This window comes from Aeromonas sp. QDB14 (genome assembly GCF_027707845.1).
GTDB lineage: Bacteria > Pseudomonadota > Gammaproteobacteria > Enterobacterales > Aeromonadaceae > Aeromonas > Aeromonas caviae.
In genome coordinates this window covers 1-56,237 of record NZ_JAPCJD010000001.1, presented here as the reverse complement: position 1 = coordinate 56,237, position 56,237 = coordinate 1, and the positions used below count along the sequence as shown (strand labels likewise).

The 56,237-nt window shown below is 62.1% G+C and carries 53 protein-coding genes, 1 pseudogene and 1 riboswitch (1 of these 55 running past the window's edge); of the genes and pseudogenes, 16 read left to right on the top strand and 38 right to left on the bottom strand.

The window, feature by feature from the left end:
* On the top strand, nt 1 holds a 1-nt sliver of the coding sequence (gene aceB / locus PG887_RS00270) for a malate synthase A (protein WP_270820979.1). Its footprint begins 1,607 nt before the window's first position; only 1 of the gene's 1,608 nt is visible here; its start codon lies beyond the left edge, outside the window; its stop codon straddles the left edge of the window (only 1 of its three bases is visible, at nt 1).
* 69 nt (nt 2–70) lie between these two features.
* Complete coding sequence (aceA, locus tag PG887_RS00265; protein ID WP_041213155.1) at nt 71–1,384, top strand: isocitrate lyase; 1,314 nt, start codon at nt 71–73, stop codon at nt 1,382–1,384.
* Between the two features lie 206 nt (nt 1,385–1,590).
* Here aceA and hda read toward each other — a convergent pair whose 3' ends face one another.
* From hda to upp, 3 genes are all read right to left on the bottom strand, one after another.
* Entirely contained in the window at nt 1,591–2,292 is a 702-nt protein-coding gene (hda, locus tag PG887_RS00260; protein WP_010675272.1) for a DnaA inactivator Hda, read from the bottom strand.
* A gap of 102 nt (nt 2,293–2,394) precedes the next feature.
* Nucleotides 2,395–3,423, bottom strand: a complete 1,029-nt coding sequence (locus PG887_RS00255) for a DUF2066 domain-containing protein (RefSeq protein ID WP_270820978.1) — start codon at nt 3,421–3,423, stop codon at nt 2,395–2,397.
* 140 nt (nt 3,424–3,563) lie between these two features.
* Nucleotides 3,564–4,190, bottom strand: coding sequence for a uracil phosphoribosyltransferase (gene upp, locus PG887_RS00250; RefSeq protein ID WP_005302745.1), 627 nt, complete (start codon nt 4,188–4,190; stop codon nt 3,564–3,566).
* A 176-nt stretch (nt 4,191–4,366) separates the two neighbouring features.
* Here upp and purM point away from each other — a divergent pair, with 176 nt between their 5' ends.
* The gene (gene purM, locus PG887_RS00245; protein WP_010675274.1) at nt 4,367–5,404 is read left to right on the top strand and encodes a phosphoribosylformylglycinamidine cyclo-ligase; all 1,038 of its coding nucleotides are present in this window, start codon (nt 4,367–4,369) and stop codon (nt 5,402–5,404) included.
* Nucleotides 5,405–5,436: 32 nt separating this feature from the next.
* Nucleotides 5,437–6,075: a phosphoribosylglycinamide formyltransferase gene (gene purN / locus PG887_RS00240; RefSeq protein WP_270821005.1), complete on the top strand. Its 639-nt coding sequence runs from the start codon at nt 5,437–5,439 to the stop codon at nt 6,073–6,075.
* Between the two features lie 114 nt (nt 6,076–6,189).
* On the opposite strand, the gene PG887_RS00235 is transcribed toward purN, so the two are convergent.
* From PG887_RS00235 to PG887_RS00215, 5 genes are all read right to left on the bottom strand, one after another.
* A complete protein-coding gene (locus PG887_RS00235) occupies nt 6,190–6,951 on the bottom strand; it encodes a Nif3-like dinuclear metal center hexameric protein (protein WP_010675276.1) in 762 nt (253 codons plus the stop codon).
* Between the two features lie 107 nt (nt 6,952–7,058).
* Nucleotides 7,059–8,393 (bottom strand): sigma-54-dependent transcriptional regulator, encoded by a 1,335-nt coding sequence (locus PG887_RS00230; protein WP_270820977.1) that lies wholly within the window; start codon nt 8,391–8,393, stop codon nt 7,059–7,061.
* A gap of 70 nt (nt 8,394–8,463) precedes the next feature.
* Complete coding sequence (locus PG887_RS00225) at nt 8,464–9,498, bottom strand: sensor histidine kinase (protein WP_042879582.1); 1,035 nt, start codon at nt 9,496–9,498, stop codon at nt 8,464–8,466.
* A 105-nt stretch (nt 9,499–9,603) separates the two neighbouring features.
* Complete coding sequence (locus tag PG887_RS00220) at nt 9,604–11,022, bottom strand: sigma-54 dependent transcriptional regulator (RefSeq protein WP_270821004.1); 1,419 nt, start codon at nt 11,020–11,022, stop codon at nt 9,604–9,606.
* A 238-nt stretch (nt 11,023–11,260) separates the two neighbouring features.
* Nucleotides 11,261–12,100 (bottom strand): DUF2726 domain-containing protein, encoded by an 840-nt coding sequence (locus PG887_RS00215; protein ID WP_270820976.1) that lies wholly within the window; start codon nt 12,098–12,100, stop codon nt 11,261–11,263.
* 258 nt (nt 12,101–12,358) lie between these two features.
* On the opposite strand from PG887_RS00215, the gene PG887_RS00210 reads away from it, so the two are divergent.
* The 3 genes from PG887_RS00210 to ppx all read left to right on the top strand — a co-directional run bounded on the left by PG887_RS00210 (nt 12,359) and on the right by ppx (nt 16,497).
* Nucleotides 12,359–12,871: a glycine cleavage system protein R gene (locus tag PG887_RS00210; protein WP_270820975.1), complete on the top strand. Its 513-nt coding sequence runs from the start codon at nt 12,359–12,361 to the stop codon at nt 12,869–12,871.
* 76 nt (nt 12,872–12,947) lie between these two features.
* On the top strand, nt 12,948–15,017 hold the full coding sequence (gene ppk1, locus PG887_RS00205) for a polyphosphate kinase 1 (protein WP_010675282.1): 2,070 nt from the start codon (nt 12,948–12,950) through the stop codon (nt 15,015–15,017).
* Nucleotides 15,007–16,497: an exopolyphosphatase gene (gene ppx / locus PG887_RS00200; RefSeq protein ID WP_039040239.1), complete on the top strand. Its 1,491-nt coding sequence runs from the start codon at nt 15,007–15,009 to the stop codon at nt 16,495–16,497. The genes ppk1 and ppx overlap by 11 nt, the downstream gene beginning before the upstream one ends.
* 58 nt (nt 16,498–16,555) lie before the next feature.
* On the opposite strand, the pseudogene mgtE reads toward ppx, so the two are convergent.
* The 14 genes and pseudogenes from mgtE to PG887_RS00130 form a co-directional block, all read right to left on the bottom strand.
* Nucleotides 16,556–17,898: pseudogene (gene mgtE / locus PG887_RS00195) on the bottom strand (magnesium transporter).
* A gap of 123 nt (nt 17,899–18,021) precedes the next feature.
* Nucleotides 18,022–18,191: riboswitch (M-box (ykoK) riboswitch) on the bottom strand.
* A 168-nt stretch (nt 18,192–18,359) separates the two neighbouring features.
* Nucleotides 18,360–19,568, bottom strand: coding sequence for a flagellar hook-associated protein FlgL (gene flgL, locus PG887_RS00190; RefSeq protein WP_270820974.1), 1,209 nt, complete (start codon nt 19,566–19,568; stop codon nt 18,360–18,362).
* 3 nt (nt 19,569–19,571) lie between these two features.
* Nucleotides 19,572–21,560 (bottom strand): FlgK family flagellar hook-associated protein, encoded by a 1,989-nt coding sequence (locus tag PG887_RS00185; protein ID WP_270820973.1) that lies wholly within the window; start codon nt 21,558–21,560, stop codon nt 19,572–19,574.
* Nucleotides 21,561–21,563: 3 nt separating this feature from the next.
* On the bottom strand, nt 21,564–22,664 hold the full coding sequence (gene flgJ, locus PG887_RS00180) for a flagellar assembly peptidoglycan hydrolase FlgJ (RefSeq protein ID WP_270820972.1): 1,101 nt from the start codon (nt 22,662–22,664) through the stop codon (nt 21,564–21,566).
* 46 nt (nt 22,665–22,710) lie between these two features.
* A complete protein-coding gene (locus tag PG887_RS00175) occupies nt 22,711–23,808 on the bottom strand; it encodes a flagellar basal body P-ring protein FlgI (protein WP_010675288.1) in 1,098 nt (365 codons plus the stop codon).
* Nucleotides 23,809–23,868: 60 nt separating this feature from the next.
* Complete coding sequence (gene flgH, locus PG887_RS00170) at nt 23,869–24,540, bottom strand: flagellar basal body L-ring protein FlgH (RefSeq protein ID WP_010675289.1); 672 nt, start codon at nt 24,538–24,540, stop codon at nt 23,869–23,871.
* Between the two features lie 16 nt (nt 24,541–24,556).
* Complete coding sequence (flgG, locus tag PG887_RS00165) at nt 24,557–25,345, bottom strand: flagellar basal-body rod protein FlgG (RefSeq protein WP_010675290.1); 789 nt, start codon at nt 25,343–25,345, stop codon at nt 24,557–24,559.
* Between the two features lie 14 nt (nt 25,346–25,359).
* Nucleotides 25,360–26,106 carry a flagellar basal-body rod protein FlgF gene (gene flgF, locus PG887_RS00160; protein WP_039040234.1) on the bottom strand — a complete coding sequence of 249 codons (747 nt, stop codon included), beginning with the start codon at nt 26,104–26,106 and terminating at the stop codon, nt 25,360–25,362.
* Between the two features lie 146 nt (nt 26,107–26,252).
* A complete protein-coding gene (gene flgE / locus PG887_RS00155) occupies nt 26,253–27,665 on the bottom strand; it encodes a flagellar hook protein FlgE (protein ID WP_202041323.1) in 1,413 nt (470 codons plus the stop codon).
* A gap of 10 nt (nt 27,666–27,675) precedes the next feature.
* Nucleotides 27,676–28,413, bottom strand: coding sequence for a flagellar hook assembly protein FlgD (locus PG887_RS00150; RefSeq protein WP_202041324.1), 738 nt, complete (start codon nt 28,411–28,413; stop codon nt 27,676–27,678).
* A gap of 90 nt (nt 28,414–28,503) precedes the next feature.
* A complete protein-coding gene (flgC, locus tag PG887_RS00145; RefSeq protein WP_005329775.1) occupies nt 28,504–28,923 on the bottom strand; it encodes a flagellar basal body rod protein FlgC in 420 nt (139 codons plus the stop codon).
* The gene (flgB, locus tag PG887_RS00140; RefSeq protein ID WP_010675294.1) at nt 28,920–29,321 is read right to left on the bottom strand and encodes a flagellar basal body rod protein FlgB; all 402 of its coding nucleotides are present in this window, start codon (nt 29,319–29,321) and stop codon (nt 28,920–28,922) included. Before flgB ends, flgC begins: the two co-directional genes overlap by 4 nt.
* Before the next feature lie 61 nt (nt 29,322–29,382).
* Nucleotides 29,383–30,207 carry a CheR family methyltransferase gene (locus PG887_RS00135; RefSeq protein WP_270820970.1) on the bottom strand — a complete coding sequence of 275 codons (825 nt, stop codon included), beginning with the start codon at nt 30,205–30,207 and terminating at the stop codon, nt 29,383–29,385.
* 17 nt (nt 30,208–30,224) lie between these two features.
* Nucleotides 30,225–31,136, bottom strand: coding sequence for a chemotaxis protein CheV (locus tag PG887_RS00130; protein WP_010675296.1), 912 nt, complete (start codon nt 31,134–31,136; stop codon nt 30,225–30,227).
* A gap of 237 nt (nt 31,137–31,373) precedes the next feature.
* On the opposite strand from PG887_RS00130, the gene flgA reads away from it, so the two are divergent.
* The 3 genes from flgA (at nt 31,374) to PG887_RS00115 (ending at nt 32,807) form a co-directional block, all read left to right on the top strand.
* The gene (gene flgA, locus PG887_RS00125; RefSeq protein ID WP_309295569.1) at nt 31,374–31,979 is read left to right on the top strand and encodes a flagellar basal body P-ring formation chaperone FlgA; all 606 of its coding nucleotides are present in this window, start codon (nt 31,374–31,376) and stop codon (nt 31,977–31,979) included.
* 94 nt (nt 31,980–32,073) lie between these two features.
* The gene (gene flgM / locus PG887_RS00120; RefSeq protein ID WP_069652526.1) at nt 32,074–32,394 is read left to right on the top strand and encodes a flagellar biosynthesis anti-sigma factor FlgM; all 321 of its coding nucleotides are present in this window, start codon (nt 32,074–32,076) and stop codon (nt 32,392–32,394) included.
* Complete coding sequence (locus PG887_RS00115) at nt 32,391–32,807, top strand: flagella synthesis protein FlgN (protein ID WP_052815062.1); 417 nt, start codon at nt 32,391–32,393, stop codon at nt 32,805–32,807. The genes flgM and PG887_RS00115 overlap by 4 nt, the downstream gene beginning before the upstream one ends.
* A gap of 43 nt (nt 32,808–32,850) precedes the next feature.
* Here PG887_RS00115 and yfcE read toward each other — a convergent pair whose 3' ends face one another.
* Entirely contained in the window at nt 32,851–33,393 is a 543-nt protein-coding gene (gene yfcE, locus PG887_RS00110; protein WP_201921595.1) for a phosphodiesterase, read from the bottom strand.
* Nucleotides 33,394–33,403: 10 nt separating this feature from the next.
* Complete coding sequence (locus PG887_RS00105) at nt 33,404–35,041, bottom strand: peptide ABC transporter substrate-binding protein (RefSeq protein ID WP_201921592.1); 1,638 nt, start codon at nt 35,039–35,041, stop codon at nt 33,404–33,406.
* Nucleotides 35,042–35,331: 290 nt separating this feature from the next.
* Between PG887_RS00105 and PG887_RS00100 the strand changes: the two genes are divergently transcribed.
* On the top strand, nt 35,332–36,234 hold the full coding sequence (locus tag PG887_RS00100; protein WP_010675302.1) for a DMT family transporter: 903 nt from the start codon (nt 35,332–35,334) through the stop codon (nt 36,232–36,234).
* Between the two features lie 97 nt (nt 36,235–36,331).
* On the opposite strand, the gene rsuA is transcribed toward PG887_RS00100, so the two are convergent.
* Nucleotides 36,332–37,024, bottom strand: coding sequence for a 16S rRNA pseudouridine(516) synthase RsuA (rsuA, locus tag PG887_RS00095; RefSeq protein WP_039040228.1), 693 nt, complete (start codon nt 37,022–37,024; stop codon nt 36,332–36,334).
* A gap of 172 nt (nt 37,025–37,196) precedes the next feature.
* Here rsuA and PG887_RS00090 point away from each other — a divergent pair, with 172 nt between their 5' ends.
* Nucleotides 37,197–38,387, top strand: a complete 1,191-nt coding sequence (locus PG887_RS00090; protein ID WP_041213169.1) for an HD-GYP domain-containing protein — start codon at nt 37,197–37,199, stop codon at nt 38,385–38,387.
* Here PG887_RS00090 and PG887_RS00085 read toward each other — a convergent pair.
* Complete coding sequence (locus PG887_RS00085; protein ID WP_010675305.1) at nt 38,384–38,572, bottom strand: hypothetical protein; 189 nt, start codon at nt 38,570–38,572, stop codon at nt 38,384–38,386. The genes PG887_RS00090 and PG887_RS00085 overlap by 4 nt on opposite strands.
* A gap of 178 nt (nt 38,573–38,750) precedes the next feature.
* Here PG887_RS00085 and PG887_RS00080 point away from each other — a divergent pair, with 178 nt between their 5' ends.
* Nucleotides 38,751–39,644 (top strand): EamA family transporter, encoded by an 894-nt coding sequence (locus PG887_RS00080; protein ID WP_010675306.1) that lies wholly within the window; start codon nt 38,751–38,753, stop codon nt 39,642–39,644.
* Between the two features lie 135 nt (nt 39,645–39,779).
* Nucleotides 39,780–41,585 carry an extracellular solute-binding protein gene (locus tag PG887_RS00075; RefSeq protein WP_442866326.1) on the top strand — a complete coding sequence of 602 codons (1,806 nt, stop codon included), beginning with the start codon at nt 39,780–39,782 and terminating at the stop codon, nt 41,583–41,585.
* 89 nt (nt 41,586–41,674) lie between these two features.
* Here the strand turns inward: PG887_RS00075 and PG887_RS00070 are convergent, their stop codons facing one another.
* Nucleotides 41,675–42,067: a DUF2750 domain-containing protein gene (locus PG887_RS00070; protein WP_010675308.1), complete on the bottom strand. Its 393-nt coding sequence runs from the start codon at nt 42,065–42,067 to the stop codon at nt 41,675–41,677.
* 94 nt (nt 42,068–42,161) lie between these two features.
* The gene (locus PG887_RS00065) at nt 42,162–42,710 is read right to left on the bottom strand and encodes a hypothetical protein (protein WP_270820965.1); all 549 of its coding nucleotides are present in this window, start codon (nt 42,708–42,710) and stop codon (nt 42,162–42,164) included.
* A 246-nt stretch (nt 42,711–42,956) separates the two neighbouring features.
* On the opposite strand from PG887_RS00065, the gene PG887_RS00060 reads away from it, so the two are divergent.
* A complete protein-coding gene (locus PG887_RS00060; protein WP_010675310.1) occupies nt 42,957–43,205 on the top strand; it encodes a TIGR02647 family protein in 249 nt (82 codons plus the stop codon).
* On the opposite strand, the gene PG887_RS00055 is transcribed toward PG887_RS00060, so the two are convergent.
* The 7 genes from PG887_RS00055 to PG887_RS00025 all read right to left on the bottom strand — a co-directional run bounded on the left by PG887_RS00055 (nt 43,192) and on the right by PG887_RS00025 (nt 49,032).
* Nucleotides 43,192–43,503: a hypothetical protein gene (locus PG887_RS00055; RefSeq protein ID WP_089503662.1), complete on the bottom strand. Its 312-nt coding sequence runs from the start codon at nt 43,501–43,503 to the stop codon at nt 43,192–43,194. The two genes, PG887_RS00060 and PG887_RS00055, sit on opposite strands and share 14 nt — an antisense overlap.
* A 76-nt stretch (nt 43,504–43,579) precedes the next feature.
* Nucleotides 43,580–43,789 carry a cold-shock protein gene (locus PG887_RS00050; RefSeq protein ID WP_005302803.1) on the bottom strand — a complete coding sequence of 70 codons (210 nt, stop codon included), beginning with the start codon at nt 43,787–43,789 and terminating at the stop codon, nt 43,580–43,582.
* A gap of 206 nt (nt 43,790–43,995) precedes the next feature.
* Nucleotides 43,996–45,096, bottom strand: a complete 1,101-nt coding sequence (locus PG887_RS00045) for a dihydrolipoamide acetyltransferase family protein (RefSeq protein ID WP_042864127.1) — start codon at nt 45,094–45,096, stop codon at nt 43,996–43,998.
* Between the two features lie 94 nt (nt 45,097–45,190).
* Nucleotides 45,191–46,177, bottom strand: a complete 987-nt coding sequence (locus PG887_RS00040) for an alpha-ketoacid dehydrogenase subunit beta (protein WP_039040222.1) — start codon at nt 46,175–46,177, stop codon at nt 45,191–45,193.
* Nucleotides 46,174–47,262 (bottom strand): pyruvate dehydrogenase (acetyl-transferring) E1 component subunit alpha, encoded by a 1,089-nt coding sequence (gene pdhA, locus PG887_RS00035; RefSeq protein WP_039040221.1) that lies wholly within the window; start codon nt 47,260–47,262, stop codon nt 46,174–46,176. The genes PG887_RS00040 and pdhA overlap by 4 nt, the downstream gene beginning before the upstream one ends.
* Before the next feature lie 271 nt (nt 47,263–47,533).
* Entirely contained in the window at nt 47,534–48,553 is a 1,020-nt protein-coding gene (gene astE, locus PG887_RS00030) for a succinylglutamate desuccinylase (protein ID WP_048207984.1), read from the bottom strand.
* Nucleotides 48,554–48,822: 269 nt separating this feature from the next.
* Nucleotides 48,823–49,032 (bottom strand): DUF1127 domain-containing protein, encoded by a 210-nt coding sequence (locus tag PG887_RS00025; RefSeq protein ID WP_010675316.1) that lies wholly within the window; start codon nt 49,030–49,032, stop codon nt 48,823–48,825.
* A gap of 532 nt (nt 49,033–49,564) precedes the next feature.
* On the opposite strand from PG887_RS00025, the gene PG887_RS00020 reads away from it, so the two are divergent.
* On the top strand, nt 49,565–50,458 hold the full coding sequence (locus PG887_RS00020) for a DNA replication terminus site-binding protein (protein ID WP_160839018.1): 894 nt from the start codon (nt 49,565–49,567) through the stop codon (nt 50,456–50,458).
* 81 nt (nt 50,459–50,539) lie between these two features.
* Here the strand turns inward: PG887_RS00020 and PG887_RS00015 are convergent, their stop codons facing one another.
* The 3 genes from PG887_RS00015 to PG887_RS00005 form a co-directional block, all read right to left on the bottom strand.
* Nucleotides 50,540–54,376, bottom strand: a complete 3,837-nt coding sequence (locus PG887_RS00015) for a DEAD/DEAH box helicase (RefSeq protein ID WP_270820963.1) — start codon at nt 54,374–54,376, stop codon at nt 50,540–50,542.
* A gap of 218 nt (nt 54,377–54,594) precedes the next feature.
* Complete coding sequence (locus tag PG887_RS00010; protein WP_270820962.1) at nt 54,595–55,257, bottom strand: YceH family protein; 663 nt, start codon at nt 55,255–55,257, stop codon at nt 54,595–54,597.
* A gap of 136 nt (nt 55,258–55,393) precedes the next feature.
* The gene (locus PG887_RS00005; protein WP_102949226.1) at nt 55,394–55,843 is read right to left on the bottom strand and encodes a glycine zipper 2TM domain-containing protein; all 450 of its coding nucleotides are present in this window, start codon (nt 55,841–55,843) and stop codon (nt 55,394–55,396) included.
* Between the last annotated feature and the right edge of the window lie 394 nt (nt 55,844–56,237).

Below are 56,237 nucleotides of genomic sequence, written 5' to 3'. Positions count from 1 at the left end.
AGACCCGGGCCGGTAACGGCCCCCATAACAAGTCAATGGAAACGTGAAATCAATGAAAGAGGGAACTGATATGGCACTGACCCGTGAGCAACAGATCCAGGCTATCGAGAAAGACTGGGCAGAAAACCCCCGCTGGAAAGGGATCAAGCGCGGCTACAGCGCCGAGGACGTGGTGAACCTGCGTGGCAGCCTGCAGCCGGCACACACTCTGGCCCAACGCGGCGCCGACAAACTGTGGGAGCTGATCCACGGCGGCGCCAAGAAAGGCTATGTAAACTGCCTCGGCGCCCTGACCGGCGGCCAGGCGGTGCAGCAGGCCAAGGCCGGCATCGAAGCCATCTATCTCTCCGGCTGGCAGGTGGCGGCGGACAACAACCTCTCCTCCACCATGTACCCGGATCAGTCCCTCTACCCGGCCAACTCCGTCCCCTCCGTGGTGGAGCGCATCAACAACTCCTTCGCCCGGGCCGACCAGATCCAGTGGGCCAACAAGGTTGGACCAGAGGACAAAGGCTTCATCGACTACTTCCTGCCCATAGTAGCGGATGCGGAAGCCGGTTTCGGCGGCGTGCTGAACGCCTTCGAGCTGATGAAGGGGATGATTGAAGCGGGCGCCGCCGGCGTGCACTTCGAAGATCAGCTCGCGTCCGTGAAAAAGTGCGGCCACATGGGCGGCAAGGTACTGGTCCCGACCCAGGAAGCGGTGCAAAAGCTTGTTGCGGCTCGCCTCGCGGCAGATGTCTGCGGCACCACCACCCTGGTGATCGCCCGCACCGACGCCAACGCAGCGGATCTGCTGACCACGGATGCCGATCCCTACGATGCCGGCTTCCTGACCGGTGAGCGCACCTCAGAAGGCTTCTACAAGGTGCAGGCCGGCATCGAGCAGGCCATCTCCCGCGGCCTGGCCTACGCCCCTTACGCCGACATGGTGTGGTGCGAGACCGCCAAGCCCGATCTGGACGAGGCGCGCAAATTTGCCGAGGCCATCAAGGCCCAGTACCCGGACAAGATCCTAGCCTACAACTGCTCCCCGAGCTTCAACTGGAAGAAGAACCTGGACGATGCCACCATCGCCCGCTTCCAGCAGGAGCTGTCCGACATGGGCTACAAGTACCAGTTCATCACCCTGGCGGGTATCCACAACATGTGGTTCCACATGTACGAGCTGGCCTACCAGTACGCCCGTGGCGAGGGGATGAAGCACTATGTCGAGATGGTGCAGCAGCCCGAGTTCGCCGCTGCCGAGCGTGGCTACACCTTCGTGGCACACCAGCAGGAAGTGGGTACGGGTTACTTCGACAAGGTGACCACCGTCATTCAGGGCGGCCAGTCCTCGGTGACCGCGCTGACCGGCTCCACCGAAGAGGATCAGTTCCACTGATAGCTGTGTAATGCTCGCAAACAAACCCCGGCCAAGTCCCGGGGTTTGTCGTTATGGGGCTTAGAACCTATCCCAGTAGGCGTAATCGTTGAAGGCAGTTTGAACACGGACAGCGCGCAGAAACCGGAGCGTACTGTAGTACGTGAAGATTTCGAGCACTGCCCAGGTTCAAAATGGCGAATAAGTTAGCCTAATGGGATAGGTTTTCAGAGCTCGAGGATCTCTTTGACGAAAGGGATGGTCAGCTTGCGCTTGGCACGGAAGGAGGCGTTATCGAGACGATTGAGGGTGGCAAGCAGGGTGCGCATGTCGCGGGAGAGGCGGTTGAGCAGGAAACGGCCCACGTCGATGGGCAGCTTGAAACCCCGCAGCTCGGCGCGCAGTTGCAGGGCGCTGAGTTTGCCCTCGTCGTCCAGCTCGTCGAGGTGGAAGCTCACTCCCCAGTCGAGACGGGACGCGAGATCCGGTAGTTGCAGCCCCAGCTTGCGTGGCGCGCTGCAGCCGGTAACGATGAGCGTCCCCTCCCCCTTCTCCTTCCAGCGATTGTAGAAGTCGAACAGGGCCCGCTCCCACAGGGCGTTGCCGGCGATCGCCTCCAGGCTGTCGAGACAGACCAGGGGCAGGCTCTCCAAAGCATCGAGCATGCTGGGGTCAAGCTGTTCGAACTGATCGAGGGAGAGATAGGCCGCCGCCGCGTCGCGGGCGTTGACCTCGGCACAGGTGGCATGGAGCAGATGGGAGCGGCCCGACCCCTTGGCTCCCCAGAAATAGAGGAAGGGCGAGCCCTGACCGATGGCCGCATTCTTGAGGGCGGTGATCAGATGGGCGTTGTTGCCGGGATAAAAACTGACGAAGGTTTCATCATCCGGTAGTTGTACGGCTAAAGACAGTTGGGCCGGTTGCTTCACTCGTTGGGCTTTGACTGTGATATTTGCGGGCAAGTGTATCACCAGCGGGGCAGATAGAGAACCGCCCGGACCATGCCGGGCGGTCAGGATCCTTCCCCGGGATCAGGGCTGCGACCATTGATAGCGCAGGCCGCTCTCGTTGTCTTCCACCTGATGCAGGCGGCTCTCAAGTTGCAACCCCCTCACCAGCTCGGCCTTGTCCCCCTGCAGCGAGAGGTTGAAGGTCACTTTGTCCCCTTCCAACTTGCCGATGGCCACCTTGGTGACACTGGCCATCCCCTGCAGCAGCTTCTGGATCTGGATCATGCCATCGATGTCGGACAGCCCCTCCACCACCAGGGTCTGGCTGGAGGCGACACCGGAGAGACGGGTACCGTACTGCTGTACCAGCCAACCGGCCAGGGCATCGGCAAAGCCCTTTGCCACCTCGGCCTGGGTACCTGAACCCGAGCCCTTGGTCAGCTCGGTCAGCTCTCCTGCCTGCGCCCCCGGCTTGGACCCATAAAGACCCCAGTCGATGCTCCAGGCCTCCCCCTCCGGGCTCAGTTTGCCGAGCACCACCATTTCGGCGCCGTAACGCTGGCTCGCCTGGAGCACGGGATCGGCAAAGCGGCCCCAGACATCGGTGGCATTGACCGCCATGTTGTCATCCAAGTCCATCAGCGGGAGACTGACCGGCAGCCCCATGGCCTGGGTCTGGGCACGCAGCGCCTCGGACCAGCCATCGCCGGACTGATCCGGCAGAATGCGCCGCTCCCCTTCGTCGACCACCAGCCAGATAGCGACCTGCGGCCGCACCGGGCCAAGCAGGGCAAACTTGCTCTGGCCAACCAGGGCGTTCACCTTGGCCACATTGAAATCCGCCTTGAGAAACTTGACCGAGCCGATGTCCTGATAGCTGTATTGCTGCACGTAATCCGCCGGCGCCGCCAGGGCCTTCACCACATCCGGCTGGGTGAGGATATCGCGCTTGCCCGTCACCTTGACGAGCACATCCCCCAGCGCCTGGGACTGGGCGGCCGTCATGTCGCCACTGGTGGGAGCCTTGCCCTGATAGAGGTCGGTTACCTGGGCGGCCGACACCACGAGTGGCAGACAGCAGCAGAGGAGAGTCGCTAAGCGTTTCAGCATAAAGAAGATTCTCGAAATGGGGGATGGTGCTTATGGTAGCGGCAAGGCGCGCATGGCAGCAAGCAAAGGGGGGAGAAACAGCGGAGCCGGCAGGGTGCCGGCTCCGTTTGCGCGCCTTGGGCGCGGCGATGGGGTGATGCTTACTTGGTGCCGAAGATCTTGTCGCCGGCATCCCCCAGACCCGGGACGATATAGCCCTTCTCGTTCAGCCCCTGGTCGATGGAGGCACAGAACAGCTCCACGTCCGGGTGAGCGGCTTCCAGGGCCTTGATGCCTTCGGGGGCGGCAACCAGCACCAGCACCTTGATGGACTGGCAACCTTTCTTCTTGAGCAGATCGATGGTGGCGATCATGGAGCCGCCGGTGGCCAGCATGGGGTCGATGACCAGGGCCAGACGCTCTTCGATGTTGCTGACGATCTTCTCGAAGTAGGGGACAGGCTGCAGGGTCTCTTCATCGCGATAGATACCGACCACGCTCACGCGGGCGCTCGGCATGTGCTCAAGCACCCCGTCCATCATGCCAAGACCGGCGCGCAGGATGGGCACCACGGTGACCTTCTTGCCCTTGATCTGGTCGACTTCCACAGGGCCGTTCCAGCCATCGATGGTCACTTTTTCGGTTTCGAAGTCAGAGGTCGCTTCGTAGGTCAACAAACTGCCCACTTCCTTGGCCAGTTCACGGAAACGCTTGGTGCTGATGTCGCCTTCGCGCATCAGGCCGATCTTGTGCTTGACCAGGGGGTGTTTGACTTCAACGACTTTCATTATTATCTCCTCTAACCGGCGCCAAAAAAATCGCGGAATCATACAACAAAAGCCACGGCTTGTAGAGCTTTTCGATTCAAAAACGCGCAAACGATTTTCTTTCTGGTTTTTCGTGCCCACTGGTAGAATACGCCCCGAATTTTACCCTCCACTTCTTTATATGACGGGGAATACGCGTGACTGACAAAACCTCACTGAGCTACAAGGATGCTGGCGTAGATATCGATGCCGGCAATGCACTGGTTGAACGTATCAAGGGCGTGTCAAAACGCACTCGTCGTCCTGAAGTCCTTGGTGGTCTTGGCGGCTTTGGGGCCCTGTGTCAAATCCCTGCTGGCTACAAGGAACCGGTACTGGTCTCCGGTACCGACGGGGTGGGCACCAAGCTGCGTCTGGCCATCGACCTGAAGAAGCACGACACTGTGGGGATCGACTTGGTCGCCATGTGCGTCAATGACCTCATCGTGCAGGGCGCCGAGCCCCTCTTCTTCCTCGACTACTATGCCACCGGCAAACTGGACGTGGACACTGCCGCTGCCGTGGTCACCGGCATCGGCGCCGGCTGCGAACAGTCCGGCTGTGCCTTGGTTGGCGGTGAAACTGCCGAAATGCCTGGCATGTATGAAGGGGAAGATTACGACATCGCCGGTTTCTGCGTCGGCGTGGTGGAAAAGAGCGAGATCATCGACGGCAGCAAGGTTGGCGAAGGGGATGCCCTGATCGCCCTGGCCGCCAGCGGTCCCCACTCCAACGGCTTCTCCCTCATTCGCAAGATCCTGGAAGTCTCCAAGGCCGACGTGCAGCAGCCGTTGGGTGATACCACCCTGGCCAACGCCCTGCTGGAGCCGACCCGCATCTACGTGAAGCCCGTGCTCAAGCTCATCAAGGAGTGCGAGATCCACGCCCTGTCCCACATCACCGGCGGCGGCTTCTGGGAGAACATCCCGCGCGTGCTGCCCGCCAACACCCAGGCGGTGATCGACGAGCAGAGCTGGCAGTGGCCGGCGGTGTTCAGCTGGCTGCAACAGGCAGGCAACGTCACCCGCCACGAGATGTATCGCACCTTCAACTGCGGCGTCGGCATGATCATCGCCCTGCCGGCGGATCAGCTGGACAAGGCCCTGGCCCTGCTCAAGGCCGAAGGCGAGAACGCCTGGCACATCGGCCACATCGCCAAGGCGGCCGATGGTGAGGAGCAGGTCATCATTCAATGAATGATCAGATCAACGGCCAGATGACCTCCCCTATGAAACGCATCCTCGTCCTCATCTCAGGCAGCGGCAGCAACCTGCAGGCCATCCTCGACGGCTGTGCCGGCGGCAAGATTGTCGGTCAGGTGGTCGGCGTCATCAGCAACAAGGCTGATGCCTATGGCTTGGTGCGTGCCAGGGAAGCCGGGGTGGCAACCGCCATCCTGGCTCAGCAGCAGTTCGCCAGCCGGGAGGAGTATGATGCCGCCCTGCTGGCCCTGATGGCGGATTATCAGCCGGATCTGGTGGTGCTGGCCGGCTTTATGCGGATCCTGAGCGCCGACCTCGTGCGGCACTTTGCCGGGAGGATGATCAACATCCACCCCTCGTTGCTGCCGAAATACCAGGGTCTGCACACCCACCAGCGCGCCATCGAGGCCGGTGATGACGAGCACGGCGCCAGCGTCCACTTCGTCACCGAAGAGCTCGACGGCGGCCCGGTGATCCTCCAGGCACGGGTCCCCATCTTCGAAGGGGACAGTGCCGACGAGGTCGCCGCCCGGGTCCAGGTGCAGGAGCACAGCATCTACCCCCTGGTGGTGCAGTGGTTCTGTGAAGGGCGCTTGCAGATGCGAGAAGGGTCTGCCTTCCTCGATGGCAAGCAGCTTGGCCTGGCAGGCTATGCCAGCGAGTAACCGCGAGCAGCAGTAAGACACAACAAGGGAGGCTCAGGCCTCCCTTGTCATTTCCATCGACCTGCGCAATGGCTGTCATCACGTCCGATGACGCCGCTGCGCGGCTAATCGGCCCTACACCGGATTGTCGATATCGATAAAGGTCACCTCCAACCCGTGTACAGTGGCGAGCCACTCTCCCAGCGCCTTGACGCCGTAACGTTCGGTGGCGTGGTGGCCTGCGGCGTAGAAGTGCATGCCCATCTCCCGGGCGGTGTGAATGGTCTGCTCGGAGGCTTCGCCGGAGATGAAGGCATCGATGCCCTGCTCCGCCGCCTGGCTGATGTAGCTCTGACCACCGCCGGTGCACCAGGCCACGGAGCGGATGAGCTCGGGACCACTGTCACCACAATGAAGCGGCTCGCGACCGAGACGCTCGGCAATCAGCTTGGCAAAATCGCTGCCGCTCATGGGCTCCTCCAGCTTGCCCACCATGGCGACGCTCTTGCTGTTCCAGGGTTCGAGGCCGCGACGCACCTTGATGCCGAGCAACCTGGCAAGCTGGGCATTGTTCCCCACCTCGGGGTGCACGTCCAGCGGCAGGTGGTAGGCAAACAGGTTGATGTCGTGGGTCAACAGGGTCTTGAGACGACGCTGCTTCATGCCGGTGATCTGGGCCGGCTCGCCGCTCCAGAAGTAGCCGTGATGGACCAGGATGGCGTCAGCATCGGCGGCCACGGCGGCATCGATGAGGGCCTGGCTGGCGGTGACGCCGGTCACCACCTTGCGAATGCGCTCGCGCCCCTCCACCTGCAGGCCGTTGGGGCAGTAATCCTTGATGGCATGGGGTTCGAGCAGGTGGTTGAGCAGGCTTTCCAGTTTACGATGAGAGATCATGGGGGTCTCCTAGCTGGGCTCCCCACGCACTGTGCGGGGAGCCGGATTCCGATCGTCAGGGCCCATGATAATCGAGCCGGCCCGGCAAGGCCATGCGCCTGTCAGGCCTAGGCGGGCAGCTCGATGCCGGCGTCACGCATCTGGGCCAGCTTGTAGCGCAGGGTGCGCGGGCTGATGCCGAGCTTGTCGGCCACCGCTTTGCGACTGCCGTTGCACTCCTGCAGGGTATCCAGAATGATCTGGTGCTCCTGCTGCTTGAGTTCGCCACCGAGCCCCTCCCCTGACAGCCGCTCGAGCGGGCGCACCTGGGTCTCGTCCGTCTCTTCCAGGATCAGGTGCTCACAGTCGATGAGGCCGTCTGGACAGAGGATCAGGGCGCGCTGCACCACGTTGTCGAGCTCGCGCACGTTGCCGGGCCAGGGGTGAGCCATCAGACGCTCTCGGGCGTCCTCTGCAAGCTGCGGCGACGGCAGCCCCATCTGGCTGGCATGCAGCGCCAGCAGATGCTCCGCCAGGGGAAGAATGTCCCCCGGGCGCTCCCAGAGCGCCGTCCAGCGCAGGGGGAAGACGTTGAGGCGGTAGTAGAGATCCTCGCGGAACAACCCGTCCTGCACCGCTTTTTTCAGATCCCGGTTGCTGGTGGCAATGACCCGCACATCCAGGGGGATCATCTTGCGGCTGCCGAGCCGCTCCACCTCTTTCTCCTGCAAGACCCGCAGCAGCTTGGCCTGCAACCCCAGATCCATCTCGGTGATCTCGTCGAGCAGCAGGGTTCCTCCCTGAGCCTGCTCGAACTTGCCAGGGCACCCCTGCACCGCACCGGTGAAGGCGCCCTTCTCGTAGCCAAACAGGGTCGCCTCCAGCATGTTCTCCGGAATGGCGGCGCAGTTGATGGCGACGAAGGCCTGCTCTGCCCGGCTGGAGTGGTCGTGAATGTAGCGAGCCAACACCTCCTTGCCCGTCCCGCTCGGTCCGGTCACCATGACGGTGGCTTCGCTTCTGGCCACCCGGGTCGCCAGCTGGAACAGCTCCGCAGTCCTGGGGTCCCCGTACACCACGGCACGCTTCTCCACCTTCTGGGCCGGCACATAACGGCTGACCTGGTTGAGCAGCACCTCGGGGGAGCAGGGCTTGGCCAGATAGTCGATCGCCCCCTCGCGCATGGCGCGCACCGCCCCGTCAATGTTGGCGTAGGCAGTCATCAGGAGCACAGGCACCTGGGGATATTGCTGGCGGATGTTGGCGAGCAGGGTCAGACCATCCATGCCCCCCATCTGGATGTCGGAGATCACCATGTCAAAGCGCTGACGGGACAGGGCAAGCAGGGCCCGCTCGCCGCTGTCCACCTCGCGGCACTCATAGCCACCGAGCAGCAGGGTATCCACCAGCGCCTCGCGCAGACCGTTGTCATCTTCCACCACCAGAATGCGAGCCTGGGTCATGCCACACCTCCTACAACCAACATGGCCTTGTCGAGAATCATCTTCACCGGCGCTCCGGCTTTTGCGCGCCTCATGCCACGCCCCCCAACTGAACCTGTTGCTGATGCAGGGGGAAGGACAGGGTAAAACAGGTGCCCTCGCCAGGGACCGAGGCCACGCTTACCTCCCCCTGATGGGCTCGTACCACCGACTGCACCACCGCAAGACCGAGGCCCGTGCCCTGGGATCGGGTGGTAAAGAAGGGTTCGAAGATCTGGTTGAGCAGGGAGGGGGCCATCCCCTTGCCGTTGTCGATGACCCGCATCTCCACCCGGTTGCCGCTGCGTACAGCGCTCACCAGGAGCGAATCGGCACCGGCCTGCCGGGCGTTGGCGATGAGGTTGTTGATGGCCCCCGCCAGGGCACTGCTGTTGGCAAGCAGACAGAGATCGGGCTCAGGGGCCTCCAGATGCAAGGCGCAGCCCTGCTGCTGGCAGAAGGCGTCGGCCCCCGCCTGCACTTCCGCCAGCAAGCCCTGCACCGAGAGGGGCGCCACCACCTGGTTGTCGCCATTGCGGGCAAACAGCAGGATGTCGTTGATCTGCTTCTCGAGATCCTGCAGGCGCGCCATCAATTTTTGCTGGAACTGGCTGCGGGATTCAGGCTTGAGGGTGCGGTTGGCCAGATTGGCCGCATAGAGCATGGCGGCGGAGAGCGGGGTGCGGATCTGGTGCGCCAGGGAAGCCGCCATGTTGCCAAGGGCGGAGAGGCGCTTCATGTGGTTGACCCTGTCCTGCAACTGGCGGGTCTCGGTCAAGTCGGTAATGAACACCAGTTGGCCGGGCTGATCCGGCAGCGGCTGGGTCGACAGCTGGACCCGGCGGCCGTCGCGCAAGGAGATCTCGTGACCGTCATCCTCACGGGGCTCGAAGCAGCGGGCGATGATCTGGCGCCAGGAAAGGCCTTCCAGTGGCTCTCCCAGCAGCGCCAGGGCGGCAGGGTTTGCGCGGGTGATCAGCCCCTCGCCATCGAGCAGCAGGACGCCGGTCGGCAGCGCCGTGAAGATGGCGTAAAGCTGACTCACTTCATGTGACTGGAGGGGGGCATCCTGCTGCAAGATTGTCATAAAGCTGACCTCAAACTGGCGATTGAGTCAGCTTATTCAATTTCCATGCCAGCAAAATAGGCGTTATTTATCAATGCATTGGGTCAATGCGTCAAAGCATTGACCTCAATTGTCCTTGCTCATGCCGTACTTCTTCATCTTCTCCACCAGGGTGGTGCGGCGCATGCTGAGCAGGTCGGCGGCGCGGGCCACCACCCCGTCCTGGGACTCCAGGGCCTGGCGGATCAGCTCCACCTCGAGGTCGGCCAGCATCTCCTTGAGGTTGACACCCTCCTGGGGCAACTGCATGGGCAGGGGCATGGCGATGCCGGGATCCAGCTCTGGTGGGGACTGGAACACGGCAGCCAGGGCGTCCCGCTCGTCCATCTCGGTGAGCCGTTCATCTCGTGGCTCGCAGGGCAGCAGGCGATAGCGGCCGGGCAGATCCGCCACATCGACGATCTGGTTCGGATAGAGGATGAGCAGGCGCTCGATGAGGTTGGACAGCTCGCGCACGTTGCCGGGCCAGGCGTACTGCATCAGGGATTCCATGGCGCGCTGGGTCAGACGGATGATCCCCTTGTGCTGTTCGGCATGGCGATTGAGCAGCTCCTGCAGCAGCAGCGGGATGTCGTCGGCCCGATCCCGCAGGGGGGGGGTCTCGATGGGAAACACATTGAGGCGGTAGTAGAGATCTTCGCGAAACGCCTGGGTGCGGATCATGGCTTCCAGATCCCGGTGGGTCGCCGCGATCACCCTCACATCGGCCTGGACGGCCTTGCCGCCCCCGACCCGGTCGAACTGGCGCTCCTGCAGCACCCGCAGCAACTTGACCTGCATCGGCAGCGGCATGTCGCCGATTTCGTCGAGGAAGAGGGTGCCCCCCTGGGCCAGTTCGAAGCGGCCGCGCCGGGCGGCAATGGCACCGGTGAAGGCCCCCTTCTCGTGACCGAACAGCTCGCTCTCGAGCAGCTCCGCCGGAATGGCGCCGCAGTTGATGGGCACGAAGGGGCCCGCGCTTCGGGCGGACAGCTCGTGGATGGCGCGAGCCACCACCTCCTTGCCGGTCCCGGACTCACCGAGGATCAGTACGTTGGCGTCGGTCTCGGCCACCTGGCCGATGAGACGGCGCACCTCCTGGATGCCCCTCCCCTTGCCCACCAGCAGGCGCAGCAGGGTCTGATCCTTGTCGTGGGTCTGATGACGAGGATGCAGGGAGATGAAGGCCTGGCAGAAGTGCAGATGACGGGTAAGGGACTCATAGGTAAAGGGCGCCTCGGCCACCCCGATGAAGTTGCTGCAACCATGGCTCGCCGGCATCAGGGAGAGAAAGGGCAGACGAGGATGGGCGGCAAGCAGCTCACTCAGGGCGCGCTCGCGCAGTTCCCCGGCCAGAATCCCCTGCAAGGGCCCGGCAGTCTCGATGGCCACATCGAGATCGCTCTCCACCACCTCCTGCCAGGGGATCCCCATGAAGGAGAGCACAGTCCCCAGTTGCTGGCGCCGCACATCATCGGCATCAACAAGCAGCACACCCATAGCCATCCTATCCATATTTCACACCTGACGCCAAGTTATTGTTTTTTAAGTGCTTATTAAAACCAATTTCGCACTGTGTCATAAGGGGGACAAAGTGCCAAAATTCTGGCGGATTGTCAAAGCTTGTCGCATCCTCCCGGACCCTGGCGGGACGGGGATCACGCTTCCAGCCAGATTGAGTATCGGATGAAAACCAGCGAAGGGGAAAGAATGACGCCGACAGGGTGCGGCGTCAGAGGAGGGATCAGTGTTTCACGCTCTCCTGGGGAGCGGCATAGCGGCACTCGGGAAACCGGCTGCAGGCGAGGAACAGGCGACCGGCATGGGGACCCTTTCGTGCTTCCCGTGCCACCAGGGGCGCGGCACAGCGGGGACAATGAGGGGTCGTCTCCCGGGGCTCCTCCTCATCCGGATCGAGGAAGGGATTCTCCTCCATCAACGCGGGCATTGCCTCTTCGGCCTGGGGGGGCGGCACCTGGGGCTCCCTGGCAGCCCCCGGGTGTGACGTACCCAGATCGACACCATCGAGCAGCAGCGGGCTGAAGGTCGGTTCGCGGCGCTCTCCGGGCAGCAGGTCATCCACCGGCGCCGTCGTTCTCGCCAGCAGGGGCAGCAGTTGCTCCCGCAACTCGTCGACCTGGTAGCGGCTGCTGGCCGGGATCTGCAACAGCGGCAGACCGGCGCCATCGCAGGCCGCCTTCAGGAAGAGATCCCGCGCCTTGCGCTTCTGGTGGCGGTGCCCCTCGTCATCCAGCTCCACGGCACACAGGAAAGAGAGATCCGCCGGGTGGCAGAGCAGAAAATCGAAGTGCTTCTCCCCTATCTTACCGAGCGCCTGCTGGCGCTTGCCCTTGCCAAGGTGCGCCTCGGGCGTCAGCACATAGGAGGCTCGTACCTTGGCAAAGACACGGGCCTTGTCCCCCACCGCCTGGTCCAGCACCCCGAAGAAGGTGCGCTCGGCTGGGCTCATCAAGGTTTCCTGCAGATCATAGGGCTCGGCCTTGCCCCCTTTCTCCCTGCGCCAGACGATCACCAGCAGGAGCAACCCCAGCAACACGGCTCCCGATACGACAAGGCTATTCATACACGCACATCCCGTTTACAAGACAAATTCAGTTCACACCAGAGGAAGGGGCACACTCTACCACGGGGAAAGCGACTCAGGCAGCGCAGAAATCAAGCCCGTCCCGGCATTCGCGTTTTTTCACTGAATTTGCGCAAGGCGGGCTTCATATGGCCTGTCACAGCAGGCACAATGCTAGAGCCCATGGACGTTCTGGCGCGCACCCCGTCGCCGCCAGGTGTCAACGGACCCCACGCAGCCCCATTCAAGGAGAGCAGGATGCAAAAGCAATTGGTCGTCACCGTGATCGGCGCAGACAAACCCGGGATCGTCGAGAGCCTGGCCGATACCATCACCCGGCAGCAGGGCAACTGGCTGGCCAGCTCCATGAGCGAGCTGGCGGGGCAATTTGCCGGCATTTTGCACGTCGCCGTGCCTGACGAGCATTACCGCAGCCTGTGCGAGGCCCTGGTGATGCTGCCTGGCCTCACCGTGAGCTTCGCCGAAGGGCAGCTGAGCCCGCAACCGGCCCATCAGGTGATGCTGAGCGTCACCGGCAACGACAGACTGGGCATCGTCCACGAAGTGGCCAGCATCCTGCGACAGCTCAACATCAACGTCGCCGACCTCACCACAGGTTGCGAACCTGCGCCCCACTCAGGCGCCCCCCTCTTCTATGCCCACGCCCTGGTGGCCCTGCCGCCGCAGCTCGAACTGGACGATCTCGTCACGGCCCTGGAGTCCCTCTCCGACGACCTCGTCGTCGACATCGATCAGGATCTGAGCGAATAGTGTCGCCTGTCATAAATTTGTCATGGTTTGACGCCATAACTTCCGCGCAGACGCAACCAGAGCAAAGAGGCACCAGATGAGCACCGACAAGCAGTATGAAGAGAAAGAGCTTAGCTGGCTCTCATTCAATGAACGGGTGTTGCAAGAGGCGATGGACAAGACGGTACCCCTCATCGAGCGGGTCCGCTTCCTCGGGATTTTCTCCTCCAATCAGGACGAGTTCTTCAAGGTTCGGGTGTCGGACGTCAAGCGCCGCATCCTCATCAACGAAGTCCACGGCGGCGACGACGAGGCCAAGGTGCTGCTGCGCGCCATCCAGCAGAAGGTGATGGCGCTCGGCGAGGCGTTCGACAACACCTACAAGGAGCTGCTGATCGCGCTGGCCCGCCACAACATCTTCCTGGTGAACGAAAGCCAGCTCTCCGAGTCCATCCAGCAGTGGCTGCGGATCTTCTTTCGGGAAAAGGTGCTGCGCCACATCATCCCCATCCTCCTCAACAAGGAGGTCAACCCGGTCAAGTTCCTGAAAGACGAGCACACCTATCTCGCCATCGAGATGAAGAAGAACGGCCAGGTGATCCAGTACGCCCTGGTGGAAGTGCCCACCGACGATCTGCCCCGCTTCTTCCAGCTACCGCCGGAGGGCACCCGTCGCAAGAAGCAGATAATCATCCTGGACAACGTTATCCGCTTCTGTCTGGACGAGATCTTCAAGGGCTTCTTCGACTACGACGAGATTGCCGCCTACGCGGTCAAGCTGACCCGGGATGCCGAGTATGACCTCTCCGACCAGCTGGACCTCAGCCTGGTGGACAAGATGAGTGACGGCTTGAAACAGCGCCTCACCGCCATGCCGGTGCGCTTCGTCTACGAGCGGGAGATGCCGGCGGCCATGATAAGCTTCTTGAAGCTCAAGCTGCAGATCAGCTCCTACGACGCCATCATGCCCGGTGGGCGCTATCACAACTTCAAGGATTTCATCGGCTTCCCCAATGTGGGCCGGGATTATCTGGAAAACCCCAAGCTGCCGGCCCTCGATTGCCGCGACTTTGACGGCTTCGTCAACGCCTTCGACGCCATCGCCAAGCAGGACATCCTGCTCTACTACCCGTACCACAAGTTCCACCACTTCACCGAGCTGGTGCGCCAGGCGGCCTTCGACCCGGCGGTCAGCGCCATTCGCATCAACATCTACCGGGTGGCCAAGAAGTCGCGGATCATCCACTCCCTCATCGACGCCGCCAACAACGGCAAGAAGGTGACCGTGGTGGTGGAGTTGCGCGCCCGCTTCGACGAGGCGGCCAACATCGACTGGGCCAACATCCTGACCGACGCAGGCGTCAAGGTGGTGTTCGGGGTGCCCAGCCTCAAGATCCACTCCAAGCTCTGCCTCATCACCCGCCACGAGAACGGCGAGGCGGTGCGCTACGCCCATATCGGGACCGGCAACTTCAACGAGAAGACCGCCAAGATCTACACAGACTTCTCCCTGCTGACCCGCCATCCGGACATCACAGCCGAGGTGGAGAGCGTGTTCGAGTACATCGAGTACCCGTACCGGCGCTACAAGTTCAACCACCTGCTGGTCTCCCCCATCAACAGCCGCCGCCAGCTCTATCGCCTCATCGACAACGAGCTGGCCAACGCCAAGGCGGGGCAACCCAGCGGTATCACCCTCAAGATCAACAACCTGGTGGACAGAGACCTCATCAACCGGCTCTATGCCGCCGGCCAGGCCGGGGTGCCCATCCAGATGATCATCCGGGGCATGTGCGCCCTGCGCCCGGGGGTGCCGGGCCTGAGCGACAACATCCGGGTCATCAGCATCATCGACCGTTTCCTCGAACATCCGCGGGTGATGGTGTTCCACAACAAGGGCAATCCTCAGCTCTATATCTCCAGTGCCGACTGGATGAGCCGCAACATCGACGGTCGCATCGAGGTGGGCACCCCCATCTATGACGAGCGGCTCAAGCAGCGCATCCTCGATATTCTCGAGCTACAACTGAGTGATACCTGCAAGGCGCGGGTGATCGATGCCGACCAGAAGAACGAGTACGTGAAGCGGGGCAACCGCCGCAAGGTCCGTTCCCAAGTGGCGATTTACGACTACCTCAAACGCATAGAGTCAAACCATGGACAATAGTCTGTACGCCGCTGTCGACCTGGGATCGAACAGCTTCCACATGGTCATTGCCCGCCTCACCGAGGGGCGGATGCAGATCATCGATCGCATCAAGGAGCGAGTGCGCCTCGCCGAAGGGATGGATGAGCAGCGCCGCATGTCCCAGGAGGCCATGGCGCGCGGGCTGGACTGCCTCGCCCTGTTCGCCGAGCGGCTCACCAACATCAAGCCGGATCAGATCCGCATCGCCGGCACCTACACATTGCGCCGCGCCAGCAACGCCCGCGACTTCGTGCGCGAGGCGGCCAAGGTGCTCAACCACCCCATCGAGATCATCAGCGGCCAGGAAGAGGCCCGCCTCATCTATCAGGGGGTCGCTCATACCCAGCACATCGAGGGCCAGGTGCTGGTGGTGGACATCGGCGGCGGCAGCACCGAGCTCATCATCGGCGAAGGGTTTGAGCACAAGGCGCTCACCAGCCGCAAGATGGGCTGCGTGAGCTTCACCCAGAGCTTCTTTGGCAACGGCAAGCTCGGCGAGAAGGCCTTCAACGCCGCCGTGCTGGAAGCCCAGCACCAGCTCGCCCCCATCATCAACCAGTACCGCAAGCTGGGCTGGCAGAGCTGCCTCGGCAGCTCGGGCTCCATCCGCACCGTGCGCGACGTGTTGCAGGGGGAAGAGTGGACCGATGGTGCCATCACCCTGGCGGGACTGGAGCGGCTGAAGGAAGAGATGCTCAAGCACAAGCGGGTCGATCAGCTCAAACTGGCGGGCCTCACCGAGGAGCGTCAGGGGGTGTTCGCCGCTGCGGTGGCCATCCTGCTCGGGCTCTTCACCTCCCTGCCCATCGAGCGGATGGAGTACTCCGACGGCGCCCTGCGCGAAGGGTTGCTCTACGAGTTCGAGGAGCGCCTGCAGCATCACGACATTCGCGAACGTACCGCGCTTGCCCTCAGCACCCACTATCGCATCGACAAGCGCCAGGCCACCCGGGTAGAGCGCAGCGTCCTCTCCCTGTTCGACGCCCTGAGCGGCCCCTGGGAGATGCCTGAAGAGCCCTATCGCGCCATCCTCGGCTGGGCGGCGCGGCTGCACGAGATCGGCCTTGCCATCAACTACAGCGGCATCCACAAACACTCCGCCTACATCTTGCAAAACACCGACCTGCCCGGCTTCAACCAGGACGATCAGGCCCTGCTGGCGGCCCTGGTGCGCTTTCATCGCAAGGGGCTCAAGCTCTCCGAGCTGCCGGCCCTGCCCAACCACGACGAGCAGACAGTGCTGCGCTGCATCCGCATCCTGCGCCTCGCGGTGGCGGCCCACCACAGGCGTCAGGACAACCTGCTGCCCGAGTGGAACGTGCAGGCCGCCGGGGATCAGCTGGTGGTCACCCTGCCCCTGGACTGGTGCGACGAGAACAAGTTGCTGATGCAGAACCTGGAAAAGGAGCACCGCTACTGCCACGAGCAGGGTTGGCCCCTGCTGTTCCAGCTCGGGTGATCCGCCCCTCTGTGCAAAAAGGCAGCCGATGGCTGCTTTTTTTGTCTCTTGTCTTTTCCTACTGCAGATCCGGCAGGATCAGCTTGGCTATCTCGAAGTAGATGATGAGGCCGGTACCGTCCACCAGGGTGGCGATGAAGGGGGCGGAGACCACCGCCGGGTCGATGCGAAAGCGACGCAGCACCATGGGGATCACCGAGGCGACGGTGGCGCTCCAGAGCACGATGGCGACGATGGTCAGGGTCACCACCATGCCGATCTCGGGCCCCACCTCCAGGCTCCAGGCCCGCACCCAGGCCGCCAGCGCGATGGCGGCCGAGATGAGCAGACCGGTGGAGATCTCCTTCTTCAGCACGGTGCCGAGGTTTTTCAGGCTCACCTCCCCCACCGCCATGGCGCGCACTATGGTGGTGGTGATCTGGGTACCGCTGTTGCCACCGGTGCCGATGAGGAGCGGGATGAAGAAGGCCAGGGCGATGGCCGCCTCCAGCTGCTCTTCAAAGGCCCGCAGCACGGTGCCTGTGTAGGCTTCCGCCACGAACAGGATCAGCAACCAGCCCACCCGCTTGCGCCACAACTGCCAGGGGGTGGCCTGCAGATAGGGGGTATCCAGCGGCGAGGAGCCCCCTTGCAGCTCCGCATCCTCGGTGGACTCCAGCTCCAGGATGTCGGCGGCATCGTCCACGTGGAAGACCCCCACCAGACGCCCCTGATCTTCCACCGGCAGGAGCGAGAGGTCGCGGTCAATGAGCAGGCGGGCCGCCAGCTCCTGATCCGCCCGGGCGTTGATGCGCACCGCCTCCCCTCCATCAGCTCCCCTGCCGGCAGCAGCGGATCGGCGATCAGCAACGACTTGAGGGAGACGCTGCCAAGGAGGCGCTGCTCGCCGTCAACCACATAGAGATGACCGAACAGCCTGGCCTGATCCCAGGCCCCGTGGATCAGCTGCTTGGCGCTTTCCACCGTCGCATTGGCCTCCACTGACATGTATTCGTGGCGCATGTTGGCCCCCACCGACTCGTTCGGCCAGGCCAGCAGGGACTGGAAGGCTTTGCGGGTGGGGTCTGGCAGCCGGGCGAGCAGAGTCTTGCGATCGTGCTCGTCGAGCCTGCGCAGGATGGCCAGCAGGTCCCGACGGGCCAGGGTGCCCTGCAGTATCCCCACGATGCTGCCATGCAGCCTGAGCAGCAGATGGCCGGCACACTCCGCCGGGAGGGAGGCGAGCAAGGACGCCCCTTCCGGCATGGAGAGGGTATCGAAGATGCAGTTGAGCTCTTCCGGGCGCAGGGTCAGCAGCTGATCGGCCCGCTGGACCGGGTCCTGGTTGTGCGCCAGCCAGCTACGCAGGGCGATAGGATCGAGCAGTTGATGACGGTTGAGCAGGGTGTGTGTTTTCTTCATCACAGATGTCCTCATGTGATCCCGGGTCGGGCCCGGAAGCAGCCGGTCATGCCGGCTGCCGTTTGCAAGAAAACAGCAATTTGATTGACGAGTAACAGGCAGGAAATGACGCCGTCCGGCGTGTCTTCATCCCCACGTACCAGCTTTAGCACTGCATAACGTATCCGGCGCGCCGGAAGCCACTTGGGTTGACACCTTAATCCGATGAAAACTGTCCTGATCTTGGGCGTCTCTGGACGTCGTGAGATCAGTGGCCTGTGTTTATGCAGGAGCCTCGCCTAACGAGATGCTGCGAATGATGCGCACGGCGGGGCCGTGCGGGCGGCATCATCGGCCCAGGCGCGAGTCGAGTCAAGGCAATCAGGACGCCTGCAACGGGTTGTTACAAATTGCGGGAAGGAGCATGAAATGACGGCTCCCCCGGGCCGGGGCCACGAGGGAGCGTGCGGTCAAGGGACAAATCAGCGGATATAGTCGAACAGGGTGAGCTTGCTTATCTTGCTGAAGGCGAGCTGGGAGGCGCTCATGGCGGCATCCTCCTTGGAGAGGGTGGCGATCACCTCGTACATGTCGGCCTCCGAGACCTTGGCCCGCGCCTGCTGGTTCAGGGTGCTGAGGCCATCGTTCGAGCTCATCACCTGCTCCAGGCTGTTGAGTCGGCTGCCCACCTCCCCCTGTCCCCTGTCCACCTGGGTCCTGGCGTTGTTCATATGGGTGGTGGCATCGGCCACCGCCAACTGGAAGTCGCTCGCCGGGAGGCTGGGATCCCGCAGGGCCGAGATGAAGTCGGACATGCCGTTGAGGATGCTGTCGTTCTTCGGCGTATCCAGCGCGAAGGTCTGGGTGGCGGACCCCGCAGGCAGATCCAGGGTCAGCTCCAGCCCGTTGAAGGCGATCTTGTTGCCCGCCACATAGTCGCCGCTCTGCAGCAGGGTGCCGCCACTGTCACGGATCTCGTAGCTATCCGGCGGCCCCACCAGGGTGTCGACCGTGAACTGGTTGCTGGCGAGCGAAGGATCGTAGTTGTTGCGATAGAAGCTCTCGAAGTTGCCCTGATCCCCCACCCCCACCTGGATGTTGGCGCTGGTGGCGCTGGCGGTGCGCCGGGTCGCCACCATCTCGAACAGATCGAAACCGGAGTCGTTCGCCGGGATCTTGACCGTGGGAGAGACCTGGATGCTGCGTTGACCCGTGTCCCCCTGGAACACGTAGTTGCCGCTGGCATCCTTGACGAAGGGCTGGGTCTTGCTCTGGTTGCCGCCGAAGATGAACTCCCCCTGGGAGTTCTTGCTGTTCATCAGGTCGAACATCTGCTTTTGCAGCCCCTCCAATTCGCTTGCGATGGCGCTACGCTCCTCGGCGCCCATGGCGGAGTTGTTCGCCTTCTGGATCAGGGTCTGGGCACTCAGCATGGCGTTGTTGAGGGAGGTCAGCACCGTATCCTCGTGGCCCAGGCTGTTCTCCAGCAGGCTGCCGTTGACGCCGTACTGCTTGAAGAGATCGATCTCCTTGGTCAGCGCCATCTTCTGGCTCATGCCGGAGGGATCCTCGCCGGCACGGGTGAACTTCTCCCCTGTCATCAGCTGGTTGTAGGCGGTGTTCTGACGTTCGCTCACCTTGCTCATGGTGGCCAGGTTGCGGTCGTAGATCATGTTGGTGGTGATGCGCATGACTTACCTCACGGAGGAGAGCAGGGTGTCGAAGATGGTCTTGGCGGTGTTCACTATCTGGGCCGAGGCCGCATAGGACTGCTGGAAGCGGATGAGGTTGGCCGCCTCCTCCTCCAGGTTGACCCCGGAGACGCTCTCGTAGATGCCGGTGCTCTGGGTCAGCTTGGCCTCGTTGGCCTGCAGCAGGGTCTTGGCCTGGCTGGTCTTGTTGCCAATCCCGCTCACCAGCCCGGAGTAGGCGTCGTTGAAGGTCATCTTGTCGTTGCTGGTGGCGGCGTTGTTGTTCTTGCGCACCAGCTCCTTGTTCTGCAGCTCCGCCAGGGCCAGGCCGTTGGCATTGTCGGCAAAACCGTCCTTGTTGTAGCTCAGGGTGAAACTGTCGTTGGCCTCCACCTTGCCGGTGATGCTGAAGTCATAGCCCGGGGTCAGGGCCGGCACTATGGGCGTCCCCAACGGCATCTCGAGGACGGACATCAGGTTCTGTCCCTTGCTGGACGCCGGGGCCACGCCGAGCAGGTTGTTGTTCTTGTCGTAGACCTCATAGTTGCCGCTGCCGTCGATCTTGATGACCTGGGGTGCGCTCGGGTCCAGATTGTTGGCACCAAAGCCCGAGCCCGTCCCCGTGTTGTAGACACTGCTCAGCTTGATTTCACCCGAGCCCAGGTTCTGGGCGTTCTTGTCCGCCTTGATGGGGGACGCCAGCGCGATGTCCTCTGGCCGGGTGATCGCGGCCTCGAGGTTGGCGGCGGCATGCCGGGTGGGTTGCAGCGCTATCTTGTCGCCGGCGGCCGGGGTGCCGGAGAGATCGATCTCGATGCCGTGCCCCGCCACCTCGAACGTGGCGGGGGGCGTGGTGCCGGTCATCAGCGAGATGCGCTTGCCGCTGCCGTCGATGGAGAACACCTCATAGCCGGTGGCGCTGCTGAACTGCACCTCGTAGTCGAAGTTGGTCACTTCCGTTCCCTTGCCGGGGACGAAGTTCACCTTGGCGGCGCCGCTGCCGGTATTCTGGCTGTAGGGCAGGCCATCGCTCGCGCCGAGGGAGAAGAGATCCCCACCGAGCTCGTTGTCCAGATCCATCCCCAGCCGGTTCTGCTGGTTCATGGCGTCGGCCAGGGCGACCGCCAGCTGCCCGAGCTCCCGCTTGGCGGGCTCCAGATCCCGGCGCGCGGTGAAGAGGCCGCCGATGGCGCCCCCCACATCCTTGTCGTTGACGTCGGCCTGGTTGGCCCCCAGGGTCAGTTGCAGCGTGACGTCCCGGGAGTCCGGGTTGCCCGCCACCACCTTGAACTGGGCCACGCCGCCGTCCAGCACCAGGGAGTGCCCCGTGCTCATGTTCACCAGCATGCTGCCGTTGGGCTGGGTCACGGTGCGGATCTCCATCTTTTCGGAGAGCTGACGGATGGCCTCGTCCCGCTGATCGAACAGCATCAGGTTCTCCTCCGGCGTGCCCTGGGTGCGAATGATGGCCTGGTTCAGATCGTTGATGCTATTGAGCAGGCTGTTCACCCTGTCCGTCTCGTCGCCTATGGTGGCGCTGATGGTGTCCCCCTGCTTGTCGAGCTGGGCGGAGAGGGTGTGGAATCTGTCCACCATGCCGCCCAGCTCGCTCAGGGTCGTCTTGCGCCCCCCGATCTCGGACGGCGACTCGTTGGCGGTGTGGAAGGCCTTGAAGTAGGAGGTGATGGTGGTGCCCACGCTGTTGCTGGCATCGCCGAGCAGGCTGTCGAGCTGGAAGAGCTGATCGTAGCGGGTGCTGGAGGCCTGATAGATGGAGGTATCCCGGCGCATCTCGGCCTGGGCATAAGCATTGATGATGCGCTCGCTCACCATGTCGCCCGTCCCCAATCCGACGGAATTGGTGTAGATCAGGGTGCGTTCACGTACATAGCCCTGGCTATTGACGTTCACTATGTTGTTGCTGGTGGTCTGCAGCAGTCGCTGCTGGGCCAACACACCCGAGGTCCCAATTCCAAGCAGATCGCTTGCCATAGCTTACAGCTCCATCTCTGTGTTCCTGTCTGCAATGTTGCCGGGCGTCGAGTAACCGGCGATGGCATCACTGCGCAACACTTGTTTAAGTTTCCTGGCGTACTGGGGATCGGTGGCATAACCGGCCTGCTGCAACGCCTCGAAGTAACGGTCCGGGCTGTCCACCTTGGCCAGCGCCCCCTTGTAGCGACTCCCAGAGGTCAGGAAATCCACGTAGTCGTTGAAGCTCTCTTCGAACGACTCGTAGGAGCGAAACGCCGCCTTCTGGCGCGAGGCCACCCCTTGCTCGTATTCCAGGGTGCTCACCACAGCCTTGGGGCCTTCCCAACGCGGATCGGCCTTGATGCCGAACAGGTTGTGCGTCACGTTTCCGTCTGCATCCTTGATCACCCGCTTGCCCCAGCCACTCTCAAGGGCGGCCTGGGCCACCAGCACCGCCGGGCTCAACCCCAGCTTGTCCGCCGCCTTCTTGGCCAGCGGCATCAGCCTGTCGACGAACTCTTCCGGGCTGTCAAACACCTTGGCGCTGCCATCCAGGGCCGAAGGCCTCTGGCTGCTGCCCATGGGCGGCACGGTGCGGTGGGGGCGTCTTGGCATGGCCAGCGCACGCTCGGCCCCATTCAGCTCACCCTTCATTTGGTTATCAGCAAAATCTTTGCCAACTTTGGAGGCAGCAATCAGATCGTTGGAGGCACTGGGGGGTTGATAGGGCTTGTAGACCCGCTCGGTACGCTGGGGCAGCTTGAGTACCCGGCCATCCTGATGGGTGAAGGTCTGCTCGGGTGAGAGCTGCCTGGCCACCATCTCGGCAATGCCCAGCCCCCCCTTGCTCGACATGTCGGCAACCCGCTGCTCGTCCAGCATCCCTTCATAGAACTGGGTGTAGCTGCTGTTCATCGGGTTGCCCTCGGTGAGCACCGAGTTGGCCTGGCGCATCCCCTTGAACAGGGTCTGGGTGAAGATGGATTCGAACTGGCGGGCGGCCGCCATCAGGGCCCCTTGCTTCCCCTCCTTGCTCAGGCTCATCTGGCGCAGTTTGTCCAGGTTCTGGACGTCCTGCACCATGCCAATATTGATACCGCTCTGGGTGTCGAACTCTGCCATAACCTACCTCTTTGCCGCCCGTGGCAACCGCTTGCCGCTCACGAAATTACAGAATGACCAGTTGGCCCTGGATCGCGCCCGCCTGCTGCAGCGCCTCCAGGATCGCCATCAGATCCCCGGGGGCGACCCCCACCTGGTTCACCGCCCGCACCAGATCGTCCAGGGTCGCGCCGGTATCGAGCTTGAACATCCGCCCCGGATCCTGCTGCACGTTGATGGTGGAGTTGTTGGTGACCGCCGTCTGCCCGCCAGCGAGCGGATTGGGTTGGGAGACCTGCTGGTTCTCGGCGATGGTGACCGTCAGCCCACCGTGGCTGATGGCCGCCGGGCGCAGCTTGACCTCGCTGCCGATGACGATGGTCCCGGTGCGCGAATTCACGATGATCTTGGCGGACTCGCTCGCCGGGTCCACTTCCAGGTTCTCGATGGTGGAGAGGTAGGAGACCCGCTGGGCCGGATCCCTCGGTGCGAATACCTTGATGGAGGTAGCGTCCATCGCCTGGGCGGTGTTCGGACCCACCAGATCGTTGACCACGTCCGCCAGACGGCGGGCGGTGGTGAAGTCCGGCCGGTTCAGATTGAAGGTGATGGTGTCGCCCTGGCTGAAGGAGTTGGGAACCTCCCGCTCCACGGTCGCCCCGTTGGCGATACGCCCCACTGTGGGCGTGTTCACCACCACCTTGGAGCCGTCCGCCCCTTCGGCCCCGAGGCCACCGACCACTAGGCTGCCCTGGGCCACCGCATAGACGCGGCCATCCAGCCCTTTCAGGAAGGTCTGGAGCAGGGTGCCGCCACGCAGGCTCTTCGCCTCGCCGATGGCGGAGACGGTGACGTCTATGGTCTGGCCCGGCTTGGAGAAGGGGGGCAGATCCGCGTGGATGGCCACCGGTGCCACGTCCTTGATCTTGGGCTTGATGTTGTCAGGCACCTTGATGCCGAAGTTGTTGAGCATGGTCCTGAAGGTCTGCTCGGTGAAGGCGTTGTTCTTCTCCCCCGTGCCGGGCAGGCCCACCACCAGACCGTAACCGATCAGCTGGTTGCTGCGCACCCCTTCCACCGAGGCGAGGTCCTTGATGCGGGATGCGTGCGCCAGCCCGAAGGGCAGCAGGCAGCACAGCAGGGCAAGCAGACGGAATCGGTTCATGACATCTCCTAACAAAACCTTCCTGATCCGGGACCCGTGAACGCCCCGGACTCTTGAGTCTTAAATGGGCCACCAGGGGCCGTTGAAGAAGCTGGTGAGCCAGCCCTGTTCCTGGGTGTTCGCCAGATCCCCGGTACCGCCGTAATAGATACGCGCATTGGCCACCCGCTGGGAGGAGACGCTGTTTTCCGAGCTCACGTCCTCCGGGCGCACCAGACCGGTGATACGGATATATTCGTTGCCATTGTTGAGCATGATCCACTTCTCGCCGCGCACCAGCAGGTTGCCGTTTGGCAGTACCTTGACCACGCTGACCGAAATGTTGCCCTGCAGGCTGTTGCTCTGATCCGCCTTGGCCTGCCCCTTGAAGGCACTGTTCTGGCCGATGGAGGCCGACAGATCGTAGGGCCCCGCCGTGACCGGCACGCCACCCAGGGTGACGGGGTCGAGCGCCAGCTTGTTGTCCTTACCGCTCTGGGTGTTGGCCTTTTTCGACGCCGAGGTCGACTCCGCCAACTGGATGGTGATGATGTCACCCACCCGGTGCGCCTTGATGTCCGAGTAGATGCCGTTGACCTGCTCGGGCTGGAAGATGGCGCCGGTCGGGCGCACCGACACCGGCTCCGACTCCCCGTAGACGGGGGCGAAATCCGGGTCATCCGGTTTGGCGGTATTGGGGGTACTGGTGCAACCCGCCAGCGTCAGCAGTCCCAGCATCCATATGGCTTTCATCATGGCACTCCTTTCATCAGGTCCGCTGGGTCAGGAAGGACATCATGGAGTCGACGGCGGAGATGACCTTGGAGTTCATCTCGTAGACCCGCTGAGCCTGGATGAGATTCACCAGCTCCTCGGTCACGTTGACGTTGGAGGTCTCCAGCATCCCCTGCTTGATCACCCCCAGCCCGTCCGCACCGGCAGTCCCCTGAATGGGGGCGCCGCTGGACTGGGTCTCGAGGAAGAGGTTCTCCCCCATGGGCTGCAGGCCGGTGGGGTTGACGAAGTCCGTGGTGTTGATCTGGCCCACCACCTGGGATTGGCCATCCCCCTTGAGCTGGACGGAGACCTGGCCATCCTCCCCCACGGTGACGCTCTGGGCGTTCTCGGGGATCTGGATCTCCGGTTGCAGCGGGTAACCGTTGCCCGGGGTGACGATGGTCCCCTCGTCGTTCAGGGTGAACTGGCCGTTGCGGGTATAGGCGGCGCTGCCATCGGGCAGCTGGATTTCGAAGTAGCCGCGGCCGCTGATCATCAGGTCAAGGGAGTTGTCCGTGGTCTGGACGTTGCCCTGACTGTGGTTTTTCTGGGTGGCGACCACCTTGGCCCCCGCCCCCAGCATCAGGCCGGAAGGGAGCTCGGTGTCCGCAGAGGAGCGACCGCCAGGCTGGTTGATGTTCTGATACAGCAGATCCTCGAAGATGGCCCGCGCCTTCTTGTAGCCCACTGTGCTGGCGTTCGCCAGGTTGTTCGAGGTGACCGAGATGTTGGTCTGCTGGGCATCGAGGCCGGTCTTGCTGATCCAGAGTGCAGGATTCATGGGGTGCTCCTTGATTAGCTGATACGCAGCAGCTGGGTTTGTGCCTCGTCGTTCTCCTCGGCGGTCTTCATGATCTTGACCTGAGTTTCAAACTGACGTTGCAAGCGAATAAGGTTGGTCATCTCGTCGACCACGTTGACGTTGCTCCCCTCAAGGGAGCCGGCGATCAGGCCCACATCCGCAGACGCGGCCTCACTCTGGCCATCCTTGCGGCGAAACAGGCCGTCCTGGCCTTTCTCCACCGCATCTGCCGCCGGGTTGACCAGCTTGATACGCTGGAAATCTTCCGGCAGGTTGGCGGCTGCCCCCTCGGGACGGCCGCTGATGGTACCGTCACGATTGATCTCAATTTTCTCCATGGGCAGGGGCAGCACGATGGGCTGACCGGCATCATCCACCACATTCAGACCGGTAGAAGTTTGCAGATTGCCGGTGGCATTGAGCTGCAGGTTGCCCATGCGGGTATAGGCTTCCGCGCCGTTGGGATCCTGCACCGCAATCCAGCCCGGCCCATCGACGGCAACGTCAAGATCCCGACCCGTGGTCATCAGCATGCCGTGCTGCAGGTTCTGGCCCGGCCGCTCGGTCATGGCGAACACCCGTGTGGGCAGCCCTTCGCCAAACGCCTGCATGCTGCGCGCCTGCTCGAAGTCAGACTTGAAGCCAATGGTGTTGGCGTTGGCAAGGTTGTTGCCACGAACAGCCAGGCTGTTCATGTTCTCCTTGGCCCCGGACATGGCGATGTAAAGCAGGTGATCCATGGGATCCTCCGTCAAACAGATGACTCTCGCGGGAGAACTGCAAGTAGAATGCCAAGAAGAGAGAAGAGCGACGACATGGAGGAGGGAAATACGCCTGCCGCAGACGACAAGGGGCGCCGAAGCGCCCCTTGCAACCGCCAAAACACTTAGCGGATCTGCAGTATGCTCTGCTGCAGCGAGCTGTTCACTTCCAGAGAACGGGAGTTGGCCTGGAAGTTGCGCTGTGCGGTGATGAGATCCACCAGCTCTGTGGTCAAATCCACGTTGGACTGCTCCAGGGCCGACGACTTGATGGAACCGAAGGTGCCGGAGTTCGGGGTGCCCGGCAGGGCATCACCAGAGAGCAGGGACTGGCGCCAGGAGGTGTCCCCCACCTGGGTGAGACCCTGGGAGTTGGCGAACTTGGCCATGGCCACCATGGCCACCTTGACGGTGGTGGCGTTGCTGTAAGTGGCGGAGACTATGCCATCCGCGGTGATCTCCACCTTGGTCAGCCGGCCGACGGTGGAACCGTCCTGGGTCAATTTGTTGACTTCGAACGGTGAAGCGTACTGGGTCACGGTGCCGAGCTTTATTTCAAACTGCTGAGCCCCATCCGCCCCATTGGTAATGATACCGGCACCTGGCTCCCCAGTGACCGGTGTACCTGCAGCAGGTGAACCTAATGAGACCGTCTTGATGACCGCCGGAGTGGTTGGCGTGATCATCTTGCCAGAGGCATCGAAGGTGACGCGTGCACTCAGGGGCGCCTGGTTCAGGCCAGCAGCCATGGCGGTGGGGGCACCACCCGAGATATCGATGGGCTTGTCCCCCTCATAGAGGTACATGCGCCAGGCAGTCGGCACCGCCGCCTTGGTCGAGTCGGCAGGATCCGCCTCCTTGGTGAAGTACTGGGTGATGGTGTGAGGCTCCCCCAGGGAGTCGTAGACCACCACGGAGGTGGAGGAGGAGTAAGTGTCCGAATCCTTGGGATCGAACTTGGAAGCATCCGCCGGAGGGAGGGCCGGTGGTGTATAGGGCGTTCCCCCCGCCGCCAGCGGCGTGGCCGTGGAAGGCAGGTTGAAACTCGCATCGACCTGTGAAGTCTGCACCGGCTCGCCGGCACGGTCCGGGATCTGGATAGGTTTGGTCGCATTGATGCTCACCGCCTTGGGGGTGCCGTCGGCGTTGATCTCGTACCCCTGCAGGTAACCGCCGGAGTTGCTGACCATGTAGCTGTTTTCGTTGAGCTTGAAGGCACCGGAGCGGGTATAGGTGCGATCCAGGTTGGTCAGACCGTCCGAGGTCACAAAGAAGCCGTTGCCCTGGATGGCGAGATCCAGCGCGTTGTTGGTGAATTGCAGCGCCCCCTGGTGGAACTGCTGCGCCACCGCCGCCGTTGCGACCCCGTTGCCGACCTGGGTCTTGGCGTTGACGAAGATGGAGTTGGCGTAGACGTCGGCGAACTCGGCACGGGACTCCTTGAAGCCGGTGGTGTTGACGTTGGCAATGTTGTTCGCGGTGACGTTCAGGTCTTTTTGAGCCGCATTGATGCCGCTGAGGGCATTGTTGAATGACATGTCTTTCTCCTTAGATCACTGCGTTAGAGGTCGAAGCCGACTTGGTCGTCGTGTTGCCGGTCGTCCCGCCAATTTCCAATACATCGGTCAGATAGATGCCGCCCAGCCCCTTGAGCTTGAGGGTACTGGGGTTGGAGCTGGTGCCCAGGGTGACGCTCTCCACCTTGGCGTAGGTCAGGGCGGGGACGCTTTCCGACTTGCCGTCCACGGTGGCGTGGGCTTCTATCGAATACTTCCCGCTCTTGGCCGCATTGCCCGACTTGTCGAGGCCATCCCACGTGAAGGGCACGTTGCCTTTCTGGTCTCCCTCGATGGAGAACTCCTTGATCACCTGACCGCTCTCGTCCTTCACCGTCACCTTGATGTTGCTGCCGCCGTCGCCGGTGGCGATGACGCCGGAGAGGGTGCCCCCCTTCTCCACATAGCCGGTGTTGGAGGGGATGAGCACGTTCTGACCCACCAGGGCCGACGCCTGCAGCGCCTGGCTGGAGGTCATCAGGCTGTTGAGACTCTCCATCTGTGTGGAGAGGCTGCTGATCCCCTGTGACGTCGACATGGACGTCATCTGGGAGAGCATCTGGGCGTTGTCCACCGGCTTGAACGGGTCCTGATAGGAGAGCTGCATGGTCAGCAACTTCAGGAAGGACTCCTGATCCAGCTCCTTTTTCTGGGTGCTGGTGCTGGCCGTGCTGGTCTGGGCCGACGTCGTCCGGTTGACGCCCAGCAGGCTGTCATAGGTATCTGCCACTTATGCTCCCCCCTCTAGGGCGTGCCCATTGGGCCGATTGTTGCCGCCTGGCAGGCGATCACGGGTCACTCTCATCCGGGTTCACCTCTGTCAGGACTTGCCCAGACCCAGGGTCTGCTGCAACATTTTCTTGGCCGCGTCGGCCACCTGGACGTTGGTCTGGTAGCTGCGCGACGCCGCTATCATGTCCGCCATCTCTTCCACCATGTTGACGTTGGGCTTGAAGATGAAGCCATCCTTGTCCGCCATGGGGTGATTCGGGTTGTACTCCTTGAGCAGCGGCGCATCACTCTCGACGATGCCCTTCACATCCACCCCGACCGAGGCCTGCTTGTCGGACATGGCCTGATCCAGCTGGGCGGCAAAGACTGGCCGCCTGGCGTGGTAAGTTTTTTCCACGCTGGAGCTGACACTGTCAGCGTTGGCCATGTTGCTCGCCACCGTGTTGAGGCGAACGGACTGCGCACTCATGGCAGAGCCTGCAATGTCAAAGACCTTGAACAAACTCATCCTTGCTCTCCTTTCAGTGCCTTGAGCAGGCCGCTTATCTTGCTGTTCATGAATTCAAGGGAGGCCTGGTATTCGAGGCTGTTGCGCAGGAACTCGCTGCGCTCCTGCTGCACGTCCACCGTGTTGCCGTCACCGGTATCCGGTTGCAGGGGATTGCGGTACTGGGTCGTGCCCGGGGTATCCATCTGCAAGGCGAAGTGCTTCTCGCTGGTGGTGCTGAGCCCGAACCCTTGCTGGCCCTGGGCATCCTGCAACGCCTGTGAGAAGTCGATGTCACGGGCCTTGAAGCCCGGCGTGTCCGCATTGGCGATGTTGCTGGACAACACCTCGGCACGCTTGGCGCGCACGCTTAGCGTGTACTGATGAACACCGAATGCCTTGTCGAATGAAATTGCCATAGCACACCTCCAGCTTCATGAATATTTAGCAAGAGATGTGCCAAGAGGGTATTGAGCGGGGTTATTTGACCTTGTAGACGATGCCGGGGTTGCAGCGGATCATCTCGAACTTGTCGGTGAGGCCGGCCAGAGACTCGGAGGCCCCCAGCATCAGGTAGCCGCCAGGATTGAGGCTGCTGGCGAACTGGTTGAGGATCTTGGATTTCACTTCGGGCGCAAAGTAGATGAGCACGTTGCGGCAGAAGATGATGTCAAACTTGCCGAGCAGGCTGTAGCTCTCCAGCAGGTTGAGGGGACGGAAGCTGGTCAATTTTCTGACACGCTCCACCACCCGCATCTTGTTGTCGCCAAAGGGTTCGAAAAAGAGTCGCTTGCGCTCGGGGGAGAGCCCGCGGGCCAGCGCCAGGCTGTCGTAGACCCCCTCCTTGCACTGGTTGAGCATGGTGCTGGAGATGTCGGTCCCCACTATCTGCACCCCGCCCGGCAGGGTGCCCGGTCGCTTGACCTGCTGCTCCAGCGCCGTCATGGCAATGGAGTACGGCTCCTGCCCGGACGAGGAGGCGGCGGACCAGATCTTGATGGGACGACCGCTCTTGCCGAGTTCGGGGAAAATCTTGTCGCTCAGCAACTGGAACGGATAGGTATCGCGAAACCACAGGGTCTCGTTGGTGGTCATGGCATCCACCACGGCCATCTTGAGTTCCCGCTCGCGCACGTTCATCGCCCGGGTGACCAGATCAGACAGACTCTCGATACCAAACTGAGTCATCAAGGGCGACAGGCGGCTCTTGACCAGATACTGTTTGTTGTCACCCAGCACTATGCCGCTCTGTTGCGCTAGAAAATTGCTGAATTGCCTGTATAAGTCGTCCGAAAGTGTCTTCATGCAGTTGTTCTTCTTGATTAGAGAGCGCCTTGTACGGCCTTGGCCAATTCATCCGGCTGGAATTTGGCAATGAAATTGTTCGCTCCGACTTTCTGCACCATGGCCTGATTGAACACCCCACTGAGGGAAGTGTGCAGGATAACATGCAAATCCTTGAGGTTGGGATTGTTGCGGATCTCGGCGGTGAAGGTATAACCGTCCATCTCCGGCATCTCGATGTCCGAAATGACCAGGGCTATCTGATCCTTGATGGGACCGTTCTTGGACATCTCCAGCAACATGTTGAGCGCTTCCCGTCCATCCTTGGCCAGCACGCACTGTACCCCGATAGCCTCCAGTGCCCGTTGAACCTGCTTGCGCGCCACCGAAGAGTCGTCCGCAACCAGCACGGGACGCCCGTGAGGATTGCGCTCCACGCTTGCTTCCACCAGTTCGGTGGACACCTCGGTGGAGACCGGCGAGATCTCGTTGAGAATGCGCTCCACGTCCAGGATCTCCACCAGCTCACCATCTACCTCGGTCACCGCCGTCATGTAGTTGATGCGACCGGCCCCTTTGGGTGGCGGCAGGATGGACTCCCAGTTCATGTTGATGATGCGCTCGACCGAGTGGACCAGGAACCCCTGAATGGAGCGGTTGTACTCGGAGATGATGATGAAGCACTTGGAGAGGTCCTGGATGGGGCGCTTGCCCATCGCCATGCTGAGATCGATCACCGAGATGGTCTGGCCACGGATATGTGCCACGCCGCGAATGCAGGAGTTGAGCTTGGGCATGACGGTCAGAGGGGGACACTGCAGCACCTCGCGTACCTTGAATACGTTGATGCCAAATCTTTGACGTCCATTGAGACGAAACAACAGCAGCTCCAGCCTGTTTTGTCCCACTAGCTGGGTTCGCTGGTTGACCGAGTCCAGAATACTCGCCATAAACACTCCCTAAAAATGCTTGGCACTGATCGTGCATGTCATTATGCATGCACATTGGCTTGCATCAGATCATCGTTGTTTCAACAATCGAATAATTCTGGAGCAAGCATAGTTAACTACGGTGGTATACGTGAATAACTTATCGACCGGTAAGCAAAAATGATTAGTAGACTTTTCCTTATCTTACTGCCGTTTTGCAGTCTGTCTCACGCCATGGCGTCCGAGGTCACCGACTATCTGCAAGAACAGGCACAGGCGTTCGTGCTCGACCAGCTCGATATTCCCCTCGATGCACAGGCCGACGTCAAGGCCGGTACCATTGACGAGCGCCTCCCCCTCACGCGCTGCGAAGATGCCCTCACCATTTCCCTCCCCGCCAGGATGGAGATCCGTCGCAACACCACCGTCTACCTCAAGTGCGAGGGAGAGAAATCCTGGGATCTCTATCTACCGGTCCGGGTCAGTATCCAGAAACCCTATGTCACCGTCACCGTCCCGGTTGCCAAGGGGGACATTCTGAGTGAACCCATGCTGACCCTGGCATACCAGGACCAGACCCTGATCCGTGGCGACTACCTTACCGACCCGACCGCCCTCATCGGGGTACGCAGCAAGCGTGAGCTCAAACCGGGCCAGCCAATCAGGCTCACCCAGGTATGCGTGGTCTGCAAGGGGGACCAGGTCACCCTGAGCGCCGAAAACAGCAGCATGCAGATCAAAACCATGGCCCGCGCCTTGCAAGATGGCAGCTTCGGAGACATGATCCGGCTTGTCAACACGCGCTCGGGCAGAACGGTGCAAGGCCAGGTCAGTGCAGTGGGCTCCGTGATTGTGACATTCTGACACATGAATGCACTGCGCAATTTTTTTCTAAAGTTCTGACCGCCGTCACCGATACACAGGTAAGCGAACAGTAAAGCAGACGAAGGTAAACCTTATGGCTATCAACAATATCAACAACTTGGCTAACAACCGCCTGCAAAACAGCGGCAGCAGTCAAGGTGTAGCCACCAAGCCGGCGACCTCCAGCGAGGGCAGCCGTGCGACCACCGTCAAGAGCGACTCTGTCTCCTTGACCAGTGAGGCGCAGCAATTGCAGCAGATGCAGAAGACCCTCAACACCGCCTCCACCGGTAACGAGAGCCGCGTCGAGAGCCTGAAGAAGGCCGTGGCCAGTGGGGAGTACAAGGTCAACAGCGAAACCGTGGCCAGAAAGATGTTCAGCTTTGAAGCCGATCTGGATAAACGGTTGGGATGATGGACCTCCCTTCGCTGCTGCGCGCTCAGGACGACAACCTCTCCCAGATGCAAGGCTTGCTGGCAGAGGAGTTCGACCTCCTCAAGGCTCACCGGGCCCTTGCCTTGCCGGCACTCGCCGATCGCAAGCAGCAACTGCTGGTGGCCATCGAGACGCTGGACAAGACTCTGGCGGAGCTACCCGACCTGAAGCAACAGCTGAGCGCCTTCCCGACCCAATTGCAGGCCCTTCAAGCCAAGCTGGAAGCCTGCCAGGAGCAGAACAATCTCAACGGACGTCTGCTCGAACTCAGTATTGTCTCCAATCGCCGTCTCGCCAGCTTCCTCAGCAAGCTCAGAGACAGCAGCTCCCTGACCTATGACGCCAAAGGCAATACCCGCTCAGGCACCCGCTCTTTCGGGATCAAGGCCTGATCTCCTCTCCCCCTTCGGGCTTCCTCTCCTTTTGGGCCCCTAGTCAGAGCACCAGCTGCATCAGGGTTTCTCCATCCTTGCAGGCATGAATGCTCATGCGGCCCTCGTGATATCGCCCATAACTGGCCACCCACTCGCCTCTTGGAAAACAGATAGACCCCGGGTTTATCAGGAAAATCTCTCCCTCCTGGCGCAGCACAGGCACATGGGTATGACCGCTGATGAACAGGCTCCCTGCTGGCAGGGGCACGTTGCCGGGCTCATAGAGATGACCGTGGCTGACAAACCAGCGCCGCCCATCCACCAGCAGCTGGTTGTAGGGCGCCGTGATGGGGAAATGGAGCAGCATCTGGTCCACCTCCGAATCGCAATTGCCACGCACCGCCATGATGCGGGGGGCCAGCTCGTTGAGCCTTGCCGCCACAGCTGCAGGATCATACCCCGCCGGCACCGGATTGCGCGGCCCGTGATTGAGCAGATCCCCGAGCAGCAGATAGTGATCAGGCTGCCAGGGAGCGAGTTGCGCCAGCAACTGCTCGAGGGCAGTCAGACTGCCGTGCAGATCCGAGATAATGGCAATCTTCATTCCACACTCCTCATGGCTGGCTGAAATAGAGATCCTTGGTGGCGATGGCACCCTTGAGGTTGCGGCTCGGCAAGCCGCGCAGTGCCGGGTCCACCAGTCGCATCTGGTTGTAGTGATAGACGGGGATGACGGGCACCTCCTCCATCAGCAGTTGCTCGGCCTGATGATAGATCCCGGACCGGGCGTTGGCATCCAGGGTCTCGGAAGCCTGCTGCAGCAGACCATCGAAGGCGGGGTTGCAGTAGCCGCTCTCGTTCTGGGGATCCTGGCAGCGGAAACTGCCAAGCATGGACGACGGCTCGACATAATCACCAAACAAAAATGAACGAGCCAGCATGAAATCACCACTATCCTTGGCGACCTGATAGGCATTCCACTCCATGTTGTTGAGGGAGACCTCGACCCCCAGCGGTTTCCACATGGCCGCCACCGCCAGGGCCAGCTTCTTGTGGTTCTCCGACGTGTTGTAGGTCAGCGTCAGCCTGAGGGGATGGGCGCTGTTGTAGCCCGCCTGGGCCAACAGTGCGGCGGCCCGGGCCAACCGGGTCGGCTGGTCTTCCCGGGAGAGGGGGATATCCAGCTCGTCATAACCCGGCATGGCGGGCAGCAGTGACCAGGCAGAGCGCTCCCCCTGGCCGCTCACCTTCTCGGTCAGCAGGTGGCGATCGATGGCCATGGAGAGCGCCTGGCGCACCCGCACATCCTGCAACTCGGGGCGATTGAGATTGAAAGTGTAAAGATAGGTGCCAAGCAGCGGCAGACCCCAGATCCGCTCCGGTGCCTCCTGCATGGTCTTCTGGTAGTACTCCAGCGCCACCTTGTTGGTGAGCTGGATCTCCCCCGCTTCGTAACGCAGCCGCTCCCCATGCTGGGAAGCGAGCGGCAGGTAGGTCACCCGCTGGATCCGGGTATGGGCGTCATCCCAGTACTGGGGGTTGCGTTCGGCTTCGATGCGCTCGTTCACGACCCAGCTCGCCAGCTTGTAGGGGCCATTGCTCACCATCTTGCCTGGCTGGGTCCACTGCTTGCCAAACTGGGAGATGACCCGCTCGTTGACCGGCACGAAGGGGCGCTGGCTGACCAGTTGCAGGAAATAGGGAACGGGGCGCTCCAGGGTCACTTTCAGGATCTGGTCGCTTTCAGCCTCCACCCCCAGGGCATCGAGGTCGAGCGCCCCGGCATAGATGGACTGGGCATTGTTGATGCCGGTCGCCAGCAGCAGGCCGGCGGAGGGGGAAGCCTGCGCCGGGTTCAGCAGCCGCCGCCAGGCGTAGACGAAATCCCGGGCGGTGAGGGGCTCGCCGTTGGACCATTTGAGCTGGGGACGCAGGAAGAAGCGCCACACCAGCCCATCCTCGCTGGTCTCCCAGCGCTGGGCCTGGGCGGGCACTATCTTGCCCTGACCATCCTCGCTCACCAGCCCCTCGAACAGGTCCACCAGCACCACCTCCCCCGGGAAACCGGAGCGGATCAGGGCCGGATCGAGGGACTCGGGTTCGGCGCCATTGCCCTTGACCAGGGTCTGCCTGTCCGACAGCACGGGCTGCTGCACCACGGTAGTGGCCTGAAGCGGCGGCACCGCCATCAACCCGAACAGCAAGGGAGAGAGCCAGCGGCGGGCTGGCCTGGCGGCGAAACGGTAAAACATGACATCAACCTCGTTCAATTCTTTTGACTGCAATGGGGGGAAGGCCGGCGGCGCGCCTGGAACCGAATGCATCATGCCGCGCTTGTTATCCCCGAAGACGACCCGTATTGTATCGGGCCTGCCCGATAGAGGGAGTCTTTCGGGCTATTTTTTTCAAGGTTTTATGACGACACGGCCGCCACGGGTGGGCGCAATCGCCAGAAGGCGCACTCCCCTGCCCCGTTGGCAATCGGCCCGGGGCGATGTGTCGCCTGCAAGTCCGGTTGTCGTCTACCGTTTCAGGGGTCTTTATGGGTTACGAATGGCTGGCGCTGGCTGCCGCCAGTTTATGGGCGATCGCCGCCCTCATCTCCGTCAAACCGGCTCGCCATCTGGGGGCCTTTGCCTACAGCCGCTGGCGGATGTTCCTGGTCAGCCTGATGCTGGCCAGCGCAAGTCTGGTGACGGGAGGCTGGCAGACCCTCACCGAGAGCGCCCTTCCCCTGCTGGCCCTCTCCGGCCTCATCGGCATCTTCGTCGGCGACACCGCCCTCTTTGCCTGCATGAACCGGCTCGGCCCCAGGCGCAGCGGTCTGCTCTTCTCCTGTCACGCCCTCTTCTCCGCCCTGCTCGGGCTCTGGCTCTTTGGCGAGCGGCTCGATGGCTGGCGCCTGCCAGGCGCCTTGCTGGTCCTGGCCGGGGTCATGCTCGCCATCCTGTTTGGTCGTCGTGGCGACAACCAGCAGAACGAATGGGAGCAGGTGCGCGGCCGCCTCGTGGTCGGCATAGCCCTTGGCCTCACCGCAGCCCTGTGCCAGAGCCTCGGAGCCATCATCGCCAAGCCGGTGATGATGAGCGGCACCGTGGACGCGGTGAGCGCTTCCGGCGTGCGCATGGGCAGCGCCCTCTTGGCACACTGCGTCTTGCGGGCACTGCGCCTGCCGCTCGCCATGCCGCACAACCCCATCAACCGGCAGGTGCTCGGCATGATAGGCATCAACGGATTTCTGGCGATGACGCTGGGAATGACCCTGATCCTGGTGGCCCTGCGTCAGGGAGATGTGGGCATGGTGGCCATCTTGTCTTCCACCACACCGGTCATTCTGCTGCCCTTGCTGTGGTGGCACTCGGGGATGCGTCCCTCGCTCCCCGCCTGGGCCGGAGCCCTGCTGGCCACCCTGGGCACGGCCCTGGTGCTGGGAATGGGGAACTGAGCCCCGTCTATCCTCCTGGAAGGACCAACACGCCCATCGGCGGCTCTGAGCCGCCGATGCTCACCCTTGCCGGACAGGGAGAGAGGCGATCGCGTCCCTAGAACAGAGCCACTTCCTCTTCGGTCAGCTCCCGGTATTCCCCCGGTGCCAGCTCATCGTCCAGAGCCAGATCGCCAATGCGTTCCCGATGCAGCCCGACCACCTTGTTGCCGATGGCGGCGAACATCCGCTTCACCTGGTGATACTTGCCCTCGTGGATGGTCAGGCGTGCTTCCCGCTCGTCCAGGATTTCCAGCTCCGCAGGGCGGGTCTTGTCGTTCTCGTTGCGCAGGTAGATACCGTCGGCAAAGAGCGAGATAGCCTCTTCACTCACGGGATCAGCCAGCCAGACATGGTAGGTCTTCGCACACTCGTGCCGGGGCGACGTGATGCGATGGGACCACTGGCCGTCATCGGTGATCAGCACCAGCCCGGTGGTATCGAGATCGAGGCGCCCCACCACATGCAGTTTGCCCATGGCCGGCTCGTCGAGCAGGTGGAACACGGTGGCGTGATCCGGGTCCTCGTTGGAGCAGACATATCCTTCCGGCTTGTGCAGCATGAAGTAGCGATTCTGCAGGTTCAGGGTCAAGGTCACACCGTCAAACTCGATCTGGTGTTGCTCATTGATGTGAAAGGCGGGCTGCTTGACCAGCACGCCGTCTACCAGCACTTCCCCCTGACGGATCAGCTTGCCCGCCTGGGAACGGGTCAAATCGGAGCAATCGCAAAGAAATTTGTCGAGCCGCATGCAAAAACCTCGGAATCCATCATGATTGGGGGCGACATTATATCGGTCAGACCCGACAACACCAGTACTAAGCGACAGGGACTCAAGATGGCGCCTGACGCCATGATGTGCCAGTGATAGACTGCCGTCAGCAGACCGACATCACACATAATAATAAGCCCAGGATGTACCCATGAAGCCGACGAAGTCTCACCCCGTCATCCCCGTCAGCCAGCTAAAACCTGGCATGTACGTCATTGCCATTGCCAGCCAGACCGGCGCCATGGAGATTGCCCAGACCGGCATGGTGACCAACCCCCAGCAGGTGGAGGCGCTGATCCGGCGCGGCGTGCTGACGGTGCGGGTGGATCTTGCCCGCAGCAAGCTGCCGGGAGGGGGCACGGCAAGCCCGGCGGATGTGGTGACAAACGGGGCGGGCTCCTCTCGTCAGATCGGCAGTGGTGAAGGGCGCGAGCTCAAGATCCGTCGGCTCTATCAGGAAGCGCGCGAACTCCAGGGCAAGTTCATTCGCCATCTCAAGGCCGGAGAGCCCATCGACATCACGCCCCTTGCCGCCGTGGCCGAAGAGATGGTCGATACCATGTTCACCCACGGCGATGCCATGCTCTGTCTGGCGCGGATCCGTGCCAAGGATGCCTACCTGATGGAGCACTCCATGAATGTCGCCATCCTCCTGGCGAACTTCGGCCGCTACCTGGGGCTGGATCGCAGCGTGCTCAAGGAGCTGACCCTCGGTGGCCTGCTCCACGACGTGGGCAAGATCATGACCCCGGACGAGGTGCTCAACAAACCGGGCAAGCTCACCGATGAGGAGCTGGAGGTGATGCGCGAGCACGTGGTCCACAGCCACGACATCCTGGCCGCCACCGCCGGCATCACCCCCATCATGCTGGAGGTGGCCGCCAACCATCACGAGCGGATCGATGGCACCGGCTACCCGCGGCGCCTCAAGGGGGATCAGCTCTCCCTCTACACCCGCATGAGCGGCATCGTCGATGTCTACGATGCGGTGACGGCAGACAGGGTATACAAACAGGGCATGCAGCCAACCCAGGCGTTTCGCATTCTGCTCAAGGGGGTTGATCTGCATTTTGATGCCGACCTGGTAACCAGGTTCATCAAGTGCATGGGGGTCTATCCGGTGGGTACCCTGGTGCAGCTCTCCAACCAGCGCCTGGCCATCGTGATGCAGCGCAACGAACAGCAACCGCTCAAGCCCGTGGTCAAGGTGATCTATCACGCAGGCCATCGCCATTATCTCGAGGTGCAGTGGCTGGATCTCGCCAAAAACGGGGTTCAGGAGACCATAGAGAGCACGGTGGACCCCAAGGAGTTTGGCATCAACCTGGCCAACTTCGTCTAACCTGTCCGGCTTGTTGGCGGCTGCTCACGGCAATGGCGAATCAGGAACTCCTCATCCAGCGGGGAGAGATCGAAGCGCAGGCAGGCCTCTTCGATGGCCCGGATGTCGTGTTGATGGTGTTCGCTGAGCCAGCGCACCGCGCGGCGCAAGTCTTCACCATGGGGCAGCAGGGTATGGTCGCTCATGGAACACCTCCGGTCAGCCATCGACGCCAGCCCGTCAATCCGGGCTCTCACTTTTAGCTTAGCCCGCCCGCACTCGCCCGGCAGACACCTGCGCCCTTGACGGTGCCCACCCTGTAGCAGGTATGCTCGACCCCTTCGGCGCCCTGCCGTGCCGGCGCCGCTCAAACAAGGATGCTGCATGCAAACCAAGGACAAGTGTCTGGCCGCCCTGGTCATTCTCTGCTGGGGACTCAACTTCGTTGCCATCAAGTGGGGGCTGGAAGGCATCCCCCCACTGCTGCTGGGAGCACTGCGTTTCGTCGGAGTCGTCTTCCCCGCCATTCTGCTGGTTCCCAGGCCTGCCATGCCCTGGCGCTGGCTGCTGGCCTATGGCGGTGCGATCAGCCTGGGCCAGTTTGCCTTCCTGTTCTGCGCCATGAAATTCGGCATGCCCGCCGGCATGGCCTCCCTGGTGCTGCAATCCCAGGTGGTCTTCACCCTGCTGTTCGCCATGATCTGGCTGGGAGAGCGCTGGCAGCCCCACCACTGGGTGGCACTGCCGCTGGCGGGAGCAGGTCTTTATCTCATCGCCACCCATGGCGAGGGCAACCTCACCCTCATCGGGTTTGTGCTGACGCTGTGCGCAGCCGCCTGCTGGGGCCTTGGCAACGTCATCAATCGCCAGATAGGTCTGCGCTATCGCACCTCTCTGCCAAGCCTGGTCGCCTGGGGCGGGCTGGTGCCCATCCTGCCCTTCTTCGCGCTCTCCTGGTTGTTCGAGGGGCCCGAACTCATCGCGAGCAGCCTGCTCAACATCCGTTGGCAGGGCGTCTTGTGCGTGCTCTATCTCTCGTTTATCGCCACCTGGCTCGGTTATGGCCTGTGGGGGAGGCTGCTGATGCGCTATCCGGTGGCCCAGGTTGCCCCCCTCTCCCTGCTGGTGCCCTGTGTCGGCATGGTGGCCGCCGCCCTGCTGCTCGATGAACACCCCACTCCCCTGCAATGGCTGGGCTCGGGTCTGGTGCTGCTCGGCTTCGTGGTGCATCTGCTGGGGGGCAAGATGCGCTTCTTGAAGACCCAAACCGAGGATTGACCTCGCCCGGGAAACTTCCCATCATGGGTCAGGCCCTCTTGGGCCCACCCCGTTATTTCGGCAGGACGCCATCATCAGGAGAGCAAGGACATGCGTCATCCGTCATTTTCGATCATCCCCTCTTTACCAGGCATCATGCGGGTCACGGCCATGCTGCTCCCCTTCTGCTGGAGCCCGTTCGGCTGGAGTGCCACCCTGCCGGCAGATCTCAAATGGGAGAACAACGACACCGATCCCGTCTATGCAGACCCCGAGGCCAAGCGAGGCGGCACCTTCCGGGATTTCATGTCGAGCTTTCCGCTCACCTTGCGCAAATACGGGCCGGATTCCAACGGCGGTTTTGCGGCCTACGTGCGCGAGACCAACCTGCCGCTCCTGAGCACCCATCCCGTGACGCGCAATCCCATCCCCATGCTGGCCAACCAGTGGGCTTTCGGCGCGGATAACAAGACGCTCTATTTTCGTATCAACCCCAAGGCCCGCTGGTCGGACGGCCAGCCCGTCACTGCGGACGACTGGGTCTTCACCCTCAAGATGATGCGCAGCAAGGAGATCAACGACCCCTGGTACAACAACTACTACAGCACCCAGATAAGCGAAGTGACCAAGTTTGACGATCACACCCTCGCCATCACCAGCGGCACCGAGAAGAGCCGGGAAGATCTGCTCGAAGCTCTCCCCTTCACCCCGGAGCCCAGCCACGCCATCAAGCTGACCGCCAACTGGGTCAAGGAGTACAACTGGAAGGTGCTGCCGGTCACCGGCCCCTACCAGATTGGCGAGCTCAGGAAGGGCAAGTCGGTTACCTTCGACCGGGTCAAGGATTGGTGGGGGAACGACGAGCGCTACTTCCAGCACCGCTTCAATCCGGATCGCATCGAGATCAAGGTGCTCAGGGATCAGAACATCGCCTGGCAGCACTTCCTGCGCGGTGAGCTCGATACCTTCCCCCTCGTGATGCCCAACTGGTGGCACGACAAGAGCAAGACCGCCGAATTCGAGAAGGGCTATATCGAGCGGCTCTGGTTCTACAACCAGACGCCTCAGCCCCCCATGGGGCTCTATCTCAACACGGCCGATCCCTTGCTGAGCAATCTCGACGTCAGACTCGGCATCCAGCACGCCCTCGCCCTGGACAAGATGATCGCGACCTTGCTGCGGGGGGACTACCAGCGTCTCAACACCTATGGCTCGGGCCAGGGAGAGTTCACCAATACCGACCTCAAGGCGCGCCCCTTCGATCCCGCCCTTGCTCGCGAATTCTTTGCCAAGGCGGGCTTCACCAAGACCGGACCGGATGGCATCTTGCGAAACGACAAGGACCAGCCCCTCTCCCTCAGCATCACCTACACTACGGCGGAACATGCCCAGCGTCTCACCCTGCTGCGGGAAGAGGCGAAAAAGGCGGGGCTCAACCTCGAGCTCAATCTGATGGATGCGTCTGCCGGCTTCAAATCCATGCTGGAGAAAAAACACCAGAGTGCCTGGATGGCCTGGAGCGGTGGTCGTTATCCCGCCTATTGGGAACACTTCCACAGGGTCAATGCCCACAAGCCCCAGACCAACAACATCATGAACATCGATGACGACAGGATCTCGGCCCTGGTGGAGCAATACGACAAGGCGTTCGATTTCGGCAAGAAGGCCGACCTCTCCCGCCAGATCCAGCAGCGACTCTATGAGCTCGCCAGCTTCGTCCCCGCCTATCAGGTGCCCTATACCCGGGCCGGCGCCTGGCGCTGGATACGCCTGCCCAAGGTGCCGGCAACCCCTCAGAGCGACTTGCTCTACTGGCCCCTCGACGGCTCCAACTCGGGTTACAGCTTCGGCGGCCTGCTCTGGATTGACGAAGCGGCAAAGGCGCAGACCCGGGCCGCCATCAAAGGGGGGCAGACCTTCCCGCCAGTGACCATCACGGATACCACCTACCAGCAAAAATAGGGCAGCTGGCACCGTCAGCCCCAAAACAAAAGACCCCGCACATTGGCGGGGTCTTTGTTACAACCGGGATGGCACCAGGCAGAGGGCGCTCAGCCGCGTTTGGCCTGCTTTTGCGCAATGGCGTCGGCGACGTCGGCCGGGTCCAGCACAATCCCTTCCTGATCCGGCGTCGGGAACACGGCCACGCAGAGATCATCCTGCTCCATGCCATCCACCCAGCGATCCAGCCACACCTTGAGGGTGATGGACTGCGGCTTGCACTCGGCCCACTCCCCTTCGGCCCAGGCCTTGGCGTAGTCGGGATGCGGCCATACCGGGATGCAGTCTTCCTCTTCGGTCGTCAGCATCATGACGCCGTGTTCGTCGGTCAGGACAAACAGCTCTTCGTGCTCGACCAACTTGCTGATGAAGTGATCAAAGCGGTAATCGGCGTTCAGTTGCAGCGCGGCATTGCGCTCGGTGTCGCTAAGTTCATAGCTCATCGGTCAAGTCTCTCGTTCAATAAAGGGCGACATGTTCACATCTTGCCGACCCCTTGTCCAGCAGGAGTAATGGGTCATCCGTCTTTCCATCGCCTCACCCCAGCTCGGGGGTCAACAGCCGGAGTCCCGCGGTCTCACCCAGTCGCTCCCTCAGCCAGTAGGCGGACTCCACCTCCACAAAGCAGAGCTGATCCCGCCCCGCAGCAACCCCCACCATGATCTGCTCAAGCCGTGCTTGCTGGGCGGCACTCCAGGCAGCAACCAGCTTGCCGCCATGGGCCTCGTCCACCACCTCGCGGCGCAGCTCGAACAGGTTATCGGTGATCGGGCTGTTTATCTTGCTCGGGTGGCGCCAGTACATCTGCAGGTTCTCCAGCATCTCCTCATCGTAACTTGCCAGCGCATCGAGCTCCGGCGTCTCTTTGCTCTGGGCCGCAAACTCGCACCAGCCTGCCGACAAGGTAGCCAGACTCTGGGCATCCTTGCCATGCTGGCGAAGGGTTGTCACGTCTTCCCCACGAATGGCCGGCAGCCAGAGATCTCCTTGATGTTGCGCCAGGAGAGGGAGCAGCAAGGAGGGAGCATAAACAGGAAAACGGGGACCCAGAGAGTGCAGCAGAGAGACCAGAGTAACAGTGATCATGAGACGCGCCTTGAACAAGATGACCTGGCATCACGCCTGGTCATGAGGGTGAACGAGGGTGCCATTCTAGCATGTTTGCCTTGCTGGGGGCGTTTGCGTCCAGCCGGGCCGGTGATAGATAGCGTCCAAAAAAGCAGCGTTTGAACCAGAGCGGCCCCGATAAAGGCCAATTGTTTGAGCCAGCGCCCACTAAAGAGGCACCGGGGATGCTAGGTTGCATACATCTTTAGCGTAAGGAGTGCATCCATGAGTGGGATCAACCAGGTTTCTGACGATTTTGTGAATGAGCTGAAAATACTGGCGTGTTTTGATCCGGCCAACATGAGCCTGGGGATCAAGCTGCGCAGCGACATGTCGGAAGCGCTTTGCCAGGCGGCAGCGCGCCTGCACAGCCAGGGCCTGATCACCGCAGCAGATGGCGGCTATCTGACCCCTTTCGGCATGACCATGCTGGAGCATCTCCAACACCTGCTGGTCGCACTCAAGCCGAATTGAGCGGTTGTGGTGCCCAGAGCGAGAAGTTGAGCAACTCCCAGCGCTCTCCTTGTCGCAGCAGACAAGCAAACAGCAAAGGACCTTCGGGTCCTTTTATCTTGCCATCGACCAGCCACTCTCCCGCCCGTTTTGGCACCGGCTGTACCCTGATCTCATCGGGTTTCACCGCGTTTCCCAGACGAACATGTACAAACTGTTGACACACGGACACGGCATCATTCACCGCAGGATCCGGCGTTGGCGGGCTGGCCTGACCGGTCAACGCCACGGTCAGCAAGAGGGAGGAGAGCAGGGTCATGACGCGTATTGAGAAGCTATGAAAACAAAAAGCCGTGGCACCAGAGGTACCACGGCTTTCTTAAATTCTGCAAGAATTACAGAGCAGTTACGTTCTCAGCCTGCGGGCCTTTTTGACCTTGGGTCACAGAGAACTGTACGCGCTGACCTTCAGCCAGGGTACGGAAACCGTTACCTTGGATGGCGCTGAAGTGAACGAAAACGTCCGGGCCGTTTTCTTGCTGGATGAAGCCAAAACCTTTGGTTTCGTTGAAAAACTTAACGGTACCGGTGATCATGTTAGACATATCTTTAAACCTGTATTCAAAATAATTACTTATGCTTTTCAGCGGGTAAAGCTCAAAAAACGGGATTACTTATGAACAACAGGAAAAGATGTAAAACATCATATTCATTGACATAACTATCGCCCTTTCAAGCTGGTTGAGATTATACGTGCCTTTGTCGATTACGCAAACAAATTTGTACCCCGCCAGCGGCGGGGTACAGCGGTTTAGACCTGTGCCGACTCCAGTGCCTGAACCAGGGCTTTGAGGAAGCGAGCCGCCTCTCCACCGGTGCAGGCTCTGTGGTCAAACGTCATCGACAGGGGAAGTGCACGCACCGGGCGCGCCTCGCCGTGGATGAACACCACCTTCTCGAACAACTTGCCCGCTCCTATGATGGCCACCTGAGGTGGTGTGACGATGGGGCTGGCGTAACGGCCAGCGATGGCGCCAAAGTTGGTGAGGGTGATGGTCGCCCCCTGCAACATTTCCCGCGGCACGGCACGGGCCTTCACATCGGCGATCATCCGATCCAGCCCCTGCCGTATGTCAGCCTGGTCCCGCTCTGCCACGTTTTCCATCACGGGCACATAGAGCCCATGCTTGGAGTCGACCGCGATGGCCACATTGACCTCCCTGAACAGACGCCGCGACAGGGTCTCTCCGTCAAACCACGCATTCATGGAGGGTTCGGCCCGACACGCCACGCCGATCGCCTTGATAAGGCGCACCGTCACATCTTCATCCGGGCGCCAGTGGCGCAAGTCCACTTCGTCGGTGATGCTCACCGGCACCACAGTCCGGTGCGAGAGCTCCATCGCCTTGGCCATGGCCCGGCGCGAGCCTTTCAGGAATTCGTTGCCGCTCTCCTGCTGGGCCTCGAACGCCTGTTGCACATCCTGCTCGGTCACCATGCCAGCGCTGCCGGTTCCCTTGACCTTGTCGATGTCCAGTCCCAGTTTTTGCGCCAGCAGACGTACCGCTGGCATGGCTTGCACCAGCGTGCCGCCGGGCGCCATGGCCCCCACCACGAAATGATCCTCGATATGCTGCTGATGGGCGCTGACCTTGCCAACGACGGTGCCGTCATCCTCGCCCCCTTCAAACTCCACCAGCGGTGCCCCGATGTGGAGGATGTCCCCCTCCTGCCCGCACAATCTGGCGATGACCCCGGCCACCGGTGAGGGCACATCCACCAGCGCCTTGGCTGTCTCCACCGACAGCAGTACCTGATCTACCTGCACCGTATCACCGGCGCTCACCTTCCACTCGACGATCTCGGCCTCGGCCAGTCCTTCGCCCAGATCCGGCAATTTGAAAAATTTCATGACCTGCTCTCCCTCTGCTGGGACATCACCAAACATTGACAGACACCATGGAGCCCTGTGGCCCAGGCACTTGCGCATCCGTACCTGTCGCGCGTCATAGCCACTGGTTCTCCATCAGTTGCCGAGCTGCCTGCGCGATCTCCTGCTCGGTGATGAGGTAATACTCCTCGTTGCGATAGTAGGGGACGGCGGCATCCACGCCGGTGAGGCGTCTTGGCGGCGCCTTGAGGGCAGTCATCGCCTCTTCGGTCACCTGGGACACGATTTCGGCCCCCACCCCGAAACTGCCACAGGCTTCGTGTACTACCAGCAGCCTCCCGGTCTTGCGTACCGAGGTCAGGATGCTCTCCATGTCCAGGGGTTTGATGGTGGCAAGATCCAGCACCTCGCACTGGATGTCCTGCTCCGCCAGCAGGTGCGCCGCACGCATGACTTCCTGGATGCAAGCACCCCAGGCCACCACAGTGATGTCCCGGCCGGGACGCAGGGTGAAGCAGACATCCAGCGGCAGGCCGACGCCGTCATCCACCACATCCGACTTCATGGAGCGATAGATGCGATCCGGCTCGAAGAACATCACGGGATCCGGATCCCGAATGGCCGACAGCAGCAGGCCGTAAGCCCGCTTCGGGCTCGAAGGGATCACGACCCGCAGCCCGGGGATATGGGCAAACAGGGCCTCGACGCTCTCGCTGTGGTGCTCGGGTGAATGGATGCCGGCGCCGTAGGGGGAGCGGTAAACGATGGGACAGGTGATGCGGCCACGGGTCCGGTTTCGCATCCGTGCCGCCTGGCAGATGATCTGCTCCATGCCCGGGAAGATGAAGCCCTGGAACTGGAATTCGGCCACGGGTTTGAGCCCCTGGGTCGCCATGCCCACCGCCACCCCGGCGATGAGTCCTTCGGCCAGCGGCGTATCGATAACTCGCTTGAACCCGAATTTATCGCGAAGCCCCACAGTGGCGCGAAACACACCGCCGTTGACCCCCACATCCTCCCCCAGTACCACCACATCAGGATCGCGTGCCATCTCGTGGTGCAATGCCAGATTGATCGCTTCGAGCAGCGTGATATCGCTCATAGTCCCTCCCCGCTCTGCTGCATGCCCTTGGCGATGATGCGCTTGCGCTGGGCAAGATAGGCCTTCGGCAGCTCGGCAAACTGGTAATCGAGCAGGGTCTCCGGCGCCTGGGGCGTGATGGCCTCGTAGGCGGCAACGGCGCGTTCCACTTCCCGGCCCGCCTCTGCCAGCAGCGCCTGTTCCTGCTGCTCGTCCCACCAGCCCCGTTCAAACATGAACTGGCGCAGCCGCTTGACCGGCTCCCTGGCCCAGGCCGCTTCCACCTCGGCGCCGTCACGATAGCGAGTCGCATCATCGGCGGTGGTGTGATCCCCGAGCCGGTAGCTGACGGCTTCGATGAGCGTCGGCCCCTTGCCGCTGCGAGCCCGCTCGACGGCGGCGCGGGTCGCCTCATAGACCGCCACCACGTCATTGCCGTCCACTTGGAGGCTGCGCACCCCGGCCCCTATGCCCTTCTGGGCCAGGGTGGGCGCGCTCGACTGCAACTTGCGCGGCACCGAGATGGCCCACTGGTTGTTGTTGATGATCATCACCATGGGGAGATGCCAGACACCGGCACAGTTGAGCCCCTCGAGAAAGTCTCCCTTGGAGGTGCCGCCATCGCCGATGGTCACCACGGCGACCCTGGGCTGGTTGCGCAGCTTGAAGGCGGCCGCGATGCCGGCAGCATGGGTGATCTGGGTGGCGATGGGAACGCAGATGGGCAAGTCTTCCGACAACTCGCCATCGGCCTTGTAGAAGACACTGCCCCGTTCATCGCCGCCCCAATACTGCAGGTTCTGCTCCATGGGCACGCCCCTCACGTAGAGAGTGGGCATGTCCCGGTAGTAGGGCACATAGACATCCTCTGGCTGCATGGCGAGCCCGACCCCGATCCCCACCGCTTCCGCCCCGAGATGGGAGGGAAAGGTGCCGAGTTTGCCGGTTCGCTGCAGTGCTATCGCTTTCTTGTCGTAACTGCGCACCATCACCATGTTGCGGTAGAAGGTGTGCAGCATCGCCTTGTCCAGCCAGGTCGGCAGTGTCGCGACCGGGCGCCCCTCCTCATCGAGGTAACGAAGGAAGGGGATGTCGACATGGGTCATAACTGGCTCCTTGCCGTTGTCAGCGTCACCACCATGAGGTGACATTTAAAATGTAAACAACATGTTAACCAAAGGGCAACGAGATTCATCCAGGTAAGACCAGTAGAAACTTCTTTTATTTTCGAAGGTAATCGGAATTTTCGGCGAGCATAAACAAAGAAGGGAGCCTGTTCAGGCTCCCTGTCATATCGAGTTCGGGATCATACCCATCACCGCCATGCTGCTTGCCACCGCCCGTGGCGCAGGATCAGCATGACAAAAAGGCGTCAATTCACTCCCACAAACGGGTGGGTACCACCAGCAGCATGGTGCGCTGTCCGATGGCCACGTTGGCGTTGGGGAAGACCACCGCCTCCCGCGGTTTCTCTACCCTGTATTGCCGATCCCCATCTTCTGCCAGCACAAAACCCTGGGGAAATTCGGTGAAGTTGTCCACATCGCTGGCAAACAGGAAGCGGAACTGCTCCGACTGCTTGTTGATCACCCGATCTATGGCAAAAAGGGTGAAGTCATCGGCTCGCCATGGCTCGAGGGCCACCTCATCCTGGGTCACCAGCTCCTGCAATGTCTGGCGCACCTCGATGAAGCGGGTCATGTCGTTTTCACCGAAGGGCCGCACCTTGCCCAGCTCCACCGTAAAGGCATGGGCGCCGTGCTGGTGCGAGCTGTAATAGCTGAAGGTGGTGGTCGGGCCGCTCGAGAGCAGTATGGTGCGCACGCCGCAGGCACCGAGGAAACGTACCTGCTCCTTGCAGTGGGGGCGTTCGTGGGGGAAGGGATAGACGGCAAACTTCTCGTGGCGCGAGCCGCGAATGGCGGTATGGAGATCGTAGTGGTAACGGGGCCTGGCCGAGTCGGCAAAGAAGCGGCTCACATACTGCTCCAGACGCATGGCGCGGATGCGCTCCCGGTTGCACAGCCCCTCCCCCTTGCTGTGGGCGCCCGAGAAGAGGCGGTTCATGTTCTCTTCCACCTCCCTCACCCCCTGGTTCATGGCGGCGGGGTTGCCAAAGAGGAAGAGCACCCGGTGACGAACCTTGAGCTCCTCTGCGAGCAACCGGGTCAGCAACTGGTTGCAGATCTCGATGGGGGCGGTCTCGTTGCCGTGGATGCCGCAGGAGAGGACGATGTCCTTGTGCCCGGGTTGCCCCGCCTCGGAAGCGGGTTCCAGGCAGATCACGCCGGTATCCCACACGCTCACCCGGGTACCGTCGGTCAGATTGAAGGCGAAAGGCTCGAGCTGCCACTCATGGCGGCGCGTCAGGGCCAAAAAGTCATGCTGGGGAATCATCCGTCTCACCCTTTAGTCTGGAATGCCATGGCCGGATTATACGCAAGGCAACCGGGCTTAAAATCAGTTTTTAAACAAATTCAAACAGTAAGGATACAAAAATGGTGAAAATGAGTGACAACTCATGCAACAGGATCAAGCGGGGGGAAACACGGAAGAGGGAAAGCGGTGAACGGGTATCGGCAGGTGAAGACAGCATGTCTTCGGCAGACAGGCGGGCAGCATGCCCCTGGGATCAGCAGAAAAACAAGGCATCCATGCCCGGCTGATCAACCACGCCAGAACGGCTTGGTGGTCTCTTGATAGCGGTCGGCTTCGTTCAGACCGATGTCCTTGAGCAGGTAGGCGGGCAGCTCGGAGAGCTGGCGACGGCTGCGGCTGCGTTCCAGCCAGGTCAGGACGGTCATCTTGACGCGAGCAACCAGATTCGATTCGCTGGAATGCTGGTAACCGGCTTCGGTATAAGTCATGTTGGCCATGATATGGCTCCTCTCTCTAGTTCTGCGCAAGGCTCGGATTTGATGCGCAAAGCTTAGTCAGGGCGGGGAGGTGCCTCAATTGACGAATTTTGATACATGACATTAGTAAAAGTAATGGTTGATATCGCTAGGGTAATAACCATAACCATATGATTTTAAAATGAAATAACGCTTAAACTTTCCCCCTGGCAGCCTGGCAGCATTTTCTCCTGCGCCACCCACTTCTAACTATGCACTTTCCCACGCTAGCTATGCACGGCACGATGGCGAGTCAGCAGGGTGCAAACTCTCGGCCACCAGGGTTTGTTAACAAATAGATCGCAACAAGATCGTTATTTAACAAAAAGATACGAACAGGCAACCTGAACCGGATGCCCCCATGTCACCCCCATCGTCAGGGTGGCACCGGACACTTGGCACCCTGCCATCATACTGGTATGGTTATTTATACAGTGGTTTATCATGCTGCCTTCCCACGTTGTCCCAACACCATGCTGAACAGGGGAGCGGCACACACACACAGGATCTGCCGATGGACACCTTTACCCCCACCGCCGCCCTGCGTCAACAGATGGCCCTGCTGGAGGCGTCGCTGGCACGCCTTGCCCGGCAACTGGGCCAGCTCGAGCTGCTGGAGGCTCATGTCTATCCCCTCCCGGCCGTGGCCCAGGGGGAAGAGCATGAGCCCATCGAGGCCATCGAGGTGGGCTATCTCTCTGGCGAGTCGGCCCTGGCCGCCACCCTCGCCGCCTTTCAGGACCACAGCGCCCGCCCCGGCTGCTCCACCAAGGCGACCCACCGTCTGCCCGGCTGGCTGCGCTTTCCTGCCGCCTGCGCCAGGGAGCTGGCCCCCGTCATCGAGGAGATCAACGCGCACAAGCTCGCCTTCAAGGCCATGGTGCAGGCGGCGGGCGGGCGGGACGAGAAGTTCGAGCTGGTGCACGGTGCCCTGCCCGGTGTCATCACCCTGCAGGTCTATCGCAAGCTGACCTGGCTTCAGGGGGATCTGCATTCGCTGGGCTTCACCTGGGCCGACAAGCAGAGCATCAGCCGCCTCAGCCGGGAGCAGGTACTGGAGATGCTGGAGCGCAGCCGCCGATATGTACCGGCGCTCTTTGACAACGAAGAGTGGAGCAAGATGGTGGATCAGGAGGTATACGACATTCGCCGCCTGCCGGCGGATGCCGCCCTGCGGATCCGCAGGCCGGTCAAGACCCACCCCATGATCAACCTGCTCTGGCAGGACCGGGAGCCCCGCAAGCAGCAGATCAAGGCGAGCCTGCCCCTGCTGCTCTGCTCCGATACCCAGCCGGCCGTCACCCATCTGGGCCACTACCCGCCCAAGCTGCGCCAGGCACGCCGGGATCGCAAGATTGGCGGTGACCCCATCATAGAGCGGCTGCACCTCTACCTCTATCAGGGGTAGCGCAGGCTCGGCACCGCCACAAACGACAAGGGGAGCATCACGAATGCTCCCCTTGTCACATCGAGCGACAGCCCATCGCCGTCAGCTCATCAGCAGTGCCCGCAGGCTCTCCACATCCAGCCCCTTCACCTCGGACTGGCCGCTCAGGAGGCCGTCGGCCAGTGCCCGCTTCTCGTCGTGCAGCGCCACTATCTTCTCCTCCACCGTCTGCTCGCACACCAGACGATAGACGGTCACCGGCTGGGTCTGGCCCATGCGGTGCGCCCGATCGCTCGCCTGATCCTCCACCGCCGGGTTCCACCAGGGATCGAGGTGCAGCACGGTGTCGGCCTGGGTCAGATTGAGGCCCGTCCCCCCCGCCTTGAGGCTGATGAGGAAGAGCGGCACCGCTTCGTGACGAAAACGCAGGATGGACTCCTGACGGGACTTGGCCGAGCAGCCCCCATCCAGATAGCAGTAGTCCCACTGCCGCTGTTCGATACGGCTGCGCAGCAGGCTCAGCAGATCGACAAACTGGCTGAACACCAGCACCCGGTGGCCGCCGTCGATGGCTTCGTCCAGCAGCGCCATCGCCTCGTCCAGCTTGCTGCTGGTCTGGGACCACTCCGGCATCACCAGCTGGGGGGAGCAGCAGAGTCGGCGCAGCCGGGTCAGGCCGCTCAGCACATGCATCAGGGCACGGCCATCGGCACTTTGCACCTGCTGCACCACCTCGCGCCGGGTCGCCTCGTAGAGCTGACGCTCCTCGGGGGAGAGGCTGATGTGATGGATGATCTCGGTCTTGTCCGGCAGCTCCGTCAGCACCTGTTGCTTGAGGCGGCGCAGGATGAAGGGGCTGATCACCGCCCGCAGCATCGCCATGTGCTGGGGATCCTTGACCGCCTTGCCAAAGCGGCGCTTGAACTCCCCGAGGCTCCCGAGCAGGCCGGGATTGATGAAGCTGAACAGGCTCCACAGCTCCCCCAGATGGTTCTCGATGGGGGTGCCGGAGAGGGCGAGGCGAAAATCCCCGTCGAGCTGGAACAACAGCTTGGCGCGCTGGGTACCGGCATTCTTGATCTGCTGTGCCTCGTCCAGCACCATGCTCGACCAGCGGCGGGACTTGAGCGCCTGGGAGAGACTGCCGAGCATGCCGTAGTTGACCAGGACGATCTGTCCGGCCCTGGCCCCCTGGATCAGGGTCTCCCGCTCGGCGGGATGGTCGAACACCACCACCTCGAGCTCGGGGGCAAAGCGGGCCACCTCCTCCTGCCAGTTGGTGACCACTGACTTGGGCACCACCACCAGCGCCGGGCCCAGGTGCTGACGCATGCGCAGCACAATGAGGGCCTGCAAGGTCTTGCCCAGGCCCATGTCATCGGCCAGACAGGCGCCGAAGCCGTGATGGGCCAGGGTCGCCATCCAGCGTACCCCCTCCTTCTGATAGTCCCGCAGCGCCGTCAGCAGCTCGGGGGGACAGCTCACCTCCTGCTGCCACTCCTGCTGGAGATTCTGCCAGGCGGCATCCCCCTCGGTGGTGATGACGGAGAGCAGGCGGGCCAGCGGATAGGCCAGCTTGTTGTTGATGCGCTGCTCGTTGTCCAGCATGGCGCCGAGCACGGTGAGGCGTTCCACCAGCTTGTCGCTCAACATCAGGCTGGTCTTCTCATCGAGCTGCACCGTGCGCTGGCCCGGGGTCAGCTGGCGCAGGATGAGGCGAAGATCGAGGATCTGGTGCTCGTCCAGCGAGAGCGCCCCCTCCACCTGGAACCAGTCCTGACGCCGCTCGATACGCAGGCTCAGGGCCGCCTCATCGAGGCTCTTGAGGCGGGCGCTGTCCTGGTGCCAGTGCACCACCACACCGGCGTCCACCAGCTCGGGCAGGGCGTTGACCAGGGTAAGCGCCTGCTCCCCGTCCAGTTTCCATTCGTTGCCGGGCAGGCCGATGGGCAACTGGTTGCGAAGGCGCTGGGCATCCTCCTTCTCGGCAGCCAGATCCCGCTGCCAGTAGTGATACTCCCGGATACCCTGGCGCACGATGGCCTCCCCCTTGCCCAGAGGCAAGGGCGGCAGGTCCCCCTCCCGGGTCACTAGCTGGACCACGAGCTGCCCCTCCTGCCAGTCGAGCAGGACGGAGGGAACGCCGGGCCAGGAGGCCAGCTCGGCATTGCCCCTGAGTCCCGTCACCTGGCTGTGCCAGGGGAGACCGGGGATGGCATCCAGCGTGCGTTGCAGCTCCTCGAGCCCGGCCGGCGGCAATGCCGGAATGGCCTCCAGGGCCGGTAATCTGTCCAGCAGTGCCTGCGGTGTCAGAATAAGCTGCCACAAATCCTGAGCCAGAGGGACGATGTGCGCACCGCGGGCGGCGGGAGCAGGATGTAGTCTGGCACTCATGCCCTCCCCGCTCTGTACCAGTTGCAGCAGGGGGGCGCTGACGGCCAGTTGCAGCTTCTGCCCCTTGGCATTGAAGAGGCGAGGATGGTTTGCCAGGGGCACCCAGGCATCCCGGGGCAGCTTGCCCATGTTGCGCGGCAGGGTGCGCACCAATGCCCAGTCCGCCTCGTCCAACAGGCTGGCGTACTGGGTGGAAAGCAGGGCCGGATCGACCCTTCGCCCGGCGGTCCACTCCCCCTTGGTGCTCTGCTTCTGGATCTTGCACTCAAGCTCAGGCCCCTCCGCGTGGAGCAGCCAGACCAGCCGCTCCTGGGGCTTGCGCACCCCGCTCGAGCGTCCCAACCCCTGCAGCCAGTTGAGCCAGCTTGCCGAGGCGGGGGCCTTGCCTTCCCCCTCGGTGGCATCCTCTTCCTCTCCTTGAGCAGGACGCAACGCGCGCAGGGGCCAATGGGCGGCCTCCCGGCCAAGCAGGAGTCGCAGCAGATCCTGGCAGAAGACCATCAGGCGATGCCGGGGCTCGGCGTCCAGCACGTGAGAGAGGTCCCACTTGTGCAAGATGGTCACCTGGGGGCTCTGCTCGCCATGGCGCGCCAGGGCGCAGAGATCGAGCCAGAGGTAACCCCAGTGGAGCTCCTCCAGCGGCAGTTGCAGGGTATCGAACAGGCCGACCGCCTGGCCGTGGCGATCACCGGCCCACTGCCCCAGCAGATCGGCCAGCAGGGGGGAGTGATTGCCCAGACTGCGCTGCCACTTCTTGCGCTGCTCGCTCCCCTGCACCGGATCTGCCTGTTGCAACCAGCCGAGCCAGAGCAGGGCGCTGAACATCCGGGGCCAGGGCGACGCCTCTTGCCCCTGCCACTGGCCAAGCGCCCCCAGCAGCCGCTCGGCCAGGGGTTGCTCATCCCCCTGCTGCGCCAGTTGTTGCAGCGCAGGCCAGTGAGTGGTTACCTCGCCGCCAAAGGGGCCGCAGAGCCACTCCCATTCTTGGGCGCGAGCCTGGATCTGACCAGAGAGCGCCGGGGAGCAGGAGGCAACCAGCGTTGCCAGCGGCCAGCCCTCGTCAGGCTCAGCATCAAGCAGGGCCTGCAGGGCGAAGTGCTCGAGCAGCAGGGCCTGCCAGGCGGGGCTGGAGCCTGCCAGCAGGCGGGGAGCATCGGCGAGATCCAGGAGGCTCAGGAGTTCGGCACTCTGGTAATAGGCCGGGATCTGCCCCGCCTCCCCCAGACAGAGCTCGCGCACCACCTCCTGTGCCCGCTCCAGGCCCGTGACCGAGGGGATGCGGGACCACTGCGGCATGGGGCACTCCCCCGCACGCACCGCCAGGATCAGGGTCAGGGTTCCCTCTGCCGTCAGACTCCACTGCTGCTCCGTTCGTTGACGGACAAGCCCCCACTGCTGCAACTGATCAAGGGTATCGAGCAGCGCACACCCGGGTGCGCCCGGGGCATAGAGGGTGTCTTGCAGGTAACGAGTGCTGGCGGCACGCTGCAATTGCAGCTCGCACAGCAGGGCATGGCAATCTGAAGAGAGGGTGAAGGCTGACATCAGAACTCACGGGCAAGTGCAAAGGCGGAATTTTAACGGGAAAGCGGCGGCGGCTCGACCCTTAAGCGCGAAATAGTGCAAAAAAGCTAGCTCCTTTGATGGGTACGCGAGCGACAGGGCTGACAGGGCACTCGCCCTTGCCACCGGGCAACGGGCCGCAGGAGGGGCGCGGTCATCAAAAAAGGCGCCGCAGCGCCTTCTGGAAACAGATTGTTGGCTCAGCCTTCCAGCCGGGCCAGCCGGGCCAGACGGGCTTCCAGCCCCTGCAACTGCCCCTTGAGGTGCTCGACCTCTTCTTCGAGCGCCGCCAGTCTGTCTGCCGCCGGTGACACAAGGTTGCCAGCGGGCGCCGCGTCGGCCAGCGCCTGCAGATCCACCTCGCCACTGAACAGGTGCGCGTAGCGGGATTCCCGCTTGCCCGGCTCACGGGGCAGCTTGACCACATAGGGCCCCCGCTCGATGAGGGTGGCCAGCACCGCATCCACCTCGGTCACATCGTCAAAGCTGCACAGCCGGTTGGTGCGCGAACGCAGCTCACCCGGGGTCTGCGGGCCACGCAGCAAGAGTTCGCAGATGATGCCGAGCTCCTGGGCCGAGAACTTCAGCTCGCCGAACTCGGTATTGCAGAAACGATGCTGATAGCGGGGCACCCTGGCGTTGAAACCGGCGGTATTGACCACCAGACGGCGGCGGCTCAGCTCGTCGATCACGGCGCGAATATCCAGCTCGGCGAGCTCCAGCACGGGTTCCCGGTTGCTCTTCTGGTTGCAGGCATTGACCAGTGCATTGAGCGAGAGAGGGTACTGATCCGGCGTGCAGATCTCTTTCTCAATCAGGCAGCCGATCACGCGGGCCTCTAATGGGCCTAGTACTATCTCCATGTCATACTCCCTTGCCAAACAAGACGTTAAGACGGTTATCTTAGCCAAGACGCTACCGCCGTCCAGCACTCAAGCCCGTTTTTGCGAGCCGATGACCCCCTTGGTGCAACCTTATACAGCTCCTGCCCCGACGTGGCTATACAGACTTGTCGACCCGGGTGTCCGCTCCCGTGGTCAGGATGCGCACCCTGTCCCCCTTGGCGAAGGTGAGTGCGGGATCCTGCTCCTGCACGACGTTGAGCAGTTTGCCCGCCTCCGTCTTGATCAGCAGCTCGACCGTCTGCCGGCCCTGCTCGCTCTGCTGGTTACCCTGGCGGCGGCGGGAGACTTCGGCCCCCGCGACGGCCCCCACTGTGGTGGCAACGGTCTGGCCGGAGCCACCGCCAAATTGGCTGCCGACGGCGGCTCCCAGCGCGGCCGCCCCTATGGTGCGAAGGGGCCGGGTAGTTCCCTGCCGGGGCGCCTCCTGGGTGAGGAGGCGGCTCTCCTGTACCGTGCCGTATTCCACCTGGGCGCTGGTGCCCGCGACAGCGGGCGAACCCGTCAGGGCGAGCAGGCTGATGACGATGAATGCACTCTTCTTCACGATATCGACTCCGGTGACGACCAAGACCCGATGACGCCGACCCCGCCTTGGGCCACGCCATCCCCCGGGGAGACTACACCACCAAAGCTGGCTGCCAGCTTGCCCGGGGTGGAAATGATCACGGCCGCGGGGCGGCCGTGATGGAAAGACACCGAGGGCTGTTGCATATTCCGGCCGATCATGAACACCGATTCCGGTTCAACGTGAACACCATTTCCGGACCAATGTGAACGCTCATTCCGGCTCAACCTGAACACTTTGCCCCTCCTTTCCGGAAACAGTGTTCAACATCCCGGAATCACTGTTCACATTCACCAGAATCATCCTTAACGCATTGATTTAAAAACCTTTGATACGCTCTCCCTTTTGCCAGGGAAGAGCCTATGTCTGCCAA

What these genes read in the sequence shown, in the direction of transcription:
- aceA (WP_041213155.1), top strand. Translation starts at nt 71, where the DNA reads ATGGCACTGACCCGTGAGCAACAGATCCAGGCTATCGAGAAAGACTGG.
- PG887_RS00255 (WP_270820978.1), bottom strand. Translation starts at nt 3,423, where the DNA reads ATGCTGAAACGCTTAGCGACTCTCCTCTGCTGCTGTCTGCCACTCGTG.
- upp (WP_005302745.1), bottom strand. Translation starts at nt 4,190, where the DNA reads ATGAAAGTCGTTGAAGTCAAACACCCCCTGGTCAAGCACAAGATCGGC.
- purN (WP_270821005.1), top strand. Translation starts at nt 5,437, where the DNA reads ATGAAACGCATCCTCGTCCTCATCTCAGGCAGCGGCAGCAACCTGCAG.
- PG887_RS00235 (WP_010675276.1), bottom strand. Translation starts at nt 6,951, where the DNA reads ATGATCTCTCATCGTAAACTGGAAAGCCTGCTCAACCACCTGCTCGAA.
- PG887_RS00230 (WP_270820977.1), bottom strand. Translation starts at nt 8,393, where the DNA reads ATGACCCAGGCTCGCATTCTGGTGGTGGAAGATGACAACGGTCTGCGC.
- PG887_RS00225 (WP_042879582.1), bottom strand. Translation starts at nt 9,498, where the DNA reads ATGACAATCTTGCAGCAGGATGCCCCCCTCCAGTCACATGAAGTGAGT.
- PG887_RS00220 (WP_270821004.1), bottom strand. Translation starts at nt 11,022, where the DNA reads ATGGCTATGGGTGTGCTGCTTGTTGATGCCGATGATGTGCGGCGCCAG.
- PG887_RS00215 (WP_270820976.1), bottom strand. Translation starts at nt 12,100, where the DNA reads ATGAATAGCCTTGTCGTATCGGGAGCCGTGTTGCTGGGGTTGCTCCTG.
- PG887_RS00210 (WP_270820975.1), top strand. Translation starts at nt 12,359, where the DNA reads ATGCAAAAGCAATTGGTCGTCACCGTGATCGGCGCAGACAAACCCGGG.
- ppk1 (WP_010675282.1), top strand. Translation starts at nt 12,948, where the DNA reads ATGAGCACCGACAAGCAGTATGAAGAGAAAGAGCTTAGCTGGCTCTCA.
- ppx (WP_039040239.1), top strand. Translation starts at nt 15,007, where the DNA reads ATGGACAATAGTCTGTACGCCGCTGTCGACCTGGGATCGAACAGCTTC.
- flgL (WP_270820974.1), bottom strand. Translation starts at nt 19,568, where the DNA reads ATGCGCATCACCACCAACATGATCTACGACCGCAACCTGGCCACCATG.
- PG887_RS00185 (WP_270820973.1), bottom strand. Translation starts at nt 21,560, where the DNA reads ATGGCAAGCGATCTGCTTGGAATTGGGACCTCGGGTGTGTTGGCCCAG.
- flgJ (WP_270820972.1), bottom strand. Translation starts at nt 22,664, where the DNA reads ATGGCAGAGTTCGACACCCAGAGCGGTATCAATATTGGCATGGTGCAG.
- PG887_RS00175 (WP_010675288.1), bottom strand. Translation starts at nt 23,808, where the DNA reads ATGAACCGATTCCGTCTGCTTGCCCTGCTGTGCTGCCTGCTGCCCTTC.
- flgH (WP_010675289.1), bottom strand. Translation starts at nt 24,540, where the DNA reads ATGAAAGCCATATGGATGCTGGGACTGCTGACGCTGGCGGGTTGCACC.
- flgG (WP_010675290.1), bottom strand. Translation starts at nt 25,345, where the DNA reads ATGAATCCTGCACTCTGGATCAGCAAGACCGGCCTCGATGCCCAGCAG.
- flgF (WP_039040234.1), bottom strand. Translation starts at nt 26,106, where the DNA reads ATGGATCACCTGCTTTACATCGCCATGTCCGGGGCCAAGGAGAACATG.
- flgE (WP_202041323.1), bottom strand. Translation starts at nt 27,665, where the DNA reads ATGTCATTCAACAATGCCCTCAGCGGCATCAATGCGGCTCAAAAAGAC.
- flgC (WP_005329775.1), bottom strand. Translation starts at nt 28,923, where the DNA reads ATGAGTTTGTTCAAGGTCTTTGACATTGCAGGCTCTGCCATGAGTGCG.
- flgB (WP_010675294.1), bottom strand. Translation starts at nt 29,321, where the DNA reads ATGGCAATTTCATTCGACAAGGCATTCGGTGTTCATCAGTACACGCTA.
- PG887_RS00135 (WP_270820970.1), bottom strand. Translation starts at nt 30,207, where the DNA reads ATGAAGACACTTTCGGACGACTTATACAGGCAATTCAGCAATTTTCTA.
- PG887_RS00130 (WP_010675296.1), bottom strand. Translation starts at nt 31,136, where the DNA reads ATGGCGAGTATTCTGGACTCGGTCAACCAGCGAACCCAGCTAGTGGGA.
- flgM (WP_069652526.1), top strand. Translation starts at nt 32,074, where the DNA reads ATGGCTATCAACAATATCAACAACTTGGCTAACAACCGCCTGCAAAAC.
- PG887_RS00115 (WP_052815062.1), top strand. Translation starts at nt 32,391, where the DNA reads ATGATGGACCTCCCTTCGCTGCTGCGCGCTCAGGACGACAACCTCTCC.
- yfcE (WP_201921595.1), bottom strand. Translation starts at nt 33,393, where the DNA reads ATGAAGATTGCCATTATCTCGGATCTGCACGGCAGTCTGACTGCCCTC.
- PG887_RS00105 (WP_201921592.1), bottom strand. Translation starts at nt 35,041, where the DNA reads ATGTTTTACCGTTTCGCCGCCAGGCCAGCCCGCCGCTGGCTCTCTCCC.
- PG887_RS00100 (WP_010675302.1), top strand. Translation starts at nt 35,332, where the DNA reads ATGGGTTACGAATGGCTGGCGCTGGCTGCCGCCAGTTTATGGGCGATC.
- rsuA (WP_039040228.1), bottom strand. Translation starts at nt 37,024, where the DNA reads ATGCGGCTCGACAAATTTCTTTGCGATTGCTCCGATTTGACCCGTTCC.
- PG887_RS00090 (WP_041213169.1), top strand. Translation starts at nt 37,197, where the DNA reads ATGAAGCCGACGAAGTCTCACCCCGTCATCCCCGTCAGCCAGCTAAAA.
- PG887_RS00085 (WP_010675305.1), bottom strand. Translation starts at nt 38,572, where the DNA reads ATGAGCGACCATACCCTGCTGCCCCATGGTGAAGACTTGCGCCGCGCG.
- PG887_RS00080 (WP_010675306.1), top strand. Translation starts at nt 38,751, where the DNA reads ATGCAAACCAAGGACAAGTGTCTGGCCGCCCTGGTCATTCTCTGCTGG.
- PG887_RS00075 (WP_442866326.1), top strand. Translation starts at nt 39,780, where the DNA reads ATGCGGGTCACGGCCATGCTGCTCCCCTTCTGCTGGAGCCCGTTCGGC.
- PG887_RS00070 (WP_010675308.1), bottom strand. Translation starts at nt 42,067, where the DNA reads ATGAGCTATGAACTTAGCGACACCGAGCGCAATGCCGCGCTGCAACTG.
- PG887_RS00065 (WP_270820965.1), bottom strand. Translation starts at nt 42,710, where the DNA reads ATGATCACTGTTACTCTGGTCTCTCTGCTGCACTCTCTGGGTCCCCGT.
- PG887_RS00060 (WP_010675310.1), top strand. Translation starts at nt 42,957, where the DNA reads ATGAGTGGGATCAACCAGGTTTCTGACGATTTTGTGAATGAGCTGAAA.
- PG887_RS00055 (WP_089503662.1), bottom strand. Translation starts at nt 43,503, where the DNA reads ATGACCCTGCTCTCCTCCCTCTTGCTGACCGTGGCGTTGACCGGTCAG.
- PG887_RS00050 (WP_005302803.1), bottom strand. Translation starts at nt 43,789, where the DNA reads ATGTCTAACATGATCACCGGTACCGTTAAGTTTTTCAACGAAACCAAA.
- PG887_RS00045 (WP_042864127.1), bottom strand. Translation starts at nt 45,096, where the DNA reads ATGAAATTTTTCAAATTGCCGGATCTGGGCGAAGGACTGGCCGAGGCC.
- PG887_RS00040 (WP_039040222.1), bottom strand. Translation starts at nt 46,177, where the DNA reads ATGAGCGATATCACGCTGCTCGAAGCGATCAATCTGGCATTGCACCAC.
- pdhA (WP_039040221.1), bottom strand. Translation starts at nt 47,262, where the DNA reads ATGACCCATGTCGACATCCCCTTCCTTCGTTACCTCGATGAGGAGGGG.
- astE (WP_048207984.1), bottom strand. Translation starts at nt 48,553, where the DNA reads ATGATTCCCCAGCATGACTTTTTGGCCCTGACGCGCCGCCATGAGTGG.
- PG887_RS00025 (WP_010675316.1), bottom strand. Translation starts at nt 49,032, where the DNA reads ATGGCCAACATGACTTATACCGAAGCCGGTTACCAGCATTCCAGCGAA.
- PG887_RS00020 (WP_160839018.1), top strand. Translation starts at nt 49,565, where the DNA reads ATGGACACCTTTACCCCCACCGCCGCCCTGCGTCAACAGATGGCCCTG.
- PG887_RS00015 (WP_270820963.1), bottom strand. Translation starts at nt 54,376, where the DNA reads ATGTCAGCCTTCACCCTCTCTTCAGATTGCCATGCCCTGCTGTGCGAG.
- PG887_RS00010 (WP_270820962.1), bottom strand. Translation starts at nt 55,257, where the DNA reads ATGGAGATAGTACTAGGCCCATTAGAGGCCCGCGTGATCGGCTGCCTG.